This is a genomic window from Pleomorphomonas carboxyditropha (assembly GCF_002770725.1).
GTDB classification, from domain to species: Bacteria; Pseudomonadota; Alphaproteobacteria; order Rhizobiales; family Pleomorphomonadaceae; genus Pleomorphomonas; species Pleomorphomonas carboxyditropha.
This window is the reverse complement of sequence record NZ_NQVN01000016.1, coordinates 56377-112472: the sequence shown is the minus strand read 5'-3', so window position 1 is coordinate 112472 and position 56096 is coordinate 56377. Positions and strand designations below refer to the sequence as shown.

The 56096-nt window shown below is 61.3% G+C and carries 54 protein-coding genes and 3 pseudogenes (1 of these 57 running past the window's edge); 33 read left to right on the top strand and 24 right to left on the bottom strand.

The window, feature by feature from the left end:
* Positions 1-210: 210 nt before the first annotated feature.
* Positions 211-1164: a substrate-binding domain-containing protein gene (locus tag CJ014_RS19630; protein WP_100082190.1), complete on the top strand. Its 954-nt coding sequence runs from the start codon at positions 211-213 to the stop codon at positions 1162-1164.
* Between the two features lie 312 nt (positions 1165-1476).
* Here CJ014_RS19630 and CJ014_RS19625 read toward each other — a convergent pair whose 3' ends face one another.
* From CJ014_RS19625 to traA, 4 genes are all read right to left on the bottom strand, one after another.
* Positions 1477-2097 (bottom strand): TraH family protein, encoded by a 621-nt coding sequence (locus CJ014_RS19625; protein WP_100082189.1) that lies wholly within the window; start codon positions 2095-2097, stop codon positions 1477-1479.
* Between the two features lie 21 nt (positions 2098-2118).
* On the bottom strand, positions 2119-3393 hold the full coding sequence (locus CJ014_RS19620; RefSeq protein WP_100082188.1) for a conjugal transfer protein TraB: 1275 nt from the start codon (positions 3391-3393) through the stop codon (positions 2119-2121).
* Complete coding sequence (gene traF / locus CJ014_RS19615; RefSeq protein ID WP_245427466.1) at positions 3302-3796, bottom strand: conjugative transfer signal peptidase TraF; 495 nt, start codon at positions 3794-3796, stop codon at positions 3302-3304. The genes CJ014_RS19620 and traF overlap by 92 nt, the downstream gene beginning before the upstream one ends.
* Before the next feature lie 167 nt (positions 3797-3963).
* Positions 3964-7278, bottom strand: coding sequence for a Ti-type conjugative transfer relaxase TraA (gene traA / locus CJ014_RS19610; RefSeq protein ID WP_100082202.1), 3315 nt, complete (start codon positions 7276-7278; stop codon positions 3964-3966).
* 280 nt (positions 7279-7558) lie between these two features.
* Between traA and traC the strand changes: the two genes are divergently transcribed.
* The 4 genes from traC to CJ014_RS19590 all read left to right on the top strand — a co-directional run bounded on the left by traC (position 7559) and on the right by CJ014_RS19590 (position 10396).
* The gene (gene traC, locus CJ014_RS19605; protein ID WP_100082186.1) at positions 7559-7873 is read left to right on the top strand and encodes a conjugal transfer protein TraC; all 315 of its coding nucleotides are present in this window, start codon (positions 7559-7561) and stop codon (positions 7871-7873) included.
* Positions 7866-8078, top strand: coding sequence for a type IV conjugative transfer system coupling protein TraD (traD, locus tag CJ014_RS19600; protein ID WP_100082185.1), 213 nt, complete (start codon positions 7866-7868; stop codon positions 8076-8078). The genes traC and traD overlap by 8 nt, the downstream gene beginning before the upstream one ends.
* The gene (gene traG, locus CJ014_RS19595) at positions 8068-10005 is read left to right on the top strand and encodes a Ti-type conjugative transfer system protein TraG (RefSeq protein ID WP_280952347.1); all 1938 of its coding nucleotides are present in this window, start codon (positions 8068-8070) and stop codon (positions 10003-10005) included. Before traD ends, traG begins: the two co-directional genes overlap by 11 nt.
* A gap of 142 nt (positions 10006-10147) precedes the next feature.
* On the top strand, positions 10148-10396 hold the full coding sequence (locus CJ014_RS19590) for a WGR domain-containing protein (RefSeq protein WP_342588569.1): 249 nt from the start codon (positions 10148-10150) through the stop codon (positions 10394-10396).
* On the opposite strand, the gene CJ014_RS19585 is transcribed toward CJ014_RS19590, so the two are convergent.
* Positions 10389-10802: a hypothetical protein gene (locus CJ014_RS19585; protein ID WP_100082182.1), complete on the bottom strand. Its 414-nt coding sequence runs from the start codon at positions 10800-10802 to the stop codon at positions 10389-10391. The genes CJ014_RS19590 and CJ014_RS19585 overlap by 8 nt on opposite strands.
* Positions 10799-11065 (bottom strand): type II toxin-antitoxin system prevent-host-death family antitoxin, encoded by a 267-nt coding sequence (locus tag CJ014_RS19580; protein ID WP_100082181.1) that lies wholly within the window; start codon positions 11063-11065, stop codon positions 10799-10801. Before CJ014_RS19580 ends, CJ014_RS19585 begins: the two co-directional genes overlap by 4 nt.
* Before the next feature lie 194 nt (positions 11066-11259).
* Between CJ014_RS19580 and CJ014_RS19575 the strand changes: the two genes are divergently transcribed.
* Positions 11260-11562: a type II toxin-antitoxin system TacA family antitoxin gene (locus tag CJ014_RS19575; protein WP_100082180.1), complete on the top strand. Its 303-nt coding sequence runs from the start codon at positions 11260-11262 to the stop codon at positions 11560-11562.
* A gap of 3 nt (positions 11563-11565) precedes the next feature.
* Positions 11566-12078 (top strand): GNAT family N-acetyltransferase, encoded by a 513-nt coding sequence (locus CJ014_RS19570; protein ID WP_100082179.1) that lies wholly within the window; start codon positions 11566-11568, stop codon positions 12076-12078.
* Between the two features lie 77 nt (positions 12079-12155).
* On the opposite strand, the gene CJ014_RS19565 is transcribed toward CJ014_RS19570, so the two are convergent.
* From CJ014_RS19565 to CJ014_RS28430, 3 genes and pseudogenes are all read right to left on the bottom strand, one after another.
* Entirely contained in the window at positions 12156-12797 is a 642-nt protein-coding gene (locus CJ014_RS19565) for a DUF6904 family protein (protein ID WP_100082178.1), read from the bottom strand.
* Positions 12798-13002: 205 nt separating this feature from the next.
* Positions 13003-13315, bottom strand: a pseudogene (locus CJ014_RS19560) (DUF736 domain-containing protein).
* 441 nt (positions 13316-13756) lie between these two features.
* Positions 13757-13858: pseudogene (locus tag CJ014_RS28430) on the bottom strand (transposase); the annotation flags it as partial.
* Between the two features lie 209 nt (positions 13859-14067).
* Between CJ014_RS28430 and arsM the strand changes: the two are divergent.
* On the top strand, positions 14068-15246 hold the full coding sequence (gene arsM, locus CJ014_RS19555) for an arsenite methyltransferase (protein WP_100082177.1): 1179 nt from the start codon (positions 14068-14070) through the stop codon (positions 15244-15246).
* Between the two features lie 3 nt (positions 15247-15249).
* Positions 15250-16476, top strand: a complete 1227-nt coding sequence (gene arsK / locus CJ014_RS19550) for an arsenite efflux MFS transporter ArsK (protein WP_100082176.1) — start codon at positions 15250-15252, stop codon at positions 16474-16476.
* Here the strand turns inward: arsK and arsN2 are convergent.
* Genes arsN2 through CJ014_RS19535 form a run of 3 tightly spaced genes read right to left on the bottom strand, consistent with a single transcriptional unit; the run spans position 16454 to position 19207 of the window.
* Positions 16454-17278 carry an arsenic resistance N-acetyltransferase ArsN2 gene (arsN2, locus tag CJ014_RS19545; protein WP_100082175.1) on the bottom strand — a complete coding sequence of 275 codons (825 nt, stop codon included), beginning with the start codon at positions 17276-17278 and terminating at the stop codon, positions 16454-16456. The genes arsK and arsN2 overlap by 23 nt on opposite strands.
* 16 nt (positions 17279-17294) lie before the next feature.
* The gene (gene arsB / locus CJ014_RS19540) at positions 17295-18356 is read right to left on the bottom strand and encodes an ACR3 family arsenite efflux transporter (protein WP_100082174.1); all 1062 of its coding nucleotides are present in this window, start codon (positions 18354-18356) and stop codon (positions 17295-17297) included.
* A complete protein-coding gene (locus CJ014_RS19535; RefSeq protein ID WP_245427464.1) occupies positions 18353-19207 on the bottom strand; it encodes a metalloregulator ArsR/SmtB family transcription factor in 855 nt (284 codons plus the stop codon). Before CJ014_RS19535 ends, arsB begins: the two co-directional genes overlap by 4 nt.
* A gap of 114 nt (positions 19208-19321) precedes the next feature.
* On the opposite strand from CJ014_RS19535, the gene CJ014_RS19530 reads away from it, so the two are divergent.
* From CJ014_RS19530 to CJ014_RS19495, 8 genes are all read left to right on the top strand, one after another.
* Positions 19322-19618: an ArsR/SmtB family transcription factor gene (locus CJ014_RS19530; RefSeq protein WP_100082172.1), complete on the top strand. Its 297-nt coding sequence runs from the start codon at positions 19322-19324 to the stop codon at positions 19616-19618.
* Positions 19615-20682, top strand: a complete 1068-nt coding sequence (locus CJ014_RS19525) for a permease (protein WP_100082171.1) — start codon at positions 19615-19617, stop codon at positions 20680-20682. The genes CJ014_RS19530 and CJ014_RS19525 overlap by 4 nt, the downstream gene beginning before the upstream one ends.
* A 19-nt stretch (positions 20683-20701) precedes the next feature.
* A complete protein-coding gene (locus CJ014_RS19520; protein ID WP_100082170.1) occupies positions 20702-21469 on the top strand; it encodes a pyrroline-5-carboxylate reductase family protein in 768 nt (255 codons plus the stop codon).
* Between the two features lie 52 nt (positions 21470-21521).
* Positions 21522-22154, top strand: coding sequence for an FmdE family protein (locus tag CJ014_RS19515; protein WP_100082169.1), 633 nt, complete (start codon positions 21522-21524; stop codon positions 22152-22154).
* A 12-nt stretch (positions 22155-22166) separates the two neighbouring features.
* Positions 22167-22910 (top strand): sulfite exporter TauE/SafE family protein, encoded by a 744-nt coding sequence (locus CJ014_RS19510; RefSeq protein ID WP_100082168.1) that lies wholly within the window; start codon positions 22167-22169, stop codon positions 22908-22910.
* A 75-nt stretch (positions 22911-22985) separates the two neighbouring features.
* Positions 22986-23225, top strand: coding sequence for a thioredoxin family protein (locus CJ014_RS19505; RefSeq protein ID WP_100082167.1), 240 nt, complete (start codon positions 22986-22988; stop codon positions 23223-23225).
* 55 nt (positions 23226-23280) lie between these two features.
* Positions 23281-23751, top strand: coding sequence for a rhodanese-like domain-containing protein (locus tag CJ014_RS19500; protein ID WP_100082166.1), 471 nt, complete (start codon positions 23281-23283; stop codon positions 23749-23751).
* A 26-nt stretch (positions 23752-23777) separates the two neighbouring features.
* The gene (locus tag CJ014_RS19495) at positions 23778-24665 is read left to right on the top strand and encodes a cation diffusion facilitator family transporter (protein ID WP_100082165.1); all 888 of its coding nucleotides are present in this window, start codon (positions 23778-23780) and stop codon (positions 24663-24665) included.
* A gap of 56 nt (positions 24666-24721) precedes the next feature.
* Here CJ014_RS19495 and CJ014_RS19490 read toward each other — a convergent pair whose 3' ends face one another.
* Both CJ014_RS19490 and CJ014_RS19485 read right to left on the bottom strand, forming a co-directional pair.
* Entirely contained in the window at positions 24722-25147 is a 426-nt protein-coding gene (locus CJ014_RS19490; RefSeq protein ID WP_100082164.1) for a type II toxin-antitoxin system VapC family toxin, read from the bottom strand.
* Positions 25144-25398: a FitA-like ribbon-helix-helix domain-containing protein gene (locus CJ014_RS19485; RefSeq protein WP_100082163.1), complete on the bottom strand. Its 255-nt coding sequence runs from the start codon at positions 25396-25398 to the stop codon at positions 25144-25146. The genes CJ014_RS19490 and CJ014_RS19485 overlap by 4 nt, the downstream gene beginning before the upstream one ends.
* A gap of 329 nt (positions 25399-25727) precedes the next feature.
* Between CJ014_RS19485 and CJ014_RS19480 the strand changes: the two genes are divergently transcribed.
* The 4 genes from CJ014_RS19480 to CJ014_RS19465 all read left to right on the top strand — a co-directional run bounded on the left by CJ014_RS19480 (position 25728) and on the right by CJ014_RS19465 (position 28975).
* Positions 25728-26780 carry a permease gene (locus CJ014_RS19480; RefSeq protein WP_100082162.1) on the top strand — a complete coding sequence of 351 codons (1053 nt, stop codon included), beginning with the start codon at positions 25728-25730 and terminating at the stop codon, positions 26778-26780.
* Between the two features lie 125 nt (positions 26781-26905).
* Entirely contained in the window at positions 26906-27199 is a 294-nt protein-coding gene (locus tag CJ014_RS19475) for an arsenic metallochaperone ArsD family protein (protein WP_100082161.1), read from the top strand.
* A 159-nt stretch (positions 27200-27358) separates the two neighbouring features.
* The gene (locus CJ014_RS19470) at positions 27359-28564 is read left to right on the top strand and encodes an MFS transporter (protein WP_100082160.1); all 1206 of its coding nucleotides are present in this window, start codon (positions 27359-27361) and stop codon (positions 28562-28564) included.
* 57 nt (positions 28565-28621) lie between these two features.
* Positions 28622-28975: a MoaF-related domain-containing protein gene (locus tag CJ014_RS19465; protein ID WP_100082159.1), complete on the top strand. Its 354-nt coding sequence runs from the start codon at positions 28622-28624 to the stop codon at positions 28973-28975.
* A 205-nt stretch (positions 28976-29180) separates the two neighbouring features.
* On the opposite strand, the gene CJ014_RS19460 is transcribed toward CJ014_RS19465, so the two are convergent.
* The 3 genes from CJ014_RS19460 to CJ014_RS19450 form a co-directional block, all read right to left on the bottom strand.
* Positions 29181-29744 (bottom strand): sigma-70 family RNA polymerase sigma factor, encoded by a 564-nt coding sequence (locus CJ014_RS19460; RefSeq protein ID WP_100082158.1) that lies wholly within the window; start codon positions 29742-29744, stop codon positions 29181-29183.
* Positions 29745-30160: 416 nt separating this feature from the next.
* A complete protein-coding gene (locus tag CJ014_RS19455) occupies positions 30161-30748 on the bottom strand; it encodes a hypothetical protein (RefSeq protein ID WP_100082157.1) in 588 nt (195 codons plus the stop codon).
* Between the two features lie 555 nt (positions 30749-31303).
* Positions 31304-33043, bottom strand: coding sequence for a ParB/RepB/Spo0J family partition protein (locus CJ014_RS19450; RefSeq protein WP_100082156.1), 1740 nt, complete (start codon positions 33041-33043; stop codon positions 31304-31306).
* A gap of 539 nt (positions 33044-33582) precedes the next feature.
* On the opposite strand from CJ014_RS19450, the pseudogene CJ014_RS19445 reads away from it, so the two are divergent.
* The 6 genes and pseudogenes from CJ014_RS19445 to CJ014_RS19420 all read left to right on the top strand — a co-directional run.
* Positions 33583-33873 (top strand): annotated as a pseudogene (locus CJ014_RS19445) (IS5/IS1182 family transposase); the annotation flags it as partial.
* Positions 33874-33983: 110 nt separating this feature from the next.
* Positions 33984-35018, top strand: coding sequence for a DNA cytosine methyltransferase (locus CJ014_RS19440; RefSeq protein ID WP_100082155.1), 1035 nt, complete (start codon positions 33984-33986; stop codon positions 35016-35018).
* Complete coding sequence (locus CJ014_RS19435) at positions 35018-35461, top strand: very short patch repair endonuclease (RefSeq protein ID WP_118847934.1); 444 nt, start codon at positions 35018-35020, stop codon at positions 35459-35461. The genes CJ014_RS19440 and CJ014_RS19435 overlap by 1 nt, the downstream gene beginning before the upstream one ends.
* A complete protein-coding gene (locus CJ014_RS19430; RefSeq protein ID WP_100082153.1) occupies positions 35448-38432 on the top strand; it encodes an ATP-binding protein in 2985 nt (994 codons plus the stop codon). The genes CJ014_RS19435 and CJ014_RS19430 overlap by 14 nt, the downstream gene beginning before the upstream one ends.
* A gap of 21 nt (positions 38433-38453) precedes the next feature.
* The gene (locus CJ014_RS19425; RefSeq protein WP_100082152.1) at positions 38454-40073 is read left to right on the top strand and encodes a response regulator receiver domain; all 1620 of its coding nucleotides are present in this window, start codon (positions 38454-38456) and stop codon (positions 40071-40073) included.
* A 196-nt stretch (positions 40074-40269) separates the two neighbouring features.
* A complete protein-coding gene (locus CJ014_RS19420; RefSeq protein ID WP_100082151.1) occupies positions 40270-41100 on the top strand; it encodes a hypothetical protein in 831 nt (276 codons plus the stop codon).
* Between the two features lie 126 nt (positions 41101-41226).
* Here the strand turns inward: CJ014_RS19420 and CJ014_RS19415 are convergent, their stop codons facing one another.
* Both CJ014_RS19415 and CJ014_RS19410 read right to left on the bottom strand, forming a co-directional pair.
* The gene (locus tag CJ014_RS19415) at positions 41227-46365 is read right to left on the bottom strand and encodes a helicase-related protein (protein ID WP_100082150.1); all 5139 of its coding nucleotides are present in this window, start codon (positions 46363-46365) and stop codon (positions 41227-41229) included.
* A gap of 154 nt (positions 46366-46519) precedes the next feature.
* Entirely contained in the window at positions 46520-47125 is a 606-nt protein-coding gene (locus tag CJ014_RS19410; RefSeq protein WP_100082149.1) for a DUF1419 domain-containing protein, read from the bottom strand.
* A gap of 262 nt (positions 47126-47387) precedes the next feature.
* Here CJ014_RS19410 and CJ014_RS19405 point away from each other — a divergent pair, with 262 nt between their 5' ends.
* Complete coding sequence (locus tag CJ014_RS19405; protein ID WP_100082148.1) at positions 47388-47627, top strand: FitA-like ribbon-helix-helix domain-containing protein; 240 nt, start codon at positions 47388-47390, stop codon at positions 47625-47627.
* Entirely contained in the window at positions 47624-48067 is a 444-nt protein-coding gene (locus CJ014_RS19400) for a type II toxin-antitoxin system VapC family toxin (RefSeq protein ID WP_100082147.1), read from the top strand. The genes CJ014_RS19405 and CJ014_RS19400 overlap by 4 nt, the downstream gene beginning before the upstream one ends.
* Positions 48068-48096: 29 nt before the next feature.
* Here the strand turns inward: CJ014_RS19400 and CJ014_RS19395 are convergent, their stop codons facing one another.
* The 5 genes from CJ014_RS19395 to repA form a co-directional block, all read right to left on the bottom strand.
* Positions 48097-49005 carry a DUF3991 and toprim domain-containing protein gene (locus CJ014_RS19395; RefSeq protein WP_100082146.1) on the bottom strand — a complete coding sequence of 303 codons (909 nt, stop codon included), beginning with the start codon at positions 49003-49005 and terminating at the stop codon, positions 48097-48099.
* 206 nt (positions 49006-49211) lie between these two features.
* Positions 49212-49397, bottom strand: a complete 186-nt coding sequence (locus tag CJ014_RS19385; protein ID WP_100082200.1) for a hypothetical protein — start codon at positions 49395-49397, stop codon at positions 49212-49214.
* 511 nt (positions 49398-49908) lie between these two features.
* Positions 49909-51129 (bottom strand): plasmid replication protein RepC, encoded by a 1221-nt coding sequence (repC, locus tag CJ014_RS19380; RefSeq protein ID WP_100082145.1) that lies wholly within the window; start codon positions 51127-51129, stop codon positions 49909-49911.
* A 163-nt stretch (positions 51130-51292) separates the two neighbouring features.
* Positions 51293-52381: a plasmid partitioning protein RepB gene (gene repB / locus CJ014_RS19375; RefSeq protein ID WP_100082144.1), complete on the bottom strand. Its 1089-nt coding sequence runs from the start codon at positions 52379-52381 to the stop codon at positions 51293-51295.
* Positions 52378-53589, bottom strand: a complete 1212-nt coding sequence (gene repA / locus CJ014_RS19370) for a plasmid partitioning protein RepA (protein WP_100082143.1) — start codon at positions 53587-53589, stop codon at positions 52378-52380. Before repA ends, repB begins: the two co-directional genes overlap by 4 nt.
* Positions 53590-53903: 314 nt before the next feature.
* Here repA and traI point away from each other — a divergent pair, with 314 nt between their 5' ends.
* The 4 genes in view from traI to CJ014_RS19350 are tightly spaced (at most 14 nt apart) and all read left to right on the top strand, a layout consistent with a single transcriptional unit that may run on beyond the window.
* A complete protein-coding gene (gene traI, locus CJ014_RS19365) occupies positions 53904-54539 on the top strand; it encodes an acyl-homoserine-lactone synthase (RefSeq protein WP_100082142.1) in 636 nt (211 codons plus the stop codon).
* A gap of 14 nt (positions 54540-54553) precedes the next feature.
* Positions 54554-55522 (top strand): P-type conjugative transfer ATPase TrbB, encoded by a 969-nt coding sequence (gene trbB / locus CJ014_RS19360; RefSeq protein WP_100082141.1) that lies wholly within the window; start codon positions 54554-54556, stop codon positions 55520-55522.
* Positions 55512-55883, top strand: coding sequence for a TrbC/VirB2 family protein (locus tag CJ014_RS19355; RefSeq protein ID WP_100082140.1), 372 nt, complete (start codon positions 55512-55514; stop codon positions 55881-55883). Before trbB ends, CJ014_RS19355 begins: the two co-directional genes overlap by 11 nt.
* Positions 55883-56096, top strand: the 5' portion of a protein-coding gene (locus CJ014_RS19350) for a conjugal transfer protein TrbD (protein ID WP_100082139.1). Its footprint extends 86 nt past the window's final position; the window shows 214 of its 300 coding nt (coding positions 1-214); it begins with the start codon at positions 55883-55885; its stop codon lies beyond the right edge, outside the window. The genes CJ014_RS19355 and CJ014_RS19350 overlap by 1 nt, the downstream gene beginning before the upstream one ends.

Sequence of the window (56096 nt, the reverse complement as noted above, 5' to 3'; positions counted from 1 at the left end):
ACGCCTCCTTTTGAAAAGGCGGCGCGCGCCAATTCAAATGAAATTGAACGAAAGAGAACGAACAGTTATAATTAGTCGGCGACCTACGACTTTCGTCTCGAATATTCATGCCGATTGGCGCTATCCGTAAAGATGAAAAGATGGGCATCGGCCCAATTGCACAAAAAAATGTACGGAATAAAATGAATTGATACGAAAGGATATTTGCTGATGACCGATCAGACCGCACTGACCGTCGAGGATGTGGCCGAGCGGCTACATGTCAGCCGCAGCGGTGTCTACGCGCTGATCAAGAGTGACAGCATCGGCTTCTACAAGGTCGGTCGCAAGATCCGCTTCACCGAGGAACAACTGCGCGACTATATCGAGCACGCTGGCCGCTCCGCCCGCCGTCCTGCCGAGGACAAGCTGTTGGCACTGGAAGAAGGACGGTATTTCGACCTCAGCGAGCCGCGCCGCGCCGAGGGCGGCTTCGTCATCTGCGGCCAGGACCTCATCCTCGACATCCTCTCGAACTTCCTCAGGATGCGGGGGGTGATGGCGCTGAGGGCCTACATCGGCAGCTACGACAGTCTGGTGTCGCTCTATCACGACAAGGTGGCGGTCGCGACCGCCCACCTTTGGGACAGCACTTCGGGCGAATACAACATATCGCATGTGCGGGCGCTCCTGCCGGGCATCCGCTGCGTCGTTGTCAACGTCACCTATCGCACTCAGGGACTTTACGTCGCCCGCGGAAACCCCAAGGGCATCGGCGACTGGAGTGACCTGGCTCGCGAGGATGTGACGCTGATCAACCGCGAAAAGGGCGCCGGGTCACGTGTGCTGCTCGACGAGAACCTGAAGCTGCTCGGCCTCTACGGCAGCGCCATCAACGGCTATGGCAACGAAAACCAGTCCCATCTGGCCGTCGCGAGCGCCGTCGGCCGGGGCGAGGCCGATGTCGCCGTCGGCACGGAAAAGATCGCCCGACAGGTCGATAACATCGAGTTCATTCCGATGAAGAAGGAGCGCTACGATCTCGTCGTCAAGAAGGAGCACTTCGAGCGGCCTGAGGTCGCCACCATGATGCACATCCTGCGTTCGGAAAAATTCCGAAACGAGTTCAGGGGCATCGGCGGCTATGACACGACTGAGATGGGCAATATCGTCGCGGAGACGTGATATACGCGCCGCCTAACTGCAAGCTACGGTCTCACACGGCATTGGCTAGTCGCGCCGATCTGGCCAGAGACGATATCTCATGCCATCGTCGCTCCGTTCTGTGATCCACAACGCCATGCAAGCAGGCCGCTATCGTCGTGCACCAAAGGAACCATAGAAAGCGTGGCGCTGGAAGATCCGATCGATGTATATCCTCGGTCTAACAGCTTCACCTGGAAAGCACTTCCTGCGCTCATCGTGGATCTACACTTGCCTGGAAGGTTCGGTTCATTGCGTATTGAGGAATGAACGGTAAAAAGACCACGCGGATTCCTATTGCCCGATCAAGCGCTCTCGTCCCCCAACCGCTGAGAGATCTATCCGAATTCCCGCTTCATTTGGCGGCGCAGGCGGCGTCCCGGGAGAACGCTCCGAAGGTTCTTCCGCCGTCTCAGCGGCCCCACTATTGTTCACCTTTCTGACGATAGACGGACCTGGATCGGCGGCATTGAACACGGCTGCCCCTTCGAAGACCCCTGTCCGCCAAGCTTCGATTGCATCGTCGAACACCTGGGGCATAACGCCCTCATCCGTCGGATTGCCATACCATTTCAGCACGATCCGCCAGACCTTGCCGAAGAGCGCCGTTCCCAGCCGTAAGTTCGAACAAGCATCGAGCAGGTCGGGTGAAATTCCCGACGGATCCTTGATGCCGATCCCGACCGGGTACTGCGTGATACCAACCCGGACAACAGCTTGTCCGACATGAGCCCGGATGGTTGCCAGTGCCTCATCCGGCGTTTTCGCTGCGGGCACCAAGACGATGCGGTTTCCACTCCTGACCGTGATGCTGAGTGGATCGGTCGATCCGACGGTCTTGACGAAGGTCTCGACAATGGCGGGTGTCAGGGAGGGATCGGCGCAACGGTGGATGAGGTCGGCATCAATGGGCATGGCAGGAACTCCTCTTCAGCCTCAACGGTTGAAAGCGATAACAAGTGGCAAATCGAAGAGCCGCGCCCAGGCCTCGACACTCGCCCGCTGGATCGCGGGAATGGAAGTGTCTTTCGCCCACCAGCCATTGGCGATGGCAACGACCCGGTTGGGACGATGGAAGGCCGATTGCAGGACCGGCCAGACGAGAAGCTGCTCGTAGCAGATGAGCGGCGCGATCCGCTGATTGGCAACGTCCACGACGGGATCGTTGAAAAGCGTTGCCCGTGCACCGCCAGTGAGACCGAACCACGATCGCCAAGGCTGCCACATGGCGATCGGAACCGGTATCCGCTGACGGTAGAGGACCTTTGCGCCCGTTCTTCGGTCGAGCGCGACCATGACGGTATCGTAGCCCTGAGTGTCGATGACGGCGGCTCCGCCAATCACCGTGATGTCGAGATTGGCCAGAGCCTCACCCCACAGATGCTCCACGGTCGGGGTCAGGATGCCAAAGGCACTTTCCGGGAGAACGATGACCCGCGAGCCGCCCTCGGCTTCTTTCCGGACTTGGGCGATCAACGATTGCTGCTGGTGGAGTGTGTCGGCCCGCCCAAAGGCCGCTCCGGCTGCGGTATCGATACCCCGCCACTCTCCTGACGCTGGAGAGCCATTTCCTGATACGACGGCTATGCAGGTAAGAACTCCGGCCGACAGGGCAATCGCGGGGGCCAATCGTGTGGTCATCAGGCAAAGGCCAAGCGCTGTTGCCATCAGCCCCCACCACCCCAAGCCTGAAAACAGCACACCGGCGGAGGTGAGCGGATGGGCCCAACCGGTAATGCCGAATGGCGGAACAGCCGTCAGCGCCATGGCGATGCCATAGCGCCCTGCCCTTCTCCAGCCCCTGCGCACCGTCCAAGCCAACGCAAGGAGCATGACAAAGGGCAGCGAGGCCGAGAACCAGAGCAGGAGGCCGATCGAGACGGATGAGCTGAAAAACTCCGTCGCGCCCTGCGGAAGCCCCCGCGACGCCGCCAGGAAATATCCCGCCGAGACGGTCGCGGCGACCATCCGGCTTGGCGCCGCCGCCCAGAGCGCCGGAAACAGAGCGGCGACGGGCAATGCCAGCATCTGGCCACTCCAGGCTGTTCCACCGACAAGGCAGGCAGCAGACACCAGAACGGCCGACCGGCTGTGAATCCAGCGTCGGCAGAGCCTGAGATCAGAGCGTGCCGATGGAGGCAAAGGTGAGGAGCGGCCGCGCAAACCCGAGGAGACCGGTGTCGGGAACCGGCCCGAAATAGCGGGAGTCATAGGAGCCTCTGAATTGCGAGTGCAGAAAGAACTGGCCGGGCGGGACGACGCCACCGGCCCAAGGCGCGAGAGCCCGACCTTGGCCGTCCCTTGAGCTGAGCCACGAGTGCGGCAGCGGAACACCGTCGATCCTGACGTTGGCACCAACGGCTATGTTCGCGCCGGCAGTTGCCGCGACGGTCTTGATGAGCGGGGCCGCGCCACTGGGACAGGGTCCCCGCAGAAAATACCCCCGCGCCAGTCCGAAGTCCGACAACACGCCCGGTGGCGGACATATGAAGACCAGATCGCCGGCGACGGCAGGCCGATCGGGCGTCACAACCTGCCAGAGGCCAAGCGGCTCGCTCGGGGTCAGATTGACGCGCAGACGGGTCGAAATCCCCACGCCGACGAACGTGGTCATGAGCGCCACGCCAACGGCTAAGATAATGAAGACGCATCGCCGGGTTTGTCGCCGAGGCCTCTCTTCATTCGGCCTCTCCGCTTCAATATGTTGCTTGGCGATCGGACGGTATGGCTGCGCTGGCAGGTCGTCGGAGACTCGCACTGCCCCGCTTTCCGGAAGGGCCGTCATTGTGGTCTCATCCCTCGCGATTGCAAAAGGGTCTGACGCTGGGCCTCGCGGAGCCCCTCGGCCTCCTTTGTCCGCTGCGCGCCGGCAAGCTGTTGAATGGCTCTGAGGTCGGCCCAAGCACCTTTGAGGTCTTGCCGTTGATCCGGGCTTAGGCCGTTCAACAGTTCCCTGGCTGTCTCGCCATCACTGTCTCTTGCTGCGAGCGGCAGGAAGGTCCGTTCTCCGAAGCGTTCGGCAACAGCCTTGGCAAACCCCTCCAGTTCGGCCGCGATCATCCTGTCCTCAAGGGCGAACCCGAGCGCGGCGGGAAGGTCGTTGCGGTCGACGGCATCGCGAATGCGCTCGAGCGTCTGGCGCGCTCCCTCCGAGAGTGCCGGGATATCGACGGCGGCTTTCAGCCTGGTGGCGCGTTCTTCAGCCTCGTAGCGATGTTCCGCCTCGGCCCGAAGCCGCAACCAGGTCTCAAGCTCACGAATGAGCGCGGGGATATTGAGCGCGGCGTGCTCGCGTGCCTCCCGCTCTGACCGTCCGGCAAACAGCCCCGTCCCGCCCTTCAAGGCCCCAAAGCTGTTGGGTTGGTCCTGAAGCTTTGCCAGGGTAGCCGCGGCCGTCTCGCGGTTCGCCATCATGGCGTCGACATCGACCTTGGCGAAGACCGTTTCCGGATCGGCGAAGACGAAGTGGAAACGGGAAGAGACCTGCTCCCATTGCCGCGAGAGGACCGGGTCGGCGATGAGCCGATCATCGACCACCTCGTGAACCGATTTGGGATGCGCAGATGTGCCGGCGACCATGGGCCTTGCCTCCTTGGGAGTCCCCGTTGGGGTTTGCTTTTGGGGGGCGACAAGACCGAGGCGCTGGCCCGCAGCGACGAGTCGGGCGCCGAGATCGACGAGCCGATCCTTTTGCCGGACGGTCCAGCGGAGCTTGTCGGCAATGAGCGTGCGGGCTACACGAAGAAGGTCGAAGCCGCGCGCCTCGGCAAAGCGGAGGCTCGCGCGATAGAACCGCGAGCCCGCGTAATCGAGGGTCGTTTCCTTTGATCGTGCTTGCGACAGGATCTTCGTCAGCCCGCCGGCCTTCCGGAAGGAGAGCGCGCCATAGTAGAGGCCGACATCCTCGCGATGGCGGGTCAGCGCCACATAGGTCAGATGCCGATCCAGCGAGAGCGTGGCCAGCACCTTGACCCGGTCGACAGTCGCACCCTGGGACTTGTGGATCGTCGTCGCATAGCCATGGTCGACGTTGGCGTAGAAACGCTGGTCAACCTCGACACGGCGACGGTGTTCGCCCTCCCCCACCATGGCAGCAAACCAGCAGGGACGGGCTTCTACCACGTGGCCGATCATGCCGTTCTTGACGCCGAGCGATCCCTCGTTCCTCAGGAAGACGATCTGGTCACCGGCGGCGAACTTGCGAACGCCGTCTTCAGTCTGGAAGGCATGGCCTTCTGCTACCAATCCACGTTCGATCAGCCTGGTGCGCGCCATGTCGTTGAGCGCGCGGACATCACGGCGCAGATGCGCCAGGATCAGCGTGGACTTCGCGGGATCGTAATCGCGGTTCCAGTCCTCGATCAGCGCGGCGACAGCCTCGGCCTTGAACCGGCTCGGGCAGAGCTTGCCATTCGTCTCGTAGGCCCTCAAAGCTTCTGCCATCCGTCCTCTCGCGAGATCGAACGAGGCGTCGCGCATCCACGGCTCGCGCTGGCGATAGATGGTCTGAAGCTCGGCATAGCCGGTGCGCTCGGCGATGGCACGGAAGGCCGCCCCCGCCTCGATCGGCTGGAGCTGATCGGGATCGCCGACCAGTACCAGCTTGGCACCTGATGTGACGACGCTTTCCACGATGAGCGCCATCTGTCGGGATGACACCATGCCCGCTTCGTCGAGCACGAAGATCGTCCTATCGTCGAGCCTGTCACGGCCCCTGCCCCAGGCGAGCTCCCATGAGGCGAGGGTGCGTGACGCAATGCCGGCCTCTTTCTCCAAGCCTTCGGCAGCCTTGCCGGCTAGGGCGGCACCGACCACGCGATAGCCCGCCGCTTCCCAGGCCTCGCGGGCAGCTTTCATCATGGTGGTCTTGCCGGCACCGGCTCGGCCGACCACAGCGGCAAGCCGCCCTTCAGTCGCGACATGGGCGATCGCTGCGCGCTGCTCGTCCGACAAACGGTCGTGGCGATCGAAGACGGAGTGGAGCATCTTGTCCGGAACGCCGTGCGACGAACGACCGGATAGCCATTGGGCGCGGCTCACCATACCCGCTTCGATCCGGATCAGCTCACGCGTCGAATACCTGGCAGGCTCGCGTTGGCCGGAACCGAGCCCGATGCGCTCGTCCTCGAGCTTGACGACGTCCGGGCTCTGGAGGATCCGTACCATCAGCTGCTGGAACGTGCCGGCATCGTCCACATAGCGATGCAACACCTTCGCCACATCGCGTGCCGTGAAGACGCTCATCTCGCGGGAGACGAGATCCAGCACGATCTCGGGGCGGCGCAGAATGCGGGCCATATTATCGGCGCGACGCTCTGCATGAAGCGCAACGCGTTCGAGCTTGGGCGACCAGCCCGCCACCTTTTCTTTCCGGTCGATCGCCTTGGCGCCGACACCGATATGGGCGGTCGGCACGAGGTCGATACCGCGCTCGGCATATGACCGGCCATCGACGCGGATGTCGAGACCAGCAAGAGCCAAATGCTTGTTCTGGAGAGCGAGCCAACTCTCGCGTTGGTCGACGAACTCCGCCTTCTCGCCCGACCACAGGCGATAGACGATCTTGCCCGCTTCATTGCGCAGGGGCTCGCCGGTCTCTCCGACGACAGGAACTTTCTTCGATCCGAACCCTTTCTCCGTCAGGGACCGCAAGGTGGTCATCAGATGGACATGGGGGTTGCCCGGTTCGTCGTGATAGACCCAATCAGCCACCTGTCCACGCGTCAGCACCTGGGTTCCGACGAATTCTCGCATCAGGGCAATGTTCTGATCGCGCGTCAGCTCCACCGGCAGGGCGATGATGAATTCCTTGGCGAGCTGGGCGTCGGAGCGCTTCTCGAAGGCCTCGACCGCGTTCCAGAAGGCTTCCGCGCTGCCGGCCACCGAACGATCGGCAATTAGCGCGCGGCACCACCCCGGAGCATCAGGCGGCAACAGGAATTCCTCATGGGCAAGACCGCGCTTTGCCGAATAGTCGACCACCCGTCCCTCCGCCTCGTGTTCCATGCGAGCACAATGGCGATAAGCCGCCGACAGCACGGCGCTGCGGCCCTGGCTGCGCGAGATCAGTTGCGGAGTGAAGTGGGTGATAGCCAAGGCGACAACCATTTCCGGGCGACGTTGGAACACAAGACGTTCCTCGAAAGCGGCGGGTGCGGCCCCGCCGGGCTGAGAGCCATCGGCCTAGGCGGGGAAGCAGGGCGTCGTGACAGCGACGTATTACTGCGCCCTTGGACCATTCCTTCGGAACGGCCGGGATGATTGTCCAAAGCGTCGGCGCTGCCGACTAGCTTTTTTATGAGTGGCCGCAAGCGGCCTTCTCCGAAATGCTCCGCCTCAGCCAGACAGGCTGGCGACAAGCGGAGGCTCAACCGGAATGAAAAAGCCCTCATCGAAAATCCGTGAGGAAATTGCCCGGCTTCAAGAGCAGCTGAAGGCGGCGGAGACACGCGAGGCCGAGCGCATCGGCCGCATCGCCCTCAAGGCCGGTCTCGGCGACATCGAGATCGACGAGGAGGCACTGCTCGCTGCCCTCACGGATGTGGCGGGGACGTTTCGGCGCGGGAGCAATGGAGGTTCAACCGGGAAGAAGAGGACCGCACACGACCCCTCGTCGGAGAGCCCTTCGTCCCCGGCACTCACCTCTCAAGCGGCTCAACCAGCAGCTGGCGAGGTTGAAGCGCATGGCTGAGGCACAAACTTCCGAGGACCGTAAAAAGGATACGCGCGAGAAGATCGCGCTGGGTGGCCTCATCGTCAAAGCCGGTCTGCGCTACGAAAGCCGCGCCCTCCTCCTCGGTCTTCTGATCGACGCAAAGAACCGCCTCAGCGGTAACGAGGCCGAACGCGCGCGACTGATGGGAATCGGGACGGAAGCCTTCGGTCGTGACTCCTGATACCTCGGCCCGGCGACTTGTGCTGTTCCTGCTGCCACTTGGTGTGATGACCGGTGCGCTCGTCGGGCTGACGGGCCTGTCGCCCGGGCTGGATCAGACCTTTGTAGCGTTGGGCAAGACAGCGGCGCAGCAACAACTCCTTGTTCGGATTTGTTCGGCGCTTCCCTATGGTGTCGTCGCCGTCATCGGCATCACCACTCTCTTCGCAGCCGCGGGATCGGTGAACATCAGAACGGTGGCTGTGAGCGTTTCCATCGGCAATCTGATGGGCTTGGGATGGGCCGTCGCACGCGAAGCGCTGCGGCTTCATTCGGCTCTTCCGCTCGACACGCGCGCACTGTTGTCCAGCATCGATCCCGCAGTCGCGATCAGCGTCTTGCTCCTGACCATCGCGCTGATCTTTTCCATTCGGATCACGGTGAACGGCAATGCTGCCTTCGCCTCGACCGCACCGAGGCGCATTCGCGGGCGGCGGGCACTGCACGGCGACGCCGACTGGATGACGCTTCCCGATGCCGTCCGCCTCTTTCCCCAAACAGGCGGCATCGTCATCGGCGAGCGCTTCCGCGTCGACAAGGACAGCGTTGCCGCACTGCCCTTTCGCTCGAAGGACCGCGCCAGCTGGGGAGCCGGCGGACGCATGCCGCTTCTCTGCTTTGATGCCTCCTTCGGCTCGTCGCACGGCATCGTCTTTGCCGGGTCCGGCGGCTTCAAGACGACCTCGGTGACAATCCCGACCGCGCTCAAATGGGGCGGCACGCTCGTGGTGCTCGATCCGTCCGCCGAAGTCGCGCCCATGGTGGTCGATCACCGACGTCGGGCTGGAAGAGCCGTTCATATCCTCGATCCGAAATCGCCAGATACCGGCTTCAACGTGCTCGATTGGATTGGCCAGTTCGGCGGTTCGCGCGAGGAAGACATCGCCGCCGTCGCCTCCTGGATCATGAGCGACAGCGGACGGCAGACCGGCATTCGCGATGATTTCTTCCGCTCCTCGGCGTTGCAGTTGCTCACGGCCCTCATCGCCGACGTCTGCCTGTCCGGCCACACCGATCCGGAGCATCAGACGCTGCGCCAGGTGCGCGCCAATCTCTCCGAGCCCGAGCCCAAACTGCGCGAGCGGCTTCAGAGGATTTACGACCTCTCCGGCTCCACCTTCGTAAAGGAAAACGTCGCCGCCTTCGTCAACATGACGCCCGAGACGTTTTCCGGCGTCTACGCCAACGCGGTCAAGGAAACCCATTGGCTGTCCTACCCCAACTATGCCGCGCTGGTGTCCGGATCGAGTTTTCGGACAGACGACCTCGCCGATGGACACACCGACGTCTTCATCAACCTCGACCTCAAGACGCTGGAGACCCATGCGGGGCTCGCCCGAGTCATCATCGGCGCCTTCATGAACGCGATCTACAATCGCAACGGCGCCATCGAAGGGCGCGCGCTGTTCCTGCTCGACGAAGTGGCGCGTCTCGGGTTCATGCGCATCCTCGAGACCGCCCGCGACGCCGGCCGCAAGTATGGCGTCACGCTCACCCTGCTCTTCCAGTCCATCGGCCAGATGCGCGAGACCTATGGCGGCCATGACGCCGCCAGCAAATGGTTCGAAAGCGTCAGCTGGATCTCATTCGCCGCCGTCAACGATCCCGAGACCGCCGACTATATCTCCCGGCGCTGTGGCACCACGACCGTCGAAATCGAACAAGTCAGCCGGTCGTCGCAGACGTCCGGTTCGTCCCGCACGAGGTCGAAACTGCTTGGCTCCCGTCCGCTGATCCAGCCGCACGAAGTCCTGCGGATGAGAGCTGACGAACAGATCGTCTTCACCGCCGGCAATCCGCCGCTTCGGTGCGGCCGTGCCATCTGGTTCCGGCGCGGTGAAATGCTGGCTTGTGTAAGAGAGAACAGGTTCGAGAAGGAAAGACAGTGAGCCCGACCGAATGGCCTTTTATGCTTCCTGGTCGAGCACCGCCTGATGGAACTCGCGACCCATCACGGCCATGAATCGACGTCACCCCATCGATTCAAAACTGTCGTTGGACGCGATGGCATCGATTGGCGATCCTTGCTGTATGACTGCAACCTCTCGCCATCTCTATATCGAACACCGAGATGCCACCCGCAACATGGCGCGCTTCTACGCGCTGTCGATCGAGCCGACGCTGTTCGGCGATGTCTGCCTGACACGGCGCTGGGGCCGCATCGGCACGCGCGGCCAGATGAGGGCGATGAGCTTCTCGCAAGAGGAAGAGGCGCTGGCGTACTTTGCGAAGATCCAGCGTCAGAAGGCGAGCCGCGGATATCGCGAGTGCCTCACCTGAACCTGTTGACTTCGGTCGTCGTCTTGCGCCGCGCCACGAGAGCACGCAGCAATGGCAGAAAGAATGCCTTGCTGAAGCTGCCGAGCGGCGGCGCCGGCTCAAGATAGAAGGATTGGCCGACGATGTCGGTGTTGTACTCGTCGAGGATAAGCCAGAGGCGCATGTCGGCATCGAGGCCCGCCCGGCGCTTTTCGATGGGCGGAATCTCGGCGGCGAACCGGGACGCTTCCGGCTCCTTGGACGTGATGGGAAAGAACAGGATCAGATCACCGCTCTTGCGTGCGAGTCGAACGCCGACCGCGACGGGTCGGTCTTTGCGTCCCTCCTTTTCACCCGCCTTGGATTGGCGCGCCCAGAGATAGGCGTAGCGAAGGACGACACCGGTCTGGAGCTGTTCGAAGCTCATGACCGCGAGGGTTCATCTTCGCGCGTGTAGACTTCGACCGCCGATTCGAACTCGCTCAAGAGATCATCCGGCATGGTCTCGATCGTTCCGACCGACCGGGTGTCGGAGCGCTTCAGAAGCTTCTCGTAATCCTCGATATTGAGGATCACGAGGCGCGGCTTGTTGCGCTGGGTGATGGTCACCGGCCGGCGCAAGGCCTCGGCGATGATGTCGCCTGATTTCCGCGAAAGATCGCTCGTCGTGTAGGATGCGTCAACGGGCATGGCGGCCTCCTTGATCTTGTATTCCCATCATATACAGCATTTCTGTATTTTCTGAAAGAGACCGGTGCGGAGGCTCGAGAGCCGCACGTCGGCTACCGTCTTGAGTCTCCGCCAGAGCGCCGCGCAGGAATCAACTATTTGTTGATTTTCCCGGCCACTGGCCGTACATAATGCACGAATAGGAGACCGAGAAAATGGCTGAAGCGGCTAAGAAATCCTCTTCCGGTCGGGTCCGGGGAGAGCGCCTGGAAACGCGCGTCACCTCTGACCAGAAGCGCCTCATCGAGCACGCGGCGGCACTGCAGGGGCGCACGGTCACGGATTTCGTTCTGACGAGCGTCCAGGACGCGGCGCGGCGTGCCATCGAGGAACATCAGCATCTATCGCTCTCCGTGCGGGATAGCGAGGCCTTCGTGAAGGCGTTGACTGAACCGCGGCCGGTCAACGAACGGCTGCGCGAAACGATCCGCCTCTACCGCGAAAAGACGGGCGTCTGACAAGTGGAAGGGGAAGCGGCGGACATTCCGCGCATCGAGGCTCTCAGCGCCATTCACGATCGCACGGAGTTTGCGTGCGGCGTGGAGCCGCTCGACCGTTATTTTCGGACGCAGGCCGGACAAGAGGCGCGCAAGAGGGTCGCCGCGCCCTTCGTGCTGGTTCTGGCCGATGGCAACATTGCAGGCTTCTACACGCTGTCGGCGACGGCGATCCGCTTGCCAGAATTGCCGAACGCCCTCACCCGCAAGCTACCGCGCTATCCACTCATCCCGGCGACGTTGCTCGGCCGGCTCGCCGTCGATCAACGGCACCAAGGCAAGGGCTACGGCCGATTTCTTCTGGCAGACGCGCTCTATCGGGCAGTATGTAGCGAGATCGCCTCGTTCGCGGTCATCGTCGATGCCAAGGATCAAGCCGCCAAGCGCTTCTATGAGCGCGAGAGCTTCCAGCCATTTCCGGACCAGCCTCTGAAGCTGTTTCGTGCAATGACCGATATAGAAATGCTGTTCAGGTGAAAGGCCGGACAATGGGCCGCCGCCCATTCGGGCTTGCATTAAGGCCGCCCACCGGAAGATCACTCGTCCCGGTCCGCCTAGAGCTTGGGATCAGGCCATTCGTAGCCCTCCCAGGCGGCCAGATCCTCTGGTGTCACCTGCTCGTTGGGACCAAAAGGATAGGCGCCAGCGCCAACCCCGAAAAGTGGGTGGAAGCTCCACAGAAGGCTCGGCAAGAGCTGGCGCCGTTGGCTCTTCGTCCAGGAACAAAACAGAGCGCCGCGTGTATGCAACCTTTCGAAAAAGCCGAGATGCGCTGGATCGAGCCGTTGCCAAGCCTCGGTCACAGCTGGCTCTCTCGAGCCGAAGTCTTCCCTTAGCGCCTCTTCAATGACGGCTTCGAGGGCATAGGTGATCGCTTGGTGCTTCTTTCCGTGGTCGATCCAGGCAAGAGATTCCCGGAGCATCCGCTGCTGCGGGAGAAGAACTGGCCAGAGGATCGCCACGCCGTAGCGGACGCCGATTTCTTCGAAATGCTCCGGCGGTTGAATAATCTCACGCTGCTGCTCGTAGGCTTTCCGGGCGTCATGGGCGAGTACAAGAAAAGCACCCTCTTTGTCCCGAACGAGCGGTGAACGCTCATTAACGTCTCGAACAACCTCGTTCAGCAGCCGGAGAGTGCCATAGTCCCCTATGAGCACGATGCCCGCGTGGTTGCGAAGCAGCTGATGGGAGAGCATGGAAACACCGGTGAAGTTGTTATCGTTCGGCGGCCGCAATGACCGCGTCGAACATGTGTTTTCACTCTACACAGGTTCTCCGGGCTTCCAAAGAGAGGCATCCAGCGGCGGCGCCAATTGCGCCCCTTTCGATGCGGCGGCACAGTTGGCTTGGCCCGTCGCACCGGCCCCGCCGCGATGGGCGGGGCCGCCTGCGCCCGAGGTGTCAGTCCCTGTTGGGACGAGACCAGATGAGCTGGAAGCCGGTCTCGCCCTCGACCTCGGAAAGCGTCGCGTAGATCGGAGCCGGGAAGCTCGGATCGTCGAGCTTGACCGAGAGGTAGTCCCGGTCGGTCTGTTCCGAGCGCTTCTGCCAGGCTGCGCCCAGTTCAACATTGCCGGCCGCGTAGATGCGGTAGTGCGGCCCCTTGTCCGAAGGGTTGTCGACGCGCTGGAAGCGAGCCTTGACGTTAAGCGTCAGCGTGCGGATCGAACCGGTGAAAGATGTCGGAGGCGGTGAAAGAACCGATGGTCGCCATGATGATGTTCCTTTTCGCTCGTTTCGGACCGCGCCCTTCGCGGCCTCGATGGCAGTCGAAAAGATCGGGGACGATCGGACCGCACTCGTCAGAGCCGAAACGCATGTGGAGGACGTTCGGACAAAGCTTTGTTGTTTCGCGAGGAATGCGAGCCTGTGAGCAGGGGAAGAAAGTTTTGAACGAAAGTTGCGGGAAGACGATCGAGGCGAAGCCGTGCTCCGGTCAGACATGCCACATCGAGCCCGCAGAAGGGTCGGCCAGCAGACGGGAAAGGAATGTGAAGCCTCATTGGTCCAGTCGGCATTGCGTCTGTCGGCGAGACTCACATCGAAGCGCGGCTACCCAAGCGAACAAACGCCCGATAGCCCGACCGCGTGGGTATTCATATGGGCGCGCGCGATCAAACGTCGCAGCAGCCGGCAGAGAGATGACATCCGCCAGTTTTAGGATGTCACGCTCCGCCTTCAGCTTCGCGACTTCCTTACGCAGCCAGTCAATCTCCTGTTGCTCCGGCTTTATCTGCCCATGACCGCGAAAGGGATGCCGTCGCCGTCGCGATCAAAAAAGCAGCAGAAAAGCCAACCCGAGGGTGCCTCCGAAACTCGGAGCTATTCAGTAATCGGTTAAGGCAAGGACTCCCTGCGAGACGCAGAAAAGGGGAACTTCCGCACTTCTGAATGCCTCTGCTCTGCTTCTGGGTTCGCCTTTACATTCTGTAATTCTGCAATTATAGAAATACAGAAGGAGATACCATGACGACTGACCCCGATCAGGAACTTGCCCGCTTCGCCGACATGATGGCGGCGCTGGGCACCGAAACCCGCTTGCGGATCGTTCGCCTGCTCTTGGCGGCCCATCCTCATGGGCTCGTCGTCGGCGAATTGGGTAGCGAGCTGGGCATCGCCCCGTCCACACTCTCCCATCATCTCGACAAGTTGAAGAACGAGGGTTTGGTGAACGTGAAGCGGGAAAGCAATTTCCTCCGCTACTCGGCCAATGCCGAGGCGCTGGAGAGCATTCTCGCGTTCCTGTTCGCCGAGTGCTGCACCCGGAACAAGGCCGTCTCCCCCGAAAAGGTTACCTGTTGCGAGGAGAACATCATGTCGGAAAGCTCGATCAAGGAAGTCGTGCGCGAGAAGTACGCCGAGGCGGCGCTCAAGGCCGGAAGCGGCGGCAGTTGCGGCTGCGGAACGAGCTGCTGCTCGACCGAGGGCACGGCCAAGAACCCGGTGACCTCCGATCTCTATTCCGCGATCGAGGCGGGCAGCCTGCCTGAGAAGGTCGTATTGGCCTCGCTCGGCTGCGGTAACCCGACCGCACTCGCCGAGCTGAAGGCCGGTGAGGTGGTGCTTGATCTAGGCTCGGGCGGAGGCATTGACGTTCTGCTGTCGGCCAAGCGCGTTGGTCCGACCGGCAAGGCCTACGGTCTCGACATGACGGACGAGATGCTGGCGCTGGCGCGGGACAATCAACGCCAAGCCGGCGCTGAGAACGTCGAGTTCCTGAAAGGCGAGATCGAGGCGATTCCGCTGCCTGACGGCTCCGTGGATGTCATCATCTCGAACTGTGTCATCAACCTGTCGGCCGACAAGAGCCAGGTTCTGCGGGAAGCCTTCCGGGTACTTAGGCCCGGCGGCCGCTTTGCGGTGTCCGATGTGGTGACGCGGGGCGACATCCCCGCGCCGATCCGCAAGGACGTTCTGGCCTGGGCAGGCTGCATTGCCGGCGCGCTCGATGAAGACGACTATCGCGGTAAGCTGGCAGCGGCCGGCTTCGTCAACATCGATGTTGAGCCGACCCGCATCTATCGGGCCGAGGATGCGCGCGGATTCCTGGTCAACAAGGACCTCGATGTTGACGCTTTGGCGGCGCAGGTCGATGGCAAGATCTTCAGCGCCTTCGTGCGGGCAACCAAACCCGGCACCGTCTAGTCGGTGCCGGCGCCGCGCCTGTCCCCGGCTGTCGTCGTCAGCCTGCTCGGTCTGACCCAGATCATCGGCTATGGTACGACCTACTACAGCTTTGCCATCGTCGCTGATCGCGTTGGCGCAAGCTTCGGCCTGCCGACATCCTGGCTGTTCGGGCTCTTTTCCGGAACGCTCCTGATCGGCGGGGCCGTGTCGCCATGGAGCGGCCGACAGATGGACCGGCGCGGTGCCGGCCGGTTGATGGCGGCGGGATCGACGATTGCCGCCGCCGCGCTCGCCGGCATGGCCCTGGCGCCAGGGCCGATAACCTTTGCGGCGGCGCTCCTAGCCTTGCAGGTCGGGGCGCCGCTCATACTCTACGAGGCTGCCTTTACAGCTTTGGTTCAGACTGGCGGCCAGGCGGCGCGGACGCATATCACCTATCTCACACTGATCGCCGGATTTGCCTCGACGATCTTCTGGCCGCTGACCTCGGAATTGGTCACCGTGCTAGATTGGCGCCTCGTTCTAGGATTCTATGCCGGGCTCAATGTCTTCGTGGCGCTGCCAATCCATATCGTGCTAGCTCGGCGACGCCCCGCGCACGACCCGACGCGTGCGACTCCTAAGGGGGACTCGGGTGCGCCATCAGCAACGCCGACCGCGCGCCTATTCCTGCTGGCAACGAGCGGATTCGCGCTGTCAAGCGTAGTCCTGTCGGCGCTCCTGGCGCAGATGGTGCCGGTGTTGCAGGGGCTTGGCCTCGGTGCGGCGGCGCTTCTGGTTTCAACCCTGTTTGGCCCGGCGCAGGTCGGCGTGCGCTTCGTCAACATGGTGTTTGGCGCCGGCCGTCATCCGCTTTCGATTACGCTCATCGCCGCCGTCGCGGCGCCGCTTGCCGTGCTGATGCTGGCCCTGTCCGCGCCTGCCGTCGCTGGCGCGGTCGTGTTCGCCGTGCTTCTGGGCTTCGGCTCGGGTCTCAAGAGCATCGTGCAGGGGACGCTACCGCTGGCGCTGTTCGGCAGCGAGGGTTACGGCGCACTGATGGGCAGGATGGCGCAGGCCCGACAGTTCGCAGGGGCCATCGCACCCTTTCTGTTCGCCTTCATGGTCGACCATATCGGCGCCGAAGGGGCTCTCGCCGTGCTTGTGGGCATCGGATGTCTTGGCGTTGCCGCCTTCCTGGAAATCGCCCGGATGCGCCGTAGCGTCCCATGGGACGCCACGGTCTCTACAGATAAATCGGCCGCGTGAGCACGGCAGCCAACGACGGGCAGAGCCCTTGGGCCTGCCGCGTTGCCAGAATACTGGCCGGGGCGTCCGCCCGATCGACGTGTTTGAACTTGATCGTCTCGAAGAACGGTACCGCCGTTGTGGTCAGAAGCCACAGGCGCCGGCCACCGAGATCAAAGGCCCGCCGAGCCAGGCGGGCGACAATCGCCTTGCCGACGCCGGCACCCCGCCGTTCGGGCAGAACGACCAGGGAGCGCAGGAAGACTTCCTCGCCATACAGCTCGAATCCGCCGTAGCCGAGAAGCTCGCCGAAAAGGCTCCGGAAGGCGAAGAAGGCCCGGCCGGGCTCCGATAGATCATAGGTCGGCAGGTCCGCTACGGCGAGCGCGGCCAAGAGGCCAGCATCGTCACCGGTCACGGCTGTGTCACGCAACGCCGGCTCGCCGTCATCCTTGATGAAATCGGGCAGAGGCTCCTCCGGAAGGAGATCAAGCACCATGTCGGAGGGGCGGCAGAGCTTCACACCCTTCGGCGTCACCACAAGCGGCCGGTTGATCAGGATCGGGTGCGCCATCATGGCATCGAGCAGGATATCCTCCGGCATATCGGGACCAAGCCCCAGCTCAGCATAGGGCGTACCCTTCTGCCGCAGCGCGTCGTGGACTTTCATCCCTGCCCGGGAGATCAGGCCCCGAAGCGTCGCCCGATCGGGCGGCGCCTTCAGATACTCGATCACCGTTGGCTCGATGCCGGCGTGGCGGATGAGGGCCAGCGTGTTCGTCGACGTGCCGCAGGCAGGGTTGTGGTAGATGGTCACATCCATGCGGAGAGCCCTCTATTCAGGTGCGAAGCGACAGCTTCTCGGCTGGGAAGAAGCGGCGCGTCCACAGCGCCACGTTGACGAGACCGATCATCACCGGCACTTCGACCAGAGGACCGATGACGGCGGCGAACGCCGCGCCAGAGTTGATGCCGAAGACCGCGACGGCCACTGCAATCGCCAGCTCGAAGTTGTTGCTGGCCGCCGTGAAGCACAGCGTCGTGCAGCGCTTGTAGTCCGTGCCGGCCTTGAGCGAGAGCACGAAGCTCAGCGCGAACATCACCACGAAGTAGATGAGCAAGGGAATGGCGATCCGCACCACATCGCCGGGGATGGTCAGGATCAGGTTCCCCTTCAGCGAGAACATGACGACGATGGTGAACAGCAGCGCAATCAGCGTGATGGGGCCGATCTTCGGCACGAAATGGCTGTGATACCAGTCCTTGGAGACGAAGCGGAGCATGATCACCCTCGTCAGCACGCCGGCGATGGCGGGGATGCCGAGGTAGATGAAGACGCTTTTCGCGATCTCGCCAATGGAGATCGCCACCACGGAGCCCGTCAGCCCAAAGACCGGCGGCAGGACGGTGACGAAGAACCAGGCGAAGACACTGTAGAACAGCACCTGGAAGATCGAGTTGAAGGCGACGAGACCGGCCGCGTATTCCGTCGATCCCTTGGCCAGTTCATTCCAGACCACCACCATGGCGATGCAGCGGGCAAGGCCAATCAGGATCAGGCCGACCATGTACTCGGGCTTGTCCGGCAGGAAGATGATGGCCAGCGCGAACATCAGTACCGGTCCGATCAACCAGTTCTGGACCAGCGACAGGACGAGAACCTTCACATCGGCGAACACCTCCGGCAGGTCCTCGTAACGCACCTTGGCGAACGGCGGATACATCATGAGGATAAGGCCGATGGCGATCGGCACGTTGGTGGTGCCGACCTGGAAGGAGTTGATCAGCGCCTCGACGCCCGGCAGGACGTAGCCGATGCCGACGCCGATCGCCATGGCGGCAAAGATCCAGACGGTCAGATAGCGATCAAGAAAAGACAGGCGGCGGGCAACGGAACTCATTTGGTCTCTCCTGCCTTGGCCGTGGCGCCATCGAGCCGACCGATATCGCGCAGCTGGCTGGTGAGGGCCAAACGATCGAGGCTCCGGACCGGGAGCGCCAGGAAGTTGGTGATCCGGTTCTTGAGATAGCGCGCAGCGGTGACGAAGGCTGTTTTCTGCTGAATATGGGTCCCGACGACTCGGGCCGGGTCCTCAATGCCCCAGTGGGCAGTCATCGGGTGCCCCGGCCAGACCGGGCAGGTTTCGCCGGCCGCGTTGTCACAGACGGTGAACACGAAATCCATCTCCGGCGCGCCGGGCTCGGCGAATTCATCCCAGCTCTTGGAGCGCAATCCCTCGGTCGAGAATCCGTCCTCGGTCAACAGTTCGAGGGCGATCGGATTGACCTTGCCGGTTGGATGACTGCCGGCGGAGAAAGCGCGAAAGCGGCCGGCACCGTCATGGTTGAGAATGGCTTCGGCCATGATGGAGCGGGCGGAATTGCCGGTGCAGAGGAACAGTACGTTGTACGGGCGATCAGGCATGATGTCGTCCTTTGACAGCGAGGATTGAGGAAGAGGGTGCGGAATCCGGCACAGTTCAGGGTTACCGCCGCAGCAGTCCTTGACTAGGAAATCCACCAGACGGCTGACGTGGGTCGTTCTCGCCCGGTAGACGATGGAACGGCTTCGCCGCTCCGCTGTGGTCAGTCCGGCCCGGGTCAGGATGGCGAGATGGGCTGAGAGGGTATTGGGCGGCACACCAAGCGCGGCGGCAATATCCCCGGCCGCCAAGCCGTCCGGCTCATGGCGCAAAAGCAGCTGAAAGACCTCCAACCGCGTGATTTGGGAAAGGGCCGCGAACGCGTCCATGGCTTCTGATAATTCCATAATTCGACAATAAACGAAATATGGAAGACATCAATAGGCTTGCAATGCTCCTCTTTACATTATAATTTGCTGATACACGCATAACCGGAAAAGCACATGAAAGATCCGATCACCCTTCTGTCCGCTCTGGCCGACCCGACCCGGCTCGCCGCCATCAGGCTTATTTGGGATGGCGATGAGCACTGTGTCTGCGAACTGATGCGCAAGATCGACGCGTCCCAATCCCGGATGTCGCGCCATATGGCGGCACTCAAGGTCGCCGGACTGGTCGTCGATCGCCGGGATGCCCAATGGGTTCGCTATCGGCGCAACCCGAGCCTGCAGGCGGCCGTTGTGGCGCTTGTCGATGCCGCCTTGGCCCTGCCAGAGGATCGGCAGGAGGAAGCGGCATGAGCACCTGTTGTCCCTCTCCCACCCCCAGACCTTCCGTGGGTCCACGGCCGACCATTTGGCTCGCCACAACCGTGCTCGGGCTGGTCGCCTGGTTTGCGGTCTACTGGGTCCTTGAACCCGTCTCCGCCTGGGCAGTCGCCCAGCTTCCGATCGCGCCTGAAAGTCACCTCGAAGAGGCCCTTGCGTTCTTCTTCTACGACACGCCAAAGGTCCTCATGCTTCTCACCCTGGTCGTCTTCGCCATGGGTGTCGTCAGAAGCTTCTTCTCGGCCGAGAACACCCGTCGTCTCCTTTCCGGCAAACGGGAGGGCGTCGGCAACGTCGCCGCTGCCTCGCTCGGCATCGTCACACCCTTCTGCTCCTGCTCGGCGGTGCCGCTATTCATCGGCTTCGTGTCGGCCGGCGTGCCGCTCGGCGTCACCTTCTCCTTCCTGATCGCCTCTCCCATGGTCAACGAAGTCGCCCTAGGCCTGTTGTTCGGCCTCGTCGGCTGGAAAGTGGCCGTGACCTATCTCGCCTCCGGTCTCGGGTTGGCCATCCTCGCCGGCTTCGTCATCGGCCGCTTCCATCTCGATGGATGGCTGCAGCCCTGGGTGCGTGACGTTCGGATGGGCAATGCCGAACTCCCCGACCAGCGGCTGACAGTCGTCGCCCGCCTTCGTGCCGGACTAGACGCGGTGGCGGATATCGTCGGCAAAGTCTGGCTGTGGGTGATCGCCGGTATCGCGATCGGCGCCCTGATCCACGGCTACGCGCCGGCCGAACTGTTGGCCTCGATCATGGGCAAGGATGCTTGGTGGTCAGTACCTGCCGCTGTCGTGGTTGGCATCCCCATGTATTCCAACGCCGCCGGCATCATCCCCATCGTCGAGGCTCTGATCGGCAAGGGTGCGGCGCTCGGTACCGTGCTCGCCTTCATGATGGCGGTGATCGCCCTGTCGCTGCCGGAAATGATCATCCTGAGGAAGGTGCTGACCGTGAAGCTGATCGCCGTCTTCATCGGCGTCGTCGGGCTCGGCATCGTCACCGTCGGCTATCTCTTCAACGCCTTGTTCGTCGCCTGAGGCGACAGAAGAGCCAAACATGAAAACCATCGGGTTCATCGGCGCCGGGCGCATTGCGTGCATCATGCTCGAAGGCTGGGATCAAGCCGGCGTCCTTCCCGACGCCGTCGTCGCCTTCGACGCCAACTCGGACGCAGCGGAGAAACTCGCCGCCGCCTATCCGACCGTCAAGAGCGGCAGTCTTGCCGAGGCAGCCTCTGCCGACCTCGTCATCGTCGGTCTGCATCCGCCGGTTTTGGCCGATGTGCTGCCCGAAATCGGTCGCCATCTCAAGCCCTCGGCGATCCTGCTTTCGCTGGCACCGAAGGTCAGGTTCGCCGATCTCTCCCGACTGCTCGGCGGCTTTGCTCGCATTGCCCGGCAGAACCCCAACGCGCCCTCGATCGTCGGCCAAGGCTACAATCCCATTGCGTTCGCCCCAGCGCTTTCCGATGCGGAGCGAGAAGCGCTCATTGCCCTGATGGTGCCGCTCGGCGACTGTCCGGTGGTCGACGAAGGAACGATCGAGGCCTATGCGCTGATCTCAGCCATGGGGCCGACCTATCTGTGGTTCCAGTTCAGGGAACTGGAACGACTGGCCGTCGAATTCGGCCTGACGGTGGCCGCGGCCCGGGAAGCGGTCGCGGCCATGGCCCGAGGCGCCGCCGCGACCATGTACGAATCCGACCTGTCCGCCAACGGCGTGATGGACCTCGTGCCCGTCAAGCCACTGGCAGGCGACGAGGCCGCCATCGTTGCCATCTATCACGAGCGCCTGAAGCCGTTGTTCCAAAAGCTGACGACGTGAGCGTGAGGAAGTTCGCAAGGCGAAAGCCCGCGCAAAACGAAGGATTTCAATAATGATCAATGCATCCGACTATCTCGAACCGGGACTAATCCTGCACGGCCACAAATGCCCGGCCATGCCGATGGGCTTGCGCGGCGGCGCGGCGGCGCTCAATGCCCTCGGCGTCGAGCGGGCCAAGGACGGCCAATTGCTGGCACTGGTCGAACTCGGCGAGGACCATTGCGCCACCTGCTTCGTCGATGGCGTCCAAATGATCACCGGCTGTACCTATGGCAAAGGCAACATCAAAAAACTGCACTACGGAAAATGGGGCGTCACCCTGGTGGACGTCGCTTCGGGGCGTGCCGTTCGGGTAACCCCCAAAGGCGAAGCGATGCTCGCCAACAAGCAGACGTCGTTCTTCAAGGACTATCGCGAGAAGGGAATTCCGGCTTCGAAAGTTCCCCCCGAAGTCGTCCAGCCGCTGCTCGACCGCGTCCTCGGTGCCCCGGACGACATGTTGCTAACCGTTGGTGAAATCTTCGACTACAAAGTCGACCAGCATAAGCACTCATTCGCCAGTTTCATTTGCGAAGGCTGCGGCGAAATGGTTGTCGAAGGCTATGCGCGCATAGCGGACGGCAAACGCGTCTGTATCCCCTGCCATGAGCGTTTGACCGGCATCGCCGAGCCCAAACGCGCGTAAGGGGTTGGCAACATGCTGATAGCCATCGCAACGGCGTCTACGCTCGTTTTGACCGCGATCATGGCCATGGCCGGTGTCGGCGCGGCTTTTATCCTGGTTCCCATCTTCCTGGCTCTGGGCGTGGAAATTCACGCGGCGATGGCTGTCGCTCTCCTGTTGAACGCCATCTCGACCAGTGTTTCGACAGCAACCTTCATTCGCAAGAAGCTGGTGGTCTGGAAACTGGCAATCCCCATCACCGTGGTTGCCGTCATCCTGTCCCCGCTCGGTGTCCATGTCAGCCAGGGACTTGATCGCCACGTGTTGCTTTGGCTGTTTTCCGGCTTTCTGGTCTTCGCCAGCTTGATGATGCTCCTTTACTCGCCCAAGCCAACCGGTCGGAAAAGCAGCGTCCGGACACAGATGGTGCAAGGCTCCACCATCGGGGGTATTGCCGGTTTCGTCGGAGGTCTCCTTGGTGTCGGTGGCGGGAGCATCATCGTTCCAGCTCTCGTTGGAACCGGACTCGATCCAAAGAACGCGTCCGCCACGGCTTCCTTCGCCATCGTGTTCGCTTCGCTGACCGGCTTTCTGGCCCACGCAACACTGTCGGGTGTCGACTACGTTCTCGTGGGATCGACGGCGGCGGCCTCGATAGCCGGGGCGGCGTTGGGTGCCTGGCTCATGAGCGAAAAGCTGAAGAGCCATCAACTCAAGTATGTCATTGGCGTCGTTCTTCTGGCGACGGCGGCAAAGATGGTGTGGGGTTTGTTATGACGAAGCCTTTCCGCGTCTCTCATACGCAGACGTCATAACGTTGATCGTCAGTAAAACTTGAACGAGGTGAAGAAAATGGAAATCAAGATTCTGGGTCCGGGGTGCGCGAGATGCAAGGCAACAAGCGAAGCCTTGGAGAAGGTCATTCAGTCCAGGGGCATACAGGCTCAACTCACGAAGGTTGAAGACATGCGCGAGATCGTGAGCTACGGCGTTTTGTCCACGCCGGGCGTCGTGATCGACGGAAAGGTCGTTCACACGGGGTCGGTTCCGACGCGCGAAATGATCGAAGGTTGGTTGGCCGCAAAGCACTGACGAAATGTTTTTCGACGGATCGGCGACCTCCGCCCCAGGCAGGAAAGAAAGCAAGATGACCGAAACGACTAAAAAAGAACTCGCCGAAGCACGTGAGGTCTGCCCGACCACGTCGCGCGGGCTGCTCAAGGATGGCGCGCTGTTGGTGGATGTCCGCGAGGCCGATGAACTGGCCAGGGTCAGTTTTGCCGATTGCGAAGTCATCAACGTGCCAATGTCGGAATTTGAGGCTCGTTGGAATGAGATCCCGCGCGACCGAGATGTTATTTTGGCCTGCCAGGTCGGTGCGCGCAGTCTGAAGGCGACCTATTTCCTGATGTATCAAGGATACGAGCGCGTTGCCAACATGAAGCACGGCATGCAACGCTGGATAGAGCGTGGTTTTCCCGTGCACGGCGATGCGTCAATCGCACCGTCTGGCCAGGCGTCCTCCTGTTGCTGCGGCGAGGAAGATGCATCCAGCGAGGCTTCGTGCGGCTGCGATAGTTCGTCCAAATCCAAGGTCACCGCTGGAACCTGCTGCTGACACGCTCACACGCAAAGACCCGACAAATGGCCCATGATCATGCACCGCCCTCCGATCTCGGCCCCGCCTTTCGGTGGGCCGTAGGGCTCAACGTCACCTATGTGGCGGTAGAGGCTGCCGCCGCCTCGCTGACCGGCTCGCTGGCCTTGTTCGCAGATGCCGCGCACAACCTAACGGATGTCGCGGGTTTGCTGATCGCCTGGTTCGCCGCCTCGCTGGCCAACCGTTCGGGAACGATGAGCTTCACCTGGGGCCTGGGACGCGCCACGATCCTGGCGGCCATGCTCAACGCCACGGCCATTCTGATCGGCGTCGGCATTGTGATCTGGGAAGCGGCATCCCGTCTTACCACGCCGGTCGAGATACCGGGCCTGACGGTGATGATCGTCGCGCTGCTGGGCATTGGTGTGAATGCCGGATCGGCTCTTCTTTTCATGAAATCTCGAAAAGGCGATCTGAACGCGAAAGGTGCCTTCCTGCACATGGCCACCGACGCCGGTGTTTCGGGCGCGGTCGTGCTCGCCGCCGGCGGCATCATGCTGACGAACTGGCAGTGGCTCGATTCCGCGACGGCCATTGCCGTCAGCGTAGTGATTGCCTTTTCCGCCTGGGGTCTGATGCGAGAGTCTCTGGAGCTGTTTCTGGATGGAGTGCCATCCGGGGTGGACCGGCATGCAGTCGCTGCGTGGATTGGCGCCCAGAATGGCGTCACCGGTGTTCACGATCTCCACATCTGGGCACTTTCCACCACCCGCACGGCCCTCGCGGCGCATGTGGTCCGGACCGGAGCGGACCAAGATGACTTCATCGATTTTGTCGCGGACGAACTCGAGCATGAGTTCGGGATCAGCCACGTAACGCTCCAGATAGAATCCTATCCCTGCGAGCGCGCCCAACAGTGTCTTGTCGAGTGATTAGGGAATAGGGCGAAGCTTCGCCCCCCAGCAGCCCCTCACGTGCCTGGAGCCGGCTACGATTGAATAGCCCAGGGATTGATGACCTTGAGCCCCGCCGCTTCAAATGGGCTCACATCCCTGGTGGAAACCGAGAAACCGCGGGCGAGAGCCGTCGCGGCGATATAGCCGTCGGTCGCGGCGACCGCCTTGCCGGAGGCGCGTGCCGCTGCCATCAACGTCGCGTAAGCCCTCGAGGCTTCGAGATCGAAGGGCAGGATACGGCCGGAAAAAAGCGGCAGCACTTCGTCTTCGAGGCGAGTATGCAGGACCGTCCGACGCTTGCCCTCTGGCATCGCTGCGATACCGAACCGCAGTTCGGCGACGGTAACGGCTGACAGAAACAGGGTTTCGATGGCCTGGACATCGAGCCAGGCGAGAACACGGGCATCCGGCGCCGGCTTCCAGGGCTCCGAGACCACATTGGTGTCGATCAGGATCATTCGAAGCTCGCGGGCTCGGCCGGAGTCTTGTCGCGCAAACTATTGAGCGCCTCGACATCCGCGTTGGAGAGACCCGCTTCGCTGCCGATCGAAGCAAGCAGAGAACCGAGCATCACGCGACCTTCGGGCTTTGCCGCCTTTGCGAGGATGTCACGGATTTCCGCCTCGGCGCTGCGCCCATTTTGTGCTGCGCGGACGCGAAGGGCCCGATGAACGTCGTCCGGCACGTTCCTGATGGTGATGGAAGGCATATAAAGCACCTCTTTCCCACTGCTAGCAATGCAATCATTCTACAGAAGTGCATTCGGACTAACAATCCGTTTGGAACAGGAAGCCACCGAGGCCGATCGTCCATTCAGTGGCCCGTTCAACTCCATCCGATGAGATGAACCGAAAGGCACGGTCAACCAGACGTGTGTGCTCGCGGGTGGCGCTCCCGGCTGTACTTCAGGGGGACGGCTCCGCCACGCCGGACCGCCTTCCTCCGCGAAAATCCTACGAAGTAGGCATCAGTTTCTTGCACCCAATTGCAGCGCTCTCCGTCTCTACCTGTGAACACAGGATTATTCGGAGGGGTTCAATGACCGACAGTTCCGCCGTCACTCGATCCAGGCGCTCTCTAAGCGTCTGGCTGGTGTGGCTCGCCGTCGCAGCGCTCATTTGGTGGTTTCTCTTCAATCATCTGTCGGACGTCGCCGATGGCGTCATCGCGCTCGCGCAACTGAGTCGTGATACGCGCCTCGGCGAAGCCGTACACTTCTTTGTCCTTGATACCCCCCATATCCTCCTGTTGCTGGTCGCCATTGTCTTCGCAATGGGCATCATTCAGACCTTTTTCTCGCCAGCACGTACGCGCGCCTTGCTTCACGGAAGGCGGACGGGCGTTGGCAATGCTCTGGCGGCGTCGCTTGGCATCGTAACGCCGTTCTGCTCGTGCTCGGCGGTCCCATTATTCATTGGGTTCCTCTCAGCGGGCGTACCGCTGGGGGTGACGTTCTCCTTCCTGATTTCGGCACCCATGGTGAACGAGGTCGCGCTCGTGCTGCTTTTCGGGCTGTTCGGCTGGAAGATTGCCGCTCTTTACCTCGGGATGGGGCTGGCGGTCGCCATCGTGTCAGGCTTGATCATCGGTCATCTGGGCATGGAACGTCATCTGGAAGACTGGGTGCAGAAGATACAGGCAACACAGGGGCTTGAGGAGATCGCTGCAACCAAGACCTGGCCTGAGCGATTTGAATTTGGGTGGTCTCACGTCCGGCAAATCCTGGGCCGAGTATGGCTCTACGTCGTGCTTGGCATCGCGCTGGGTGCCATCATCCACGGTTACGTCCCCGAGAATGTCATGGCCTCGGTGATGGGCAAGGATGCCTGGTGGTCCGTGCCGGTCGCCGTAATACTGGGCGTCCCCATGTACACGAACGCCGCAGGGATAATCCCGGTGGTGCAGGCGCTGATCGACAAGGGAGCGGCGCTTGGAACCGTGCTGGCTTTCATGATGGCGGTGATTGCCCTCTCCGCGCCGGAAATCCTCATTCTGCGCAAGGTGCTCAAGCCTACCCTGATCGCAGTATTCGTCGGCGTCGTATCGGTCGGTATCATGATCGTCGGCTATGTATTCAATCTTGTTACATAGCACATCCAACACGACGGACCCTATACGAGCTTGATCGGGACGTACTCTCAGCCCCCATCGCAACGCGTTCTTTCCATCAGCTTATCAGCTGAAGATCTAGCCCCCTAACTTAAGCGAGGACCAAAATGAAAATTGAGCTCTATGATCGCCCGACCTGCTGCTCACGCACGGTCGACCCTGCCCTGTTCCGAGTCGCCGAAGACCTGCGTTTGATTGCCAAATGCGGCGTTGAGGTCAGTCGCTACAGTCTGGCGCGCACGCCTCAGGCTTTTACCGCCAATGCCGAAGTGCTCAAGGAGATGGGTACGACGATGGAACGACTGCCGATCACCGTCGTCGACGGACGCATTGTCGCCATCGGGCGTTACCTCTCGCGAGAGGAACTCGCGCAAGCCATTGACATCAAGCTGGAATGCTGAGGACGACTGATAGCTTCATCCTTATGACGCGGCAAACCGACGACACGGGCTGGCAGGCAACGCTGCTCACGACATCTGCCGCACCTTTGGCCGAGATCCGATCTGAAGCGCATCCCCGCGCTCACGTCGCGTTGCCTGCCGCCTCCGGAACGACATCAAATGTCAGATAACAACACCAAATCCTCAAAGTCATCCCTACCGTATGTTCTCGGGTTCCTGGCATTCTGGGCAAACGGCGAGAATTACGCAGCGGCCTCTCTACTTCCAAGTATTGCCTCCGACCTCAATCTATCCATATCGGAAGCAGGACTTTCCGTTACCGCCTATATGCTGAGCTTTGGCCTTTTCACTATCATCTTTGGGCCGTTGTCCGACAAATTCGGAAAAGGCCGAGTGATAAAAGTGGCCGCACTCGGGACCTCCTTTTTCAGCATTCTTGTCGGTTTCAGTTTCAACCTGGAATCCTTGATGTTTTTCAGGGTCATGAGCGGCCTGCTCGGAGCCGGAATATTTCCTGTCACGATGGCGTTGATCGGGGCCGAGTTCAATGATCGCGAGCGTCAGGGGGCGATGGCGAAAGTCCTCGGTCTCGGCTTTTTGGGTGGCGCTTTGGCAACGGTCATCGGCGGTGTTCTGGCGCAGTTCGGATCCTGGCGCGGCGTCTACATTCTGTACGGCTTGGCCGAACTCGCTTTGTCGCTACTGGTGTTGCGCCTCGTGCCGAACGGGAACGTCGCGCGCGAGCCGTTCAACATCTTCAAGTTTTACGCGGCTGCATTCCGAAACCCTCTTCTACTCAGCATGATAACGGTCGTTCTGGCCATCGGATTCTCTGTATTTGGGAGTTTCTCCTTCTCAGGGTACTACGTTCAGACCCTGACCGGCTTTCCAATAATAACGGTTGGGCTGGTCGTCGCGGCTTTCGGTGTTGGGTCGATCACGAGCAGCAAGCTCCTGCCGGTATTGCAGCCATTGCTCAAAACCAGGCTCGTGCCGGTTGCCGGCATAGCCGGATCAGCTTCCGTGCTGATGTTGCTGATACCGCTGGCGTCAGGTCATCTCTCCACCCTTTTCCTTGTCCTTGGCTACTTCGGATTTGGCCTGGCCTTTGTTCTGTTGCAGTCGACGCTCGTCATGAACGCACAGGCCCTACTGCCGATGATGCGCGGTACCGTCATGTCTCTGGTCAGCTTCGGCATGTTCGTTGGCGGGGGGCTGGGCTCCTTGGCCAACGGCTCGCTGATTGCCTCGGGTCACATCGAGTGGATGTATATCCTCGCCGGCGCCTTGACGCTGTTCGCGTCGCTTTCGCTCTGGACAATACTTTCGCTCATCGCGCCGAAGAAACAACATTCCCCCGCCTGACTGAACATTACCCCCTAAATTCACCATCCATGACAGCCAACAGAAGGACTCTGTGAGATGCCTACTATCGAATACATGGCGAGCAACACGCCCAGCCCGTACGTTTTCCCTGCCGTTGGCAACCTTTATGAAGTTGATTACGGCGGAGATTTGCTTGTGAGACTTGAATTTCATTCGATATCGTCATTGACGATCTATGGAATGAAAGGAAAATACAAAGACTTCGTCGAAACGGTGAAGATCGAGGTCACGCCGCTCCGACAGGACGTTTTCATGGTGGCCTGGCAGGAAGAAAACCAGACCACCGTCGTCCATGTCGAGGATTTCGGAAAGGGCGTCATCTACGCCAACATAACAAAACCAGGGAACGAATTCATGCGTATTGAAGGTCCGTTCCGGCGGGTTGAGTAAGGACCGCGACAGCGACACCATGCCTGGCGAGTGGCCGTCGACGAGGGGTAGGGTTCACCCGACCGCGCACGGCCGTTCGCCGACGCAAAAGACGATGATCTTCTGCCGTTCGGTCCTCGGTGTTGCTTTGGGGGAGACTCCGAAACGGCACCGAGCCGCTTTAGGCAAGACAGTTAGTGGGGAACGGGGAACCAACCCAGTCGTCTCACGAGCCACGAGCGACGCAAGGTGCCTTCGGCTCGCACTCGATGAGTTTGCCGCCCGGCGTGATGCCCAAGCGACAACACGCTTCCAGCGAATCCTTCAGCATCAACCGGCCGCGCCGAACTCGCGTTTTCATCGCCGACAGCGATACGCCGACGCGCTCGCAGGCCGCCTTGTGGGTCAATCCCTCCAACTCGGTAAGAACCAACGCGGTGCGGTATGGCTCGGGAAGGCGGCGGATGAGGAGATGCAGGTGGGAAGCCACGCCTTGCAGCACGGCGTCTTCGTTCTCCGCTTCCGGGGCGTCGCAATCTTCCGAAAGAGGATACGTTGTCCACCCGGCTGTTCGGCGCCAGTGATCGACGATGGCGTTGCGGGCGATCCGGTAAATCCATGGCCCGGGATTCTCGGGCGTCCGCAGATCACTTAAGTTGGCAAGAACACGTAACAAGACATCCTGCACCACATCGTCGCGGTCGGACGGGTCGCGGATCCGTCGGCCGATGAAGTCCTTGAGCTTGGCGGTCACATCGGACCAGGATTCACGTTCGAGCGCCCCGATCATGGCTGGCCCATTGGTTTGCCGGCTTCATTCAGAGTAGAGGGAACGCAACTTGCGGGCTCGCCACACGGCGCCCGGTCGCGGGTGGACGGGCGGCAATCCTCATTGCCGATGGTCCCCGGCCACGGATAGGCAAGTGCCGGTCGGGTTCTCATTCCATCGTTTGGTCGCACACCGGCCGGTGCCTGAACCTGATCCACAACTCTTCTCCTAATGATGTTGACGGTCACTTATTGGTAAGGACGGAAAGCGCCGGAAAAGGATGCACCATTCAGGGCTGAGCACCATCATATCTCCTTTAATTCTATGATGTTAGCAAACCTCGGCAAAATACCGGAAGCGCCAAGCGTTCCGGCTCAAGTGCAAGAATGGAAAAGCTGAGACGGGGCCTTTCGGCCCCGCCCTGATGTCAGAGGCGATTAGCCGAAGGCGGCAATCTGGAGTTCGGCCGCCTTGCGGTCCAGCGTCGGCGCCGCCGGATCGGCCGGGCGCTCGAAGGGCTTCCAGCGCTCGCCGACCACTTGCTCATAGGCGGCAACCGCGCCCTCGGCCGCCATGCGGAGCGCGTGGGCCTGAAGACCCATGTCGGCGGCGAACTCCCGCTTACGTTGAGCAGGACCGTCGAAGCCGACAGGACCGTCCACATCTTCGTCGCGGGCGTCGCAGGCCGCCTTGGCGGTTGCATCGCGCGCCTCGGTGACGGCGCGGGAGTAGAACTGACCGGCACCGTGGGCCGAGCCGACATAGGCGCCGACGATCCGCTGCAGATGGATCTGCATGGCGCGCTCCTTGAGGCCCTCGGAGAGCGCCGACGCCGTTTCGGCGATCAGTTGCAAGTGGGTGGCGCGGATGCCGTCGCTGTCGAGAAGGGGGAGGCCGAAGCTCGCGGAGATGCGCTCGGCTTGGTTGTTGTCGGGACAGGCGAGGCGGACCATTTCGAGGGTGGTTCCCTTGTGGAGCGGGACGACTTTGGAAGCGGGGCGAGAGGCGGTTGCGGGCTTGGCCATTTCTGAAAACTCCTGTCTTTGAGGCACCTCGGGGTCTTGACCGGCCCCTGCCGGCTGCCCCTCGGTGCGGTCAAAAAGAACCGTCATGAGGACGGTCGCTTTCACAGGTTCCGGGCCTGCGAGACGAGCGAAGCGGGCTTGCGAAGGGCGAGGTTGGCCAAAGACAGCCTCAGGCGCCTGAGCGGGCCCACTTTGCGAGCGAGCCGGACTGGACCGCAACGCGGCGCAAAGCGACCTTGAAACGACCGGCCGACGGTTCAAGACCGCCCGAAACCGAGGGGTGACCGGCAGGGGCGCTCAATGCCTGGATGCCCAAACAGGAGACTGGGAAAAGCTCAAGATCGCCCGCCCGGACGCACGGCCGGTGAAGTCTAGGGCCATGGAACCAACCCGAGTACGCTCGCCCTCAGCATTCGACACGAGCGCCCGCCAGGTCCAGCCCTCATGCCGCCCTCCCCTACTCCGCGCCCAAGACCGGCACCTCAAACGGATACGCCGCCAGAAACCTTCCGGCGGCGCGGGTTCGTTCTGAGAAATGGGGCCGGAACGGACGGATTATTCCGCAGCGATCGGCCAAGGCTCGTCAGCCAACTCGTCCGTCAATTCGTCATCAGCGAAACCAACGTCTCCGCCGATGCTCTCCGGGGAACCGAGTGCCCCATCCGAGGGAACGACATCGCTCTCGTCCTCGCGGGCCACGTCGTGGGAACTGCCGTTGGACGGTCCACGCCAACCGGCGATCTCCGCCGTGTCAACCGCGAACAAGGCCAACGGGTGAACGAAGCGAGCGCTCTTGAAATGGTCGACCAGCGCGGCACGCGTCTCCCGGACTTTGGCGCGCGGCATAACCGGCGTCTCCCGGCAGCACCGTTCCAGCGCGGGACGCGACAGGCAGGCGAGGAAGTCCTCGGTCCCCATGTTGGGCAAAAAGTGGTCAGCGCCGATGGCCTGACCGGCAAGACGGGCCACAAGGCCGCTGTTGGTGCGGTTCTCACGCGCCGAGAACACGTCGATCAGCGCCGAACGGGCAGCGACACGCAAGATATCCGGTTCAGGATCGAGCCCACCGTCCTCCCCCACCAATCGGGCCGCATGCCGCCTCATGCGGGCAAAGCCATAGACATCGTCGGAGGCGCCCGACTGCACCGACACATTGGTGCCGGCGAGCGCCAGCACCAGGAGAGCCATCAGCGTGTCGTCCTCGATGGGAGCGCGGGCAAGCGCTTCGTGCAGCGCATCGGTGCGCAGATCGCCGATCATCTCGACGCCTTTGCGCGTCACGTCGGGACGCGACCTAGTGGCAACAAGCCCGTCGGCCCCGATCCCCGAATCGGTGTCCCCGTTTGGCTGGCTCTTGGCCTTCTTCGGCTCCGCCATCCGGAAATATGTTGTTTGCACCTTGCCGTCGCGGTCGATGTAGAGAGCGGCACGGTCGCCCTTGCCGGGCTTGCCATAAACGCGCTCGGCCTTGGGCGGCAGCGATGCCTGACCGTAATTGTTCACCTCGGCGACCATACCGCCTTTCGGCAGGTTGGCCGTCATCCACTCCTGCTGCGCGCCGAGAAAGGCCTCGACATTGGTAGTGTAGCGGCTGTCCTCGTCGGCGGGGGCGAACAGGTCCTCCAGCCATTCGATGCCATAGGCCCGGGCAAGCTCGTCATCGAAGCTCGCATCCCGCGCGTACATGCGCTTCTTCGTCAGCGCGTTGGCGACAGCCCACCAGGAGACCTGCGGGTCGCCCTTTTTCGGCTTGTGCGCCTTCCAGACCTCGCGCTGTTCTTCGAGCGAGGCCGCCGCAATGGTGCGCAGCTGCTGCTCGTTCGGCATGTCGCCCTTGGCCATCTGCTCAAGCATCGCCGGCAGCACATTGGCAAGCAGCCGCAGCTTGCGGATCTGGCGCACAGGCAGCGCCAGCGCGACGCCGATCGCCTCCTCGGTCCAGCCGAGCGCGACGAGACGCTCGACGGCCCGCCACTGATCGACCGGGTTCAGCGCCTCGCGCGCGATGTTCTCCACCATCGACCGCATGGCGCCGTTGTCATTGGCCGCCTCGTCCACCAACACGGTGATTTCCGTGAGGCCGGCGACGATCGCCTGGGCGACGCGCCGGTGACCGGAGTTGATGATATAGCCATTACCACCCTCCCCTTGAGAGGCAATGACCGGCGGCTGGACGATGCCAACCTGTCGGATGGTCGCCAGAAGCAAGGCGTCGGCCTGCGGGCTGGATTTGGTCTGGCGCGTACGATCGGGATTTTCCTTGAGCGCGCGCGGATCGACAGTCATGAGGCGCATGGGTTCATTCCTTTTGCCGGAGGTTTGCGAACCGGTTTCCTTTCCCGGTCCTCTTCCGTCTTCTTCTCGAAGACACCTCCAGCACCCGCGGAACGGGCGGGCCGGTACAAATGCGGCCGAGCATCCCTGCCCGGCCGGACAAGCAGGGCTCACAGCCCTTGCGCAGGACGACGGGCCGGGATCGCGTCAGGCCGCGTTTGAGCGACAGAGTTGCCGGGGCGGCCGTTCTGCGAGAGGGAATTTCTCTCGGCTTTCTTCCCCTTCCCGTCTTTCTTCAATGACGTTGCATTTGGGAGCGAAAGCCGCTTGAGGCGCCAAATCCGGCGCTTTGGGTTATCAGGAAACGACGCAAGGGACCGGGCATCACTGTGCAGCCTGACGAACGACCAAGATTGGGCCGGATGCTGAACGACAGCAGTTGGGCATGGCCGACCGATAGCTGACAATCGAAGTGGCGAGCGCCCTGTGTCGAACGACTGAGAAAAGTGATGACATCCTACCCAAAGACATCCTGTCGGCCCCAGGGTCGAGCGACCGCCTTATCGCGGCGACCGTTCCCCTTCATCCGCAAGGTCTTCGTCGACACAGGATATCAAGGCCTGCGCGTCGCCAAAGTCACTTCCATCACCGCCGAGATCGCAAAGCGAGAGCCCGAGCAGACTGGCTCCGCAGTCCAGTCGAGCCGCTGGGTCGTCGAACCGTTCTTCGCCTGGATCAGTCGCAACCGGCGCCTCTGGAAGGACGCCGAGGCAACAATCGAATCCGCCACCGCATTCCTCTACGCGGCCGCCGTCATGATCCTCGTCAGACGCGTCGCACGGCTTTCATGACCCGTTTCGGCATGGACTCTAGGGCAGGGAAAAATCAGCTTGACACCTATTCTTGTTAACTCGTCCCAGATATTGTGAGTGGTATCGCGTCTCGAATAATCAATGCTAAAATGTACAATGCGGTAGATCTGTTTTGCGGCTCGGGAGGGGTGAGCCAAGGCCTGAGGTCGGCTGGTTGGCGGGTCGTCGCCGCGTGCGACAGTGATCCGGCGGCGGCGGCTACTTATCGGGCCAATCATCCTGAAACTCACCTGGTCGAAGGCGATATTCAGCTTAATGCAACGATTGACGCCATTGCCGCAGCGGCCAACGGGATGGTCGACCTGGTGGTGATCTGCGCACCTTGCCAGCCCTTCAGCAGCCAAAATCGGCATCGCGGCAACGATACGCGCGAACAGCTTATCGTGCGCGCCCTAGCCGTGGTCGCAAAGTTGCGCCCGTCCCTAATCTTCTTCGAGAATGTTCCGGGCCTGGCGTCATCTGCCTACAGGGAAATAGTTACCGCAGTGCATGCCGGACTCAGGGAGCTCGGTTATGCCGTGTCCGAGCCGATGGTTCGCGATGCTGCCGATTTTGGAGTCCCCCAGCGTCGACGCAGGTGCATAATGCTGGCGGCCAAATCCGAAGCCGCCGTCGCCGCCTTTTCTAGTGCCGACGTGCGCCAGGATCCTCGAACGGTGTACTCGGCCATTGCCGACTTGCCGCCACTGGCGTCCGGCGACGCAAGCGAAACCGATCCGCTTCATCGTGCCCGGACCCACCTGCCGATAGCGGTGGAGCGCCTCAAGCACATTCCCCGTAACGGCGGCAGCCGTAGCAGCTTGCCCGCCCACCTCGTATTGCAATGCCATAAGGGCAAGCCGACGTCGTTTTCCGATGTCTACGGAAGAATGGCCTGGAAGTCGGTCGCGCCCACCCTCACCACGGGCTGCACGGACCTTACGCGCGGGCGCTTCGGACATCCCGATCAGGACCGCGCGATCACCATGCGCGAAGCTGCTAGGCTTCAGACTTTCCCCGATGACTACCAGTTCGTCGGACAGCCCGCACAGATTTCCAGACAAATAGGCAATGCCGTGCCACCAGCCATGATCGAGGCATTCGTTCCGGCCTTCGAGGCAGCACTCGCCATCGGCGTCGATTGATGCTTGAAAAGCCGACAGCAAGCAATGCCGGCGTTGCCAAACGTATGAGCCGCCAACGCGTAACCGACACGGGACCTGAGTTGCGCGTGCGCCGCCTCCTATTTGCCGCCGGCATACGATACCGCAAGCACTACCCCGTACCGGGATATTCCCGTCGGTCGATCGACATCGCCTTTCCCCGTCACCTCTTGGCGATATTTCTCGATGGCTGCTTTTGGCATGGCTGCGCCAAACACATGTCGATGCCAAGAGCGAACGGTGGCTGGTGGTTGAATAAGATCGAAGAGAACAAGCGACGCGACAGCGAAACCACGACCGAGTTGGAAGCTAGGGGTTGGCGCGTCATGCGTTTTTGGGAGCATGAGGAGCCAGACACGGTCATGATGGCGATTACCCGGGAGCTGAAGAAGACAAACGGGGAGCAGGTCGATGGCCAGGATTAAGGTCCGCGCTCGAGCGGTCGACATGCTGGGTCGCCAGCAGATTGCCGGTATTCCCACGGCGATTCACGAACTGTTCAAAAATGCTCATGACGCTTACGCGAACCGTGTTCGCGTGGACTACATTCATGCTTACGACCTTTTCATGCTGAGGGACAATGGCTTGGGCATGACCCGTGCCGACCTAGAGAGTAAATGGCTCACCTTAGGTACTGAAAGTAAGGTTGGGCAGAACGACCCCAATGCGTCGATCTGGACCGGGCCGGACGGACTCCCGCGAAGGGCTTCGCTGGGGGAAAAGGGTATTGGCCGGCTGGCAATCGCGGTGATCGGCCCCCAAGTTTTGGTTTTCTCTCGCGCCGCCCGGCCGGAGGGCCTTCACCGTCCTGTCTGCGCTCTTGTTAACTGGTCGCTGTTCGAACAGCCAGGACTCGATCTCGATCGCATCGACGTGCCGGTCGTGGAGTTGGATGAATTCGCCCCACCAACGCCAATGCACATCCAGTCCCTAATTGATGCGAGCCTCGCCAATCTCCAGGCCATCGACGACGCGATAGAGCCGCATGAGCAGCTTAGGATCAAGCGTGAACTCGAACAATTTCAGTTCGACCCGGGGCCGGTATATGCTGCGCTCGGAGACCCCATGTTGGGCAAGGAATACGGTACCCATTTCCTGATCAAGCCGACATCCGTCGAACTCGGACTGGACCTTGCATTGACCCAGTTGGGAGGCAAGGGTGCCTCCGCACTCCAGCGGTACCTTCTCGGCTTCGGCAACACGATGCACGGCGAAGACATGTCGCCGCCGATCGTCGCCGAATTCGTCGAGCATCGAAAGGACGGCTCCAGCGAGGATCTCATCGGGCCGTTGGCCTTCTTCACCCCCGACGAGTTCGCTTCAGCTGACCATCACATCCGGGGCAGCTTCGACGACTACGGAACTTTCCGCGGCACGGTCAGGATCTACGATCAGGTCGAACACGACTATACTCTGGCGCCACCGGATGATGTTTCCGGCCGAGTAGACTGCGGCCCCTTCGACATCAGCTTCGCATACGTACAGGGGCAGGCCAAGGACACACGCATGCCCCTCGACGAGTGGAAGATGCTCGGGGACAAGCTGGACAACATCGGGGGACTGTATGTCTATCGTGACGGCATTCGCATCCTTCCCTATGGCAATTCGGACGTGGACTGGCTGAACATCGAGCGTCGGCGCACGCTTTCGGCACAGGACTGGTTCTTTTCCTACCGGCGCCTGATCGGCGACGTCCGGCTGACGCACCGCCACAACGCCAATCTCGTTGAAAAGGCCGGACGGGAAGGCTTCAGACAGAACAGGGCCTATCGACAGATGGTGTCGTTGCTGGAGCGCCTCTTCGAACGCCTCGCTTTCGACTTCTTCCGCGAAAGGGCGCGTGTCTCCACCGACTTTGACGCCATTCGGAAGAACAAACAACGCGACTACGAGATACTGCAGAAGCGCGCGAAAAGCGTCAAAGCAGCCAAGGACACGTTTAATGATGCCCTTTCGCGTTTTTTCGAGAGTACCAGGAGCGGGGAGTTCGAGCTGGCGTGTGAAGAAGTACGATCGATCTTCGTGGCTAGGCTGGACGGGTTGGCCACCCTCGCCAATCCCATCGCGGCCGGCGACCGGCTGCTGACGATAGAAGCCGAATTCAACGTTGCCAACAAAGCCCTGAGGGATCGCCTATCCATCCCGCGGCCCCGGCAATTCGGCATGAACAAACGACAGCAACAGGACTTCCAGGCTTACTTACGTGAGCGCGAGCGACTTCTAACCGGCCACTACCACCCAATGGTGGCCGAGATCACCGACCGTATTCACGGGTTACTCACCGACGGCACCACTGAGGTGGATCCCCGCCGTCGGTTGGACGAACCTGTAAGGAGGGAATCCGAATTTGCCCTGTCCAGTGCCGGCGATGCCCGCAAGAAGGTAAGCACCACGCTCGATAAGCTCGACAGCGAGATCCGTGCCACGATTAACCGCACCTGGACCGACCTGAGCAATCAAGTGGAGACGGTCAAATCCGATTTGGCCAAAACGGAAGTGGCCACCCTGACGCCACAGGAAATTGAGTACCGGCGCGACAGGTTGATCGACCAAGTGCGAGGATTGGCCGAGCGTTCTACCCAGTTGATGGATGCTTTGGGGGAACAGTTGCGTTCGGTAATGGAAGGAATGGCAAACCAACACGATTTGCTGGACGTCACAGCCGCGCTTGAGAGCGAGAACGACGAACTTAAGGAGCGGGTCGATCAATATGCCGACCTTGCACAGATCGGCCTGGCACTCGGTCTTGTGCAGCACGAGTTCTCCGGGCAGGTCCGCAACATCAATAGAGGGCTTGATGCCCTCAAGCCATGGGCGAGCCGTAATCGCGGCCTCGATGATCTCTACAGTAGCCTGCGGGTTAGTTTCGAACATCTCGAATCCTACCTGCAGCTCTTCGTGCCCTTGAACCGGCGCTTGCAGCGGCGCCGCGTGCCGGTGTCCGGTACTGAGATCGAAGAGTTCCTACGGACCGTTTTCGGACCGAGATTCGAACGCCACGGTATCGAACTGGTCGTGTCCGGTGAGTTCCGTGTCACGACGGTGACCACATTCCCGTCAACGCTCCTACCAGTGTTCGCCAACGTAGTGGACAACGCCATCTACTGGCTGGGCGAGATGCGTGATCAGCCCAAGACTATCGCTTTGGGTGTCTCGTCGGCTGGCATGACGATTTCCAACTCAGGCCCTGGCATTGATCCACGTAACGCCGAAGCCATGTTCGAGTTCGGTGCGAGCAACAAACCAGGAGGCAGGGGCATGGGACTGTACCTGTCGCGTGATGCGTTGCGCAAAGAGCGGATGGACATCATTCTCGAACGCGCCGCCGAAGACGTCTCGCCGACGTTCGTGGTGACCGTTCCCGATGACATGATCCTGCGAGCAGGGGGACTTTGAGTGAGCTCGGAAGACACATCGGTGAAACTCACCTTCAAAGATTACGGGCTAAAGGCGACTGAACGATTTCTGAAGACTGCCATAGTCATTGACGACGAAATCATCGCCGAACAGCCTGTGAAGATTCCGGAAGGGGAACTGGAGCAGCCGCCCTTCGCGGCAGGCATGCCAGAACAGGCCCAAGCTGGTGTTACCGTGCCCGATTCTACGCAGCAAGCGACGGAACGGGATGCCGAAGTACAAATCAAACCACTTGCAGACGCCTTTCTCGACAAGAGAATCGTATGCGGCGTTCTCAAGCCGGAGGTATCGGATAACGACGATCAGGTCGTCGACCGAGCAGTACGCGCTGCAACCGTTGCTGATATAATTATTATCGACTGGTATCTGCGCCCTAATCAGGACAATCTGGCACGGTCGATCCTGGGAAAAATCCTGACGGAGGACCGCGAACTTAATGGTCGCCTTCGCCTGGTCATTGTTTACACAAGCGCCGACCCGCTGGCAGAACGGCGCACGGCATTGGCCAAATATCTTCGCAAAGCCAAGTTTGACGCAGTGGAAGATCCCAATGACGATACCCTTCTGATGATTGGGGCTTGCCGAGTACGCTTCGTCCGAAAGAAGTCGTTGAACGTGGGTATGACGGTAGAGGATCTGCCGGACTTTGCGGTCGCCGAATTTGCTAAGCACAGCAACGGCCTTCTGGCGAACTTCGCGCTGCTCGGTATTGCGGCGTTACGGGATGCCACCCATCATATTCTAGCCAACCTGGATAGCGGCCTCGATACCGCCTTCGTCGGCCACCGCATGCTACTCGGACACGACACCGAGGCTCGCGGGTTCGCTATGAACCTGTTCCTCCTCCAGATAAAGGGGGTGTTATCATTACCCAAGCACCTGGGCGGCGCACTCGGCGATGAAGAGTTAACGGCTTGGTTCGACGAGCGCTTCGGCTATCCGGATGCGGACGCTCATCTGGAGGCCGCAGGGACCACTAAGGACCAGCTTAGGGATAGTGTTCTTAAGGGATCCGGTAAATTGGACAGTGCCCACAAGTCACTATTCTTGCCGGCCAGCAAAGATGACCCCACGAAAGTTGGCAACGTCGAAAAAGAACTCAGTCAGAACTTCGCTCGTTTCGCCACATTCGTCAGGGAACCCGACGGCTTTAACTCGCTACCAAAGGAATGGCTACCGACCCTGACATTGGGCAGCGTTGTCAAGTTGGTTGGCAGGAAAACCCGGTATTTTCTGTGTGTCCAGCCTGCTTGTGACACGGTTCGCATCACGGAAGATCGCTATTTCCCCTTTATCGAGTTGGTCACGAAGAACCCCGCAAAGTTGACGGAGAACCTAGTTATCCGGGATGGAGAGAAGAGGGTGATAGTCCGCGTCAGTACTTCAGCTGGCTCGCGGCTATACGACAAGTTCAAGCCGGACGCCTCGCAGACAGTACATGCCGAATCCGAAGACGGAAAGTTCTGCTTCCCCAGCACCATAGACCATGTTTATTGGTGGCTGGGCGACATCGATCCGCTGAAGGCACAGCGAATAGCTACCGATGTTTCCGGATCGCTCGCTCGTGTCGGCATAGATGAATATGAGTGGTTGCGTTTGGGAGGTTCTGCGAGAAAATAAAGAGGTAGGCAGACGCTGTAGTCGAACCTCGAATTTTGGTGAAGCCGAATAGCTGATTGGAGGGCCCGCGAAGCGGGAACCAACTCTCCAAAGCGGCTCGGTGGCATTTACCCTCAAGCCTGCCACCAACTGGCGAGCGGCGGCGGCGCGCCGCTAGCTCCTTGAACGTATTGGCCTTCCGGTGCGGGTGTTAGGAATGCAAGCCTGGGTGATTGACAGCAACATGCTACAATCGGATGAGCTGCGCCAATATCTTCGATCAAGAGCTGATAACCTAGCCGTTCTGCCCGATTTTGCTTGGTACGAGATCTACAAGCAGGAGTCCCTCGACGGCGTTCGGCACGGCCTTTCTGTTGTGGGCGATCATCCGGATCAGACCATTCTGCTCCGGGCCGGCAACCATATTGCGCGGCTCGATCCAGAAGTTGCCGAAGATCGGAGCCGTCTGATATGGGACGGGCCACCTGGAGACATCCGCCATTTCGTCTCGCTGGTTCGATCGGATGCTCCGCTGGACGCAGACGCCCAGGCCCAATTGGATGCTCTTTGGGTCTGGGCCCGAACTATGAAGCCATTGTTGATTGAGGGCGCCGTCGATTTCGTCGAATCCTTCCCAGAGATGCAGGCGCAGTTGTTCGACCGCGACGAGATCAGGATCATCAGAACGGGCGGCAAATACACCGAGCGGATGATCGTCACTATTTTTAACGCCGCAATCCAGATCTGGGAGATATTGGCAAAGGAATACGAGTTGCTCAGGGTAGGTTTGAGCGAGGAGGAAATTTCGCGAACCTATCTCTTCCGCTTTGGGCTTGGGCTCATCATGTACTTGCTCTGGTGGATACGAGGCGGCAGCCAGACCGTCATTCGGATTGATCGCGCGAGCAACGACTTCATCGACCTGAGTTTTGCGGTCTACGCTACCTACTTCGATGGCCTCCTGACCAGAGACGACAAGGCATTGTGGGCCCATCATAACCTGGTTGCCGCGATAGTCAGCTTTCGAAACTATTTCTCGGCTGCCTGAACGGTACACTGGACAGTTGGCGTATCGCAGGGACATCGTCTGTCCTGAGCGGAACGGCAGCTTTAGGGAAACCGCCGAGGCGGCCTGAATGTCGGCCATTGGCGCAAAGCAGCCATTTCGCCCCTGTCACGCCACCTGTTTCAACCCTGTTACGGCTTCCTCCATCAGCTCCCTCTCCACCTCCTCCAACCGCCTGTACTTCTCCTCCAGCTCCCCGGCGAACGCGAACACTCCACCTTCGCGTGAGCGGTAGGACGCGAGGCGGGCGGTTGCTTCATCGCGCTTGTTGCGTTGCGCCATGTGCTCTCCTTCGAACCCATTGAGGACATGTTCGAGGCGGGCGATGGCGCCGAGTGGTGTGACGGTCAGCGGCAAGTCGATCTCGTGGTCGGCACCGGTGCGGGCGAGATGTGTGCTGTACTGGTAATCCCCGGAGCGCCGGGTGTCGTCGGCGAGCCCCGTGAAGACGAGATCGAAGCCGACGATCGAGGCGATCGCCGTCTCGCCAGCGTGCTGAAGCTGGACGAGGGTGATAATCTCCTTCATGAGCGCACGTCCGGCGAGTTTGCGTTCGGCGTGAGGCTCGCCCGCGACCACCATCTGGAAGGCATCACCCGTCGTCGGAACGCGGCGGGCGATATCCTCGCCGACGTTCGCGATGCACCGCGTAGCGTGTTCGATGTCGCGCTCGGCATCGCGCATCTGGCGACGGATGGCGAACTGGTCATCGCGGTGCGCGGCCTGTAGGCGTTCCAGCCGGGCGATGTCGGCCTCGAGCCCCGCCTTCTGCATCAGGCGCTGATCGCCTGAGGCTATCGCCTTGGCCATGGCGAACTGGTTGGCCTGCCCCCCGTCTAGATCTTCCAGCCGGCGGATGGAGGTGTCGCCGGAAAGAGCGGCGGCGATGAAGCGGGCCTTGCGCTCGTTGTTCTGCCACATGGTGGCGTCGAGCGAACCTTCCGTCGCGTAGGCGAAGATGTCGACCTCGTCATTCTGATTGCCCTGCCGGACAATGCGCCCTTCCCGCTGCTCGATCTGCGAGGGCAGCCAGGGCACGTCGAGGTGGTGGAGGGCTTTCAGCCGGAGCTGCGCGTTGACGCCGGTGCCCATGGTGTCGGACGAGCCGATCAGGAAGCGCACCTTGCCGGCGCGGACGTCTGCGAACAGACGCTGTTTCGCTTCGGCTTTCTTGTAATCCTGCATGAAGGCGATCTCGGAGTCGGGAACACCCTGCCGGACGAGTTCGCCACGGATCCAGCGATAGGCGGAGAACCCTCTGCTCTTCTCCACACTGATCGTGCCGAGATCGGAAAAGATCATCTGCGCGGCGCCGGGAAGGTCAAAACCCCGCCCGTCGGCCTGTCGATAGGTATTCTCGGCGGTCTCCCGCCAGATGCGATGCGCGGTCTCGATCAAGAGATTGAGCTTGTTCTCCGGCTCATTGTCATTGTCCGCGTCGACGAGCCTGAGATCGATGGCGGCATGACGGCCGTCGGTGATGACGGAGAGCAGGATGTCGTCACCGGGCTCGGCCGGCCGATCCCGCTCCTCAATCGCCTTGATGCGGGCATCGAGCACCGTCTGATATCGCTTGAAGGCAGCAGTCGGCTTGGCGGTGATAATCTGTCGCCGCCCGGTGGAAATGTTCGGCACCCTCACCAAGCGCCTGAGATCTTCCGGCAGCACCACATCGGCGAAGCTGCGGAACAGGGCGATCAGTTCGGGGACGTTGACGAAGCTCGCAAAACGGCTGACCGGCTTGTATTTGCCAGAGGGCTGAAGCTCCAGTTCCGTCGTCGTGTCGCCGAAGGTCGAGGCCCAGGCGTCGAACTCATGCAGGCCGCGCGCCTCAAGTGCCGCATGGTCCATCAGACGCTGGACCGAGAACATTTCTCCAAGCGTGTTGGTGATCGGCGTGCCGGAGGCGAGCACCAGGGCACGACCGGGGTTCTTCACCTCCAGGAACCGGGATTTGACATAGAGATCCCAGGCGCGCTGCGATCCATTGGGATCGACGCCCTTCAAGGTCGCCATATTCGTCGCAAAGGAGAGCTTTCTGAATTCCTGCGCCTCGTCGACGATGATCTGGTCGATACCGAGCTCGGAGATCGTCAGGAGATCGTCCTTCCGGGTGGCGAGCGCCTCCAGCCGTTCTTTCAGGCCCTCTTTCAAACGTTCGAGGCGCTTGCGCGAGACGCGATCATCCCGCTCCACCCGGCCCATCAGGTCCTCATAGAGCGAGAGTTCGTCCTCGATCATCTGCTTCTCAAAGGCGGCGGGGACCGAGATGAAGCGGAACGCCGAATGCGTGATGATGATCGCGTCCCATGTGGCGGTCGCGGCCCGCGATAGGAACCGCTGGCGCTTGTCCTTGGAGAAATTCGTTTCGTCGGCAACGAGAATGCGGGCATTGGGATAGAGCGCGAGGAACTCGCGCGCGGCCTGCGCCAGGCAATGGCCGGGAACGACCAGCATGGCCTTGGCGACCAACCCGAGACGGCGTTGCTCCATGATGGCCGCTGCCATGGTCATGGTCTTGCCGGCGCCGACGGCATGGGCAAGGTAGGTGGAACCGCTCGCGATGATGCGCCAGACGCCGCGCTTCTGGTGCGGATAGAGCGTGAACGCCGTGCTGGCGCCGGGAAGCTTCAGGTGGTCGCCATTGAAGGCGCGCGGCGCGATGTTGTTGAAGCGGTCATTGTAGATCCGCGCCAGCCGGTCGGTCCGATCTGGGTCAGTCCATACCCATTTCTGGAAGGCAGCCTTGATTTTCTGGAGCTTTTCCTTGGCCGCCTCGGTATCGATGACGTTGAGCACCCGCCGTTCCGTGTCGCCGTCCCTGACAGTGTCGAAAATCTGCGGCACCCGGCTGTTGAGCGCATCGTCAAGCAGCTCCCCGGCATGGCGCCGCTCGGTGCCCCATTCTGACGTGCCGGAGGCCAGGTACCCGAGCTGTCGCGCGTCCACCGTCCATGAGGCGAGTTCCGGCACATGGTGGATACGGATATCGGCATCCATGGTTTCCTTGACGAAGCGGACCACATCGTCGGCCGGAATCCACGGGGCACCCAGCCGCGCGGTAATGTCGGCGGGGCCGAGATCGGCGGGCTGAACATCGCGGAGGGCAAGAACATTGCGCCGGAAGGACGGGTCGAGCTCGGCAACGGCCTCGGCCAGTTTCAGCTTGTCGCGCACCGGGCCCGAGAGATAGGAGTCCGCCGTCAGCCAATTGCCATTCGCCGGATCGCGGAAGACGGATGCTCCGAGGTCGGCGAGCACATCGTCCACATCCCTGTTCAGGAGTTCGGCGATATGGTCGAGATCAACATGGCCGCGCTCGTTGAGCACGACGGCAAGGGCGTCAGCCGCGGAGGTGATTGTCGGTGCCGCGGGCGGCGCGATCACCCGTTCGGAAAAGATCGGACCGGGACGCGCGGTGTCGGTCTCAAGATCATAGTCCTCGATCGACGCGACCAGCCAGCAATCGGGATCGTCCAGGAAGGGCTGGATATTGGGACGACGATGGCTCTCGCGAACCTCGCCGCTCGCTTCGTGCTCGGCGATGGAAACCGTCGTGTGATTGATAGGCCCGAACTCCCGCACGAAGGAAGACCAGGCGATGCGCAGGCGGACCTGCGCGTCTTTCCAGGGGCGGTCGGTTTCCTGGCACTTCAGGATGTCGCGTAGGGCATCGCGGACAGGAATGAGCCGGGCGATGATACGGACGTATTTCTCGGGCATGCCATCGCCGCTCTTGCCCTTGCGCACCTTCACCGGAACGGGCGCACCGTCGGTGGTCTGCATCAGGCCGTGGCGGGTATCCATGACATAGCTGCCCTCGCGGACATGGGAGGTATCGCCGGGAATGGTCGCCAACGGCATTTCCGCGAACTCGGCCTCGAGGTCGATGACGTCGGGTGCGCCGTCGTAGAGTCTCTCCGGCAAACGTGTGATGGCGGCATCAAGCGCGGCTTCCAGATTTTCGCCCGCCCTGGGCAGGCAAGTGTAGGTCTCCCCGAATGGCCCGGTCACGAGCGCATGAGTGCCGAGCACCATCTCCGGGTGGCGGGCGAACCAACCATTGACGGAGACCACTCCCCTCCCCTCCCCGTCGGTGCCGGCATCGAAGCAAACATCGGTAAGATCGAGCCAGGACCGATCTCCCTCGATGTCACCGCCCCGGCGCTTGCGAAAGAACAGGATATCGACGACCACATCGGTTCCAGCCCCCTGCCGGAAGCTTCCCTCCGGCAGGCGGATCGCCGCGACCAGATCGGCTCTGTTCTCCATCTGTTCCCTCGCCGTCTTGTCCGCCTTGTCGAGCGTACCGTGCGAGGTGACGAAAGCGGCGAGCGCGCCGGGCTTGAGAAGATCAATCGCCCGCGCGAGAAAATAGTCGTGAAGGCGCAGCCCCAATGACCGATAAGCGCGATCCGAGCGCACTATGCGGTCCGAGAACGGCGGATTGCCGATGGCAAGATCGAAGTGTTCCGTGAGATTGGTCCTCGCAAAATCCCCTTCCAAGATCCGCGCCCTCGGCTGCAACAGCCGGACAATGCGAGCGGTCGTAGGGTCCAGTTCGACGCCGGTAACAAGGGAGCAGTCACGAAAGCTGTCCGGCATCAGTGCCGGAAAGAGCCCCGTGCCGATGCCTGGTTCCAGCACCCGCCCTCCCCGCCAGCCGAGGCGCTGCAAGCCCTTCCAGATCGCCCGGATGATGAATTCCGGCGTGAAGTGCGCATATTGGGTCGAGCGGGCCAGCGAGGCGTAGTCACCGGCCGAGACCGCGCTTTCGAGCGAACTGCCGAGTCCGTCCCAGCCATCGCGAAATCTCTCTTCGCCGGGGCGGCGGAACATGCCGTTGGCGAGCTCTGAGGCTCCAAAGCCGGTGAAGCGGATCAGCTTGGCTTGTTCCCCACGTGTCGCCGGGCGACCATCACGGGCGATCTCATTGGCAAGTTCGATTATGGCGACATTGGCCCCTGCCCTCTCCCTCCAGCCGGAAGCGAGACCCCGGTCTCCCTCGTCGAGATGGAAATTGGCCGGCGCGCCCTGCGTGCGAGGTTCAGTCGTTGGCACCCCGACCGGACGGCAGGCGCCCGGAGCGGGCGGAACGGGATCGGGATCGTCGTCATTGTCCGGTTGGACAACGACGCTGCCGGCGAGCACGGTAACGCCAAGACCAAAGCCCGCTGACAAGTCGTCCTGCCCGAAACCGGAGAGATTGCCAAAGTGGTCAAGGGTGAAGGAGGCATCCTGGGTCATGCCGAAAGGCTCCTGATAGCTCGAGGAATGAGAAAGCGGAGGGTGAGATGTGAAGACGCGCGCCATCGCCACGCCGAATACTCGGGCAATGGCGAATGTCAGGACTGTCCGATCGGAGGGCCGTGATTTTCACGCCCGCATCACGCCGTGATTTTCACGCCGCGAGGGCCTGGTTCACAGGCCGGTAGTGTATGGGCAGCTTGGCAACAATCTCCGCCTCGGTGAGATCGGTCAGGAGCTTGGCATCGCCCTGTGGTTTGCTGGAATAGACCATCACCCAGCGCTCGCCTCGAACCGCTAAGGGCCAAGTCTCATCGGCATAGCCCCGATAGGCGTCCCTGGTATCGCTCCAGATGTGTTCGAGCCGCTCGACCTCGCTCATTGCCCGTTCCGGACGAGACTCCCTTGTCACGATGGCCTGCCGCATTCGCTCAGCTTCCTGGCGCTGGGAGAGATCGCAATACCCGTGAAAATGCCTGACACGGTCGTTGATCGAGATGGTGAAGAAGACGCTGGAGACGGCCCCGATCATGAACTCGCGCAGGGCGAACATGCCTCCTCTCATCCAGAGCGGCGGCAGGAGGTCGAGCATGTAGTCGCATTCGCTCTGGCCAAGCTCGAACCACTCGCCGGCATAGAGCGGGGTTGCGTCTGCCGCGAGCCGCCTTGGTTGCTTGGCATGGCGATCGAACAGGCGGAACATCTGCGGCCGGTCGGCGCATCCGAACCAGATTTTACGGAAGTTGTCGGACGGGATCATGGGGGAACTCCTTCGCTCAAGGTGGTTGACCGAGCCCGGCGGATTGCTCATTCGATCCCTTTTTCTCCGGGTCTTCGTGACCCCTTCCCCGTCGCCGCCTCTCCGTCCGGGCGGGTCAAGGGCCGGCGCCAGCCGGGCGAAGCTTCACCCTTGACGCGACCGGCGGACATGCGGCAGGCCTGACGTTCCTCTCCATTCCCATCTCCTTGCTTTTCCCTATTTCTCACCCATAATGATAGCATTGCTAGCAATGGGGTGATCCATGGCCGGAAGCCTGCACGTCCGTAACCTCGACGAAGATCTGATTTCGAAATTGAAGCTGCGCGCAGCGCGCCACGGCCGCTCGGCTGAGGCTGAACACCGGGCCATCTTGCGTCAGGTTCTCGATAGCGAGCCGGAACCCTCTTTCGATGACCTGGCTGCCGAACTGCGGCAGCTCACTGCCTCGCGCAAACAGACCCCGTCCGAGCTTCTCCAGCGCGAAGGGCGGGATGAACGGTGAGAGAAACACTGGTTATCGACGCAAGCGTCGCCGTGAAATGGGTCATTTCCGAAGACGGGGGCGACGATGCCGTCCGGTTGCGTTCGGCCTTCACTTTTGTCGCGCCGGAACTCCTGCTGCCGGAGTGCGCCAATATTCTTTGGAAGAAGGTCCAGCGGAAGGAATTGGAGCCAAACGAGGCCGCCCTTGCTATCGCCCTCATCGAGCGTTCCGGCATCTCGTTTCAGTCCATGCAGGGCCTCGGCGAGGCGGCGACGCGCCTTGCCATCGAGCTTGGCCATCCCGCCTATGACTGCGTCTACCTGGCCCTCGCGTTGCGGCAAAAGCTCCGCTTCGTCACCGCGGACAAACACTTGCTGGCGACGGTCGCGCAAAGGGGTTCGTCGGAGCTTGCAGGATTGTGCTTTGCCCTTGAGGATGCCGATCGGCCCATCCGCTGAGCGCACCAAGACCGGAGCCGTGCCGGTCGTCATCTTCGGCGGTGGAGACCATGCATCCGTAGAGTATCATTCCAGTCTTCTGCGGGAGGCTTGAGCCGGAGCCAGTCACAACCCGCGGCGACGGCAATTTCCCTCAACCTAACGGCAAAGGCTTCCCCTTGCGCATTGGCATCTGTCGTCGCGACAAGCTGGGTGCCCGGCCGACTGGCCAGTGAGTGTATGGACGCCGCCGTTGCGGGGGACCAGCCGCCGCCAGTGCTGAGATAAAGGCTTTCCTCACGGAAGCCTTCGAGACTAGCGAGGCTCATGGCATCAATCGCCGCCTCGGTGACCAGCAGCCGAAGGCCGTCAAGCGCCCCGAGTCTGAACAGGGTCTTGGCCCCGCCGTTGGCGAAGCCCCGCCAGTCCGGTCCGCGCTCCTCCCAGCCGGTCACGGTCCCTTTCTCGTCGACATGGGCCGCCCACATGCTGCCGTGTGGCCCCTCTCGCAGCACATTCTGATCCATCGCCACACGGAGAACTTGCTCGGAGATTCCCCTGATGTCCCGGAGGTAGCTCCATGTCGCCGAGCCGCGCCAGGGCGGCCGACGCACCCGCCATCGCTCCGCCAAGGACATCGTGTTTTCCCGCGACCGTAACGGCCGCGCCCATCGCGGCTCCTGAGGTGTAAACCCGACAAGATCGGCGGCTAGGGCGAGCGCGCCTTTGAACGAAATACCTGCAAGATGCTGGATCAGGGAGAGCACATCGCCCTTGGCGTCCGATAACGGGTCAAACCAACCTTTGCCATCATGGATGACGATGATGATGTCGTCGCCTCGGCGGAACTTGATCGCCCGGAGGGTGCTCTCCCTGATGTCGATGGCAAAGCCTGCTTTCTCCAGCACGGCAGAGCATTCCACCCTCCCCTTGAGATCCTCGATTTCTCCTGCTTCCATGGTCTTCCCAGACGCACCCCGCCTGCCCTTTTCGAGTTCATGGATCTTCGCGCGTTTCGCGCGACACGGCCGTCAGTCCGCGAAGGGCGAGCCTTGCCAAGGGCGCGAGTGATGCAACTAACGAAATAGGGAGTGAAATCGCGCGCGGCGGCAGCCTCCCTTGGCCAGCGCCGCCCGCAAGCGGCACCAGGCAGACCAATGCCGGCTCAATGAGCCGGCCGGAACATGTGCGGATCGAACTCATTGATGACATCCAAGTCGTCATCGGCATCGAGTTCGGTGGACGGCAGAACACCGTATTCCGAGCCTGACTTGAACAGTGTGACCGGGACCATCAAGATGCGGGCGAGCTGAAAGGCGTGTTGTTGAGCAACAGCGAGGTCGTGTGACATTTTGAAGGGCTCCACCGGGAGCGGGCCAATTCCCGCTCGATGGCTCCCCGAAAGAACTGAGATCGGTCGCGGTCATCGCGAAAGCAAAGCGGCAGCGACGGCACGCTGGCGTAGCCGACCCCGAAGCGGGTTGATCGGAGAAGATCCGGATCAGTTCAGGACGCCATCGCATGAAGAGCGGGATTGGGCGGGTCTCGCAGGACGCTCCTTGAACAGCAAGACAACAAGAACTGAACTGGAAACAAGCTGGCGCTTGCCAGCATCATCTCACTGGCGGAATAAACTTGAAGTCCGGCGGCGACACGCCGCTCGTCCGACCTGCTGCCGTTGGCGCCAGTCCGCAACAGAAGCCTGCCTTTCCGAACGCCCTACTCATCCTGAGACAGCCGAAGTCCAGCGCCGTTTGAATGAATTAGTGTCTCAGTTGAGACACCTCTTGCAGAGATGCTGCCTTGTTTAGCCCGACACCGAGTTAGGTGTCTCAACTGAGACACCCCGGAAGCGGAACCATTTACGCATGATACCCGTCATACGCCATCTGCGCTTTCGCCCTCTGCCGTAGCAGTGACACCACGATAGGGCCAGGCGAGAACTGCCCACTTCGAGCCTTTGATGAAAGGCTTCGCAAGTAGCCACCCGGCGAAGCGATGGATTCCGCCCGCTGCAGAATGGTCACCACCGTCACGGCCGCTCCGCTTTCGCCCATGCTTCCGACTGCTTCCTCCCAGGCATCCGGCGAGATGCCGAGGGCAGGGCGGACGGCTTCGGCCGCTCGCACCAAGTCTTCCCACGACCGAACCTTGCCTGTGGTCCAATCACGCAAATTCGGACATGCCGCAAGCACGGCGGGAAGATCGATCCTCGGCGGTGCGTTGGGATGCGAGCTTTGCCCTGCGGTGAGCGAAGGCTCATTCATCTCAGGCTTGGTCTCTGGCCCAGTCGCCTGCACCTTTTCCTGGGGCAGTTCAGATTCAAGAAATTGTGGATTTGAATCCTGTATGTGACGCTCACTATGAGTCTCATTGCCGCTCGGATTCTTGGAATTAACAAGAACGGCCAGTGCCTTATCAGCTTCCGCCTTCAACATGCCGAGATCGAAGGCCAAATCTTCAAGCTCCGCGAGTGAGGCCGTTCGTGAGGGGGCGGAAGGAACAGGCTGCAGGGTCACCGCAGCGCCCTCGTTGACAAGGCACTCGATCGTCCCAACAATATCTCTCCGCAGCAACGTAACCTTTTCTCTCGTCTCCTTGAGAAGCCTGCGGTCACGGGCCATTTCGGCAGCCATGCGCTCGAGTTCGGTCGCTCTGACGACAAGCGGCGTGAGTTCAAACCCGAAGGCGAGGGCAATCGTGCCGTCATCACCCTTTCGGGCATACCGCTTCCCGTTTGGACTGTCGCGCCGGATGATGAGCCCTCTCTCGACGAGCTGGGCGATATGCCTCCGGAGCGTCGGCGCGGCCATCCCATGCGCACGGGCAGAAAGCGTGGCATTCGATGGGAACACGACCTCTCCAACCTTGAGCTCATCGCCTTGAACAAATGACAGCATGGCATGAAGCACCGCCACAGCACGGTCAGAGACACCTAGCCGCGTGCGGGCATCGGAAATCGACCGCAGGACGGCCCATTTTGAGGCTTTCGCTTCTTGCGGACACGCCACAGCCGTTGCCTGTACGACCGCTTGCGCGACCGTCAGGCGTCCCCCGAAGGGGGCGCTAGAGATATGATTCACCGTTCCTTGTCCTCTCGTGCGAAGACAAAGTTAGAGGGATCACCCATTTGGGCGTTCCGAGGTCTTGACGACTATGTCCGGGAGCAGTTATCTCTGTCGTTGCTACACATCAGAGACGGGGCTTCCGGCGGAAACGTTGGTGGCCCCTTTTCCTTTGTCCGTATCACTCCTCTGGGGTATTGCCGACCGATGTGCCGGAAACACTAGCTGATTCTGGGTTCCACGTTGGGGCCCCGGTTTGAGCTGAGAACTCGGCATGTAGCGCGGGTACGCGCTCGGCAAGCCAAGTTCCGAAATCCACGTCCTCAAGTTTTAGCGTCGCCGCCTTAGCGCCGCGAACGAACGACCCCACCGTACGGCCGCCCGGTAGGGACAGCGTGGCTGCGGACAACCGCGGCACATGCGCCGGCCGGGATACCTCGGTATCTGGCGTGGCGGCCATCAGGAGGGCCTCGAAGCGCTCGTCCGAAGGGAGCGAGGAAAAAGCCGGAGCGGAGAGGACAGAGCGAACAGAGGGCGAAACACCATTCGCCAGCCGGTCAGCCAGTTCCAGCCATCTCGGTCGGCCGACCTTGGGCGCACGCCCGATAGCGTGAATGATGTCAGCCGGGATCTTCCGCGCCGCCGAGATCATTTGGTTCGCGTTCTGACGCTGAATGGAAAGAGCCGCTGCAATTGCCCGCTGCGGGAAACCACGCTCACCCAGCTTCAACGCAAAGACAGCTTGCTCGATCCAGGAAAGGTCCTGCCGAGCCGAGTTTTCGATGCCCTGGGCGAGTACCAGTTGTTCGTCTGTCAGGGGCTTAACAACGGCACGAACCGTTAGCCCGAGATCAGCCGCAGCTCGAAGCCGCCGATGGCCGTAGGCAGCTTCGTAGCGGTCCGGATCAGTCGGGTGGGGTCGAACCAGGATCGGTACCTGTTGCCCATTCTCGGCAATCGACGCCTTTAGTGTGTCGAACGCCTCGGCACTGTCATCTTCCATGCGGTCAGCATGGGGAGAAGGCTGCACGAGGCTCACATCGAGCTCGATGACCTGCGCACCGGACGCGACCAGCCTGCGAAGCTCTTCGGCTTCGCGTTCAGCCCTCGTCAGCGTACTCTCCAGCGTTTTGATGCTGCCGGAGGGCATGTGCTTTAGCGCCCGCGTTGATGCGTCGGCCTTATCGGCCGGCGAGGGGGCACCAGAGACATCTTCATCGTCGTCAATCAGCCCGAGAATCCCCCGGCTGCGATCACGCTGCTTGCTCATGTGCGACCCCAGGACTTAGTGAGCAGGCTCTCGATTTCCTCGCAAACTCCGTTCATCGACTCTAGGGCGCGGTCGTAGGTGCCACGGCCGACATCGCCGCGATCGATTTCATAGATCGTCCGACGAAAGAGACCAGCGCTCGAAATGGCTGCCGACTGGACGGCCGGGCGCGTCAGTACTTGCTGCTTGAAGAGCGAACGGAGCAAGGAGACAATATCGACCTCCGTTGCGTCATTCGGGTTGTGCCTGGTGATCAGGAAGTTGATCCAATCGCGTTGGAACGCACCTCCGCGCTTCTCTACAACGTTGAGCAGGTCCGAAGCCATTAGAAGGAAGGCCGACAAACTCATTACGTCCAGCATGTGGGGGAATACCGGGATCAGAACCCCCGTGGCGGCCGTCAAAGCGGAGAGCGTCAGAAAGCCGAGCTGAGGAGGGCAATCGAGCACGACGACGTCGTAGTCGTCCTCGACCTCGGCTAGCACTTCGGCGATCCGGCGGAAAAACGGAGACGTTCCGCGCTGCTGCATGGCAACGGGAACTTCATGCTCCCACTCCTGGAGCTCAATGGCACCCGGAATGAGATCAATGCCTTCGAAATAGGTCTCGCGGATTACGTCTCGGATATCGCGGCGATCGTCATCGTAACGGATCGCGCCGTAGAGGCTCTCGTTGTCACCAAGATCTGTCTCGGGCTGAATGCCGAAAATGGCCGTCATGGATCCTTGCGGGTCGAGGTCGATAGCCAGCACCCGGTAGCCGCGCAGCGCCAAGTAATGCGCCGCCGTCGCACTCGTCGTCGTTTTGCCGGAACCGCCCTTAAACGAGGCGCAGGCGATCACCTGCAACTTCTCTCCCGGCCGGCGACGTGGGAACACCTGAAGCGCGTTCTTAGGACGCGTTCCAGCGAAATGCTGCCGAAGAACGTTTATATCCGCAAGCGAGTACAGCCTCTTGCCGCCAGCACCAAGCTCTGGCTGGGGACCAATGCCATCTATGCTAAGCTGCCTGAGATGAGAGTCGCTGATCCCCAGAAGCTTCGAAGCCTCACCGGAACTGAATTTGCGAAGCTGCTTCCGCGCATCGGGCGCATAAATCTTCTGCCGCATCTTGGAGATGCGTGACGAAAGCACCTCGGCAAGGCGGTCGAAACCCATTTGCTGGGGCACTTCATTCGAAGTGGGGAGCGGGGCGGCTTTCGACGCCATTCCGTGGCCTCCAACGGTATTTACGCCCTCAAGCGCTTCATTGCCGTCAGAATGAACACGATTCCCCGATTCCGTAAAGGAATATTGGGTTAACGAAATCCTAATGACCCCTTGGATGGCATCAGCCTCTCAGAACCGAGTGTGCATAATGGCTTTCCCTGCTGGCTCATGGCCCGCAGCCGCCCCGTATCTCCGACTCGGGACCTAGTCTAGTCCACAGCCAAGCCCCCAAGCACTCATACTTTCATTAGTCGTCACGCCACCCCAGACATGGCTTCTTGCGCTCCTCAATTGCTAGATTCGGAGCCAGAAACATGCGAGCGATCGCGATTTCTCCTGAGCATTATCGGTCCCAGGCGGCCATTCTCGACCGGATGCATCAGTTGCGAGCACGGGTCTTTCATGACCGCCTGAACTGGGACGTGAAGGTTCGCGACGGGCGCGAGCACGACGAGTTCGACCTCTGCCAGCCGACCTACATTCTTGTCGTCGATGCGCGGGAAACGGTGGTTGGTACAGTTCGTCTCCTGCCAGCGACGGGACCGACGCTCCTGTCCGTGCTCTTCCCGGAGTTGAGAGGGCAGGGACTGTTCCGGCCGCATGCCGGCATGATCGAGAGTTCGCGCTTTTGCGTCGACACCTCGGTCACCACTGCATACGAGCCTGGCGAGCAGGGCCAAGCATTGCACAGCGCGACCTGGACCCTGTTTGCCGCCATCATCGAATGGTCGATGGCCAATGGCTACGGCGAGCTGATCACGGCGACGGACCTTCGGATCGAGCGGATCCTGCGGCGGGCCGGTTGGCCGATGGCGCGGATTGGCGAACCCAAACCCATCGGCAATACAAAGGCCGTGGTGGGCTTGCTGCCGACCGACAGGACTAGCTTTGCGGTCGTTAGGCCAGCGGACTATTCGCCGATCGTCCGGCCGGCGCGGCAAGCAGCTTAAACGGGACAGAGTCCATGACCCAGCTCCGCTCCCACCCCCGTCTGGTGCGCAAGCTCCAGGACGCGCTCGGCGACCAGCTCTGTATCGCTCTCGACGATCCGACCGTCGTCGAAATTATGCTCAACCCCGATGGTAAGCTCTTCATCGAACGGCTCGGCCACGGCATTGCTCCAGCCGGCGAGATGACGGCGGCCACCGCCGAAATCGTCATCGGCAGTGTTGCCCACGCTCTGAACTCGGAGGCAGATGACGAGCAGCCGATCATCTCGGGCGAGTTGCCAATCGGCGGTCATCGATTTGAAGGACTATTGCCGCCCGTCGTGGGTGGGCCAACCTTCACCATCCGTCGCAGGGCATCAAGGCTGATACCGCTCGCCGATTATGTGAGCGGCAGAGTAATGACCGCCGCTCAGGCCGACATTATCCGCAATGCGGTGGCATCGAAACTCAACATCGTCATCTCCGGGGGGACGGGATCAGGCAAGACGACGCTGGCCAATGCCGTGATCGCCGAGATCGCGGACACAGCACCCGAAGATCGCCTGCTTGTCCTTGAGGACACCGCCGAGATCCAGTGCGGCGGCGACAATGTTGTGGCGCTGCACACCTCGGACACCGTGGACATGGCGCGCCTCCTCAAAAGCACCATGCGATTGAGACCCGACCGGATCATCGTCGGTGAAGTCCGCGACGGCGCGGCACTCACCCTCCTCAAGGCCTGGAACACCGGACACCCGGGCGGTGTCGCCACTATCCATGCCAACTCAGCGGAATCAGCACTACGCCGGCTCGAACAGCTGACGGCCGAAGCAAGCCAGCAGCCAATGCAGGACGTCATTGGCGAAGCCGTCGACCTGATCGTCTCCATCGAGCGAACGCCGAAGGGCCGCATCGTCAGGGACGTCCTTCACGTCGAGAGTTTCTCCAGCGGCCGCTACCAGATCGAATCCTACGCACAAAAGGACCGCGCCCATGTCGCGTAAAGCCCTCCTTGCCCGCATGGTCCTTGCTTCCGTCGTCGGGGCAGCACTCAGCCACCCGGCCTTCGCCTCGTCTGGCGGCAGTCTACCTTGGGAGGGACCGCTCCAGCAGATCCAGCAATCGATCACCGGACCAGTCGCCGGCTTCATTGCGCTCGCCGCTGTCGCGGTCGCTGGCGGCATGCTTATCTTCGGCGGCGAACTCAACGATTTCGCGCGACGGCTCATGTATGTCGTGCTTGTCGCCGGCATCCTGCTCGGTGCCACCCAGATCGTCGCGCTGTTCGGTGCCACGGGAGCCTCGATCGGCATCGCAGGGGACGAGAGCACGCCGGCGTCCGACAGGGCAGGGGTTGAGCGCTGATGGCTGACCTTGGCTCATCCCTCCAACGCACCCGCATCCATCGAGCCCTGTCGCGGCCAAATCTCCTGATGGGGGCCGACCGCGAACTGGTGCTCGTCACGGGTCTTGCCTCGATCATCCTGATCTTCGTCGTGCTGACCTGGATCTCGGCTCTCTTCGGTCTCGCCGTCTGGACGGTGATCGTCGGCCTTCTGCGCATGATGGCCAAGGCAG

Excerpts from the sequence above, each read along its gene's own strand:
- CJ014_RS19630 (WP_100082190.1), top strand. The coding sequence starts at position 211 with ATGACCGATCAGACCGCACTGACCGTCGAGGATGTGGCCGAGCGGCTA.
- CJ014_RS19625 (WP_100082189.1), bottom strand. The coding sequence starts at position 2,097 with ATGCCCATTGATGCCGACCTCATCCACCGTTGCGCCGATCCCTCCCTG.
- CJ014_RS19620 (WP_100082188.1), bottom strand. The coding sequence starts at position 3,393 with ATGACTCCCGCTATTTCGGGCCGGTTCCCGACACCGGTCTCCTCGGGT.
- traF (WP_245427466.1), bottom strand. The coding sequence starts at position 3,796 with ATGACCACGTTCGTCGGCGTGGGGATTTCGACCCGTCTGCGCGTCAAT.
- traC (WP_100082186.1), top strand. The coding sequence starts at position 7,559 with ATGAAAAAGCCCTCATCGAAAATCCGTGAGGAAATTGCCCGGCTTCAA.
- traD (WP_100082185.1), top strand. The coding sequence starts at position 7,866 with ATGGCTGAGGCACAAACTTCCGAGGACCGTAAAAAGGATACGCGCGAG.
- CJ014_RS19590 (WP_342588569.1), top strand. The coding sequence starts at position 10,148 with ATGACTGCAACCTCTCGCCATCTCTATATCGAACACCGAGATGCCACC.
- CJ014_RS19585 (WP_100082182.1), bottom strand. The coding sequence starts at position 10,802 with ATGAGCTTCGAACAGCTCCAGACCGGTGTCGTCCTTCGCTACGCCTAT.
- CJ014_RS19580 (WP_100082181.1), bottom strand. The coding sequence starts at position 11,065 with ATGCCCGTTGACGCATCCTACACGACGAGCGATCTTTCGCGGAAATCA.
- CJ014_RS19575 (WP_100082180.1), top strand. The coding sequence starts at position 11,260 with ATGGCTGAAGCGGCTAAGAAATCCTCTTCCGGTCGGGTCCGGGGAGAG.
- CJ014_RS19565 (WP_100082178.1), bottom strand. The coding sequence starts at position 12,797 with ATGCTCTCCCATCAGCTGCTTCGCAACCACGCGGGCATCGTGCTCATA.
- arsM (WP_100082177.1), top strand. The coding sequence starts at position 14,068 with ATGACGACTGACCCCGATCAGGAACTTGCCCGCTTCGCCGACATGATG.
- arsN2 (WP_100082175.1), bottom strand. The coding sequence starts at position 17,278 with ATGGATGTGACCATCTACCACAACCCTGCCTGCGGCACGTCGACGAAC.
- arsB (WP_100082174.1), bottom strand. The coding sequence starts at position 18,356 with ATGAGTTCCGTTGCCCGCCGCCTGTCTTTTCTTGATCGCTATCTGACC.
- CJ014_RS19535 (WP_245427464.1), bottom strand. The coding sequence starts at position 19,207 with ATGGACGCGTTCGCGGCCCTTTCCCAAATCACGCGGTTGGAGGTCTTT.
- CJ014_RS19530 (WP_100082172.1), top strand. The coding sequence starts at position 19,322 with ATGAAAGATCCGATCACCCTTCTGTCCGCTCTGGCCGACCCGACCCGG.
- CJ014_RS19525 (WP_100082171.1), top strand. The coding sequence starts at position 19,615 with ATGAGCACCTGTTGTCCCTCTCCCACCCCCAGACCTTCCGTGGGTCCA.
- CJ014_RS19520 (WP_100082170.1), top strand. The coding sequence starts at position 20,702 with ATGAAAACCATCGGGTTCATCGGCGCCGGGCGCATTGCGTGCATCATG.
- CJ014_RS19515 (WP_100082169.1), top strand. The coding sequence starts at position 21,522 with ATGATCAATGCATCCGACTATCTCGAACCGGGACTAATCCTGCACGGC.
- CJ014_RS19510 (WP_100082168.1), top strand. The coding sequence starts at position 22,167 with ATGCTGATAGCCATCGCAACGGCGTCTACGCTCGTTTTGACCGCGATC.
- CJ014_RS19505 (WP_100082167.1), top strand. The coding sequence starts at position 22,986 with ATGGAAATCAAGATTCTGGGTCCGGGGTGCGCGAGATGCAAGGCAACA.
- CJ014_RS19500 (WP_100082166.1), top strand. The coding sequence starts at position 23,281 with ATGACCGAAACGACTAAAAAAGAACTCGCCGAAGCACGTGAGGTCTGC.
- CJ014_RS19495 (WP_100082165.1), top strand. The coding sequence starts at position 23,778 with ATGGCCCATGATCATGCACCGCCCTCCGATCTCGGCCCCGCCTTTCGG.
- CJ014_RS19490 (WP_100082164.1), bottom strand. The coding sequence starts at position 25,147 with ATGATCCTGATCGACACCAATGTGGTCTCGGAGCCCTGGAAGCCGGCG.
- CJ014_RS19485 (WP_100082163.1), bottom strand. The coding sequence starts at position 25,398 with ATGCCTTCCATCACCATCAGGAACGTGCCGGACGACGTTCATCGGGCC.
- CJ014_RS19480 (WP_100082162.1), top strand. The coding sequence starts at position 25,728 with ATGACCGACAGTTCCGCCGTCACTCGATCCAGGCGCTCTCTAAGCGTC.
- CJ014_RS19475 (WP_100082161.1), top strand. The coding sequence starts at position 26,906 with ATGAAAATTGAGCTCTATGATCGCCCGACCTGCTGCTCACGCACGGTC.
- CJ014_RS19470 (WP_100082160.1), top strand. The coding sequence starts at position 27,359 with ATGTCAGATAACAACACCAAATCCTCAAAGTCATCCCTACCGTATGTT.
- CJ014_RS19465 (WP_100082159.1), top strand. The coding sequence starts at position 28,622 with ATGCCTACTATCGAATACATGGCGAGCAACACGCCCAGCCCGTACGTT.
- CJ014_RS19460 (WP_100082158.1), bottom strand. The coding sequence starts at position 29,744 with ATGATCGGGGCGCTCGAACGTGAATCCTGGTCCGATGTGACCGCCAAG.
- CJ014_RS19455 (WP_100082157.1), bottom strand. The coding sequence starts at position 30,748 with ATGGCCAAGCCCGCAACCGCCTCTCGCCCCGCTTCCAAAGTCGTCCCG.
- CJ014_RS19450 (WP_100082156.1), bottom strand. The coding sequence starts at position 33,043 with ATGCGCCTCATGACTGTCGATCCGCGCGCGCTCAAGGAAAATCCCGAT.
- CJ014_RS19440 (WP_100082155.1), top strand. The coding sequence starts at position 33,984 with ATGTACAATGCGGTAGATCTGTTTTGCGGCTCGGGAGGGGTGAGCCAA.
- CJ014_RS19435 (WP_118847934.1), top strand. The coding sequence starts at position 35,018 with ATGCTTGAAAAGCCGACAGCAAGCAATGCCGGCGTTGCCAAACGTATG.
- CJ014_RS19430 (WP_100082153.1), top strand. The coding sequence starts at position 35,448 with ATGGCCAGGATTAAGGTCCGCGCTCGAGCGGTCGACATGCTGGGTCGC.
- CJ014_RS19420 (WP_100082151.1), top strand. The coding sequence starts at position 40,270 with ATGCAAGCCTGGGTGATTGACAGCAACATGCTACAATCGGATGAGCTG.
- CJ014_RS19415 (WP_100082150.1), bottom strand. The coding sequence starts at position 46,365 with ATGACCCAGGATGCCTCCTTCACCCTTGACCACTTTGGCAATCTCTCC.
- CJ014_RS19410 (WP_100082149.1), bottom strand. The coding sequence starts at position 47,125 with ATGATCCCGTCCGACAACTTCCGTAAAATCTGGTTCGGATGCGCCGAC.
- CJ014_RS19405 (WP_100082148.1), top strand. The coding sequence starts at position 47,388 with ATGGCCGGAAGCCTGCACGTCCGTAACCTCGACGAAGATCTGATTTCG.
- CJ014_RS19395 (WP_100082146.1), bottom strand. The coding sequence starts at position 49,005 with ATGGAAGCAGGAGAAATCGAGGATCTCAAGGGGAGGGTGGAATGCTCT.
- CJ014_RS19385 (WP_100082200.1), bottom strand. The coding sequence starts at position 49,397 with ATGTCACACGACCTCGCTGTTGCTCAACAACACGCCTTTCAGCTCGCC.
- repB (WP_100082144.1), bottom strand. The coding sequence starts at position 52,381 with ATGAGCAAGCAGCGTGATCGCAGCCGGGGGATTCTCGGGCTGATTGAC.
- repA (WP_100082143.1), bottom strand. The coding sequence starts at position 53,589 with ATGGCGTCGAAAGCCGCCCCGCTCCCCACTTCGAATGAAGTGCCCCAG.
- traI (WP_100082142.1), top strand. The coding sequence starts at position 53,904 with ATGCGAGCGATCGCGATTTCTCCTGAGCATTATCGGTCCCAGGCGGCC.
- trbB (WP_100082141.1), top strand. The coding sequence starts at position 54,554 with ATGACCCAGCTCCGCTCCCACCCCCGTCTGGTGCGCAAGCTCCAGGAC.
- CJ014_RS19355 (WP_100082140.1), top strand. The coding sequence starts at position 55,512 with ATGTCGCGTAAAGCCCTCCTTGCCCGCATGGTCCTTGCTTCCGTCGTC.